The sequence below is a fragment of the Hydrogenophaga laconesensis genome (assembly GCF_031457235.1).
GTDB classification, from domain to species: domain Bacteria; phylum Pseudomonadota; class Gammaproteobacteria; order Burkholderiales; family Burkholderiaceae_C; genus Hydrogenophaga; species Hydrogenophaga laconesensis.
The window spans coordinates 787,321-843,664 of record NZ_JAVDWE010000001.1; the positions used below are offsets into that span (position 1 = coordinate 787,321).

At 68.3% G+C, this 56,344-nt stretch carries 52 protein-coding genes (1 of these 52 cut by a window edge); 26 read left to right on the forward strand and 26 right to left on the reverse strand.

Annotation, left to right across the window (positions count from 1 at the left end):
- From J2X09_RS03810 to J2X09_RS03875, 14 genes are all read left to right on the forward strand, one after another.
- Positions 1-426 carry the 3' portion of a DsbC family protein gene (locus J2X09_RS03810; protein WP_059400269.1) on the forward strand. Its footprint begins 423 nt before the window's first position, so 426 of the gene's 849 nt are visible here — the last part of the coding sequence; its start codon lies off the left edge, out of view; it ends in the stop codon at positions 424-426.
- A gap of 62 nt (positions 427-488) precedes the next feature.
- Complete coding sequence (locus J2X09_RS03815) at positions 489-1,094, forward strand: TraV family lipoprotein (protein ID WP_246867535.1); 606 nt, start codon at positions 489-491, stop codon at positions 1,092-1,094.
- A gap of 7 nt (positions 1,095-1,101) precedes the next feature.
- Positions 1,102-3,684, forward strand: a complete 2,583-nt coding sequence (gene traC / locus J2X09_RS03820) for a type IV secretion system protein TraC (RefSeq protein ID WP_059400267.1) — start codon at positions 1,102-1,104, stop codon at positions 3,682-3,684.
- Positions 3,681-4,034: a hypothetical protein gene (locus J2X09_RS03825; RefSeq protein ID WP_059400266.1), complete on the forward strand. Its 354-nt coding sequence runs from the start codon at positions 3,681-3,683 to the stop codon at positions 4,032-4,034. The genes traC and J2X09_RS03825 overlap by 4 nt, the downstream gene beginning before the upstream one ends.
- On the forward strand, positions 4,031-4,618 hold the full coding sequence (traF, locus tag J2X09_RS03830; protein ID WP_162015737.1) for a conjugative transfer signal peptidase TraF: 588 nt from the start codon (positions 4,031-4,033) through the stop codon (positions 4,616-4,618). Before J2X09_RS03825 ends, traF (J2X09_RS03830) begins: the two co-directional genes overlap by 4 nt.
- Before the next feature lie 11 nt (positions 4,619-4,629).
- Complete coding sequence (locus J2X09_RS03835; protein WP_059400264.1) at positions 4,630-5,031, forward strand: hypothetical protein; 402 nt, start codon at positions 4,630-4,632, stop codon at positions 5,029-5,031.
- 14 nt (positions 5,032-5,045) lie between these two features.
- Positions 5,046-5,666, forward strand: coding sequence for a type-F conjugative transfer system protein TraW (traW, locus tag J2X09_RS03840; RefSeq protein ID WP_242455309.1), 621 nt, complete (start codon positions 5,046-5,048; stop codon positions 5,664-5,666).
- Entirely contained in the window at positions 5,663-6,682 is a 1,020-nt protein-coding gene (locus tag J2X09_RS03845) for a TraU family protein (RefSeq protein ID WP_059400262.1), read from the forward strand. Before traW ends, J2X09_RS03845 begins: the two co-directional genes overlap by 4 nt.
- Before the next feature lie 34 nt (positions 6,683-6,716).
- Complete coding sequence (trbC, locus tag J2X09_RS03850) at positions 6,717-7,442, forward strand: type-F conjugative transfer system pilin assembly protein TrbC (protein WP_242455308.1); 726 nt, start codon at positions 6,717-6,719, stop codon at positions 7,440-7,442.
- Positions 7,443-7,449: 7 nt separating this feature from the next.
- On the forward strand, positions 7,450-9,867 hold the full coding sequence (gene traN / locus J2X09_RS03855; RefSeq protein WP_059400260.1) for a type-F conjugative transfer system mating-pair stabilization protein TraN: 2,418 nt from the start codon (positions 7,450-7,452) through the stop codon (positions 9,865-9,867).
- Positions 9,864-10,256 (forward strand): hypothetical protein, encoded by a 393-nt coding sequence (locus J2X09_RS03860; RefSeq protein WP_059400259.1) that lies wholly within the window; start codon positions 9,864-9,866, stop codon positions 10,254-10,256. The genes traN and J2X09_RS03860 overlap by 4 nt, the downstream gene beginning before the upstream one ends.
- A gap of 7 nt (positions 10,257-10,263) precedes the next feature.
- A complete protein-coding gene (gene traF / locus J2X09_RS03865; protein ID WP_059400258.1) occupies positions 10,264-11,139 on the forward strand; it encodes a conjugal transfer protein TraF in 876 nt (291 codons plus the stop codon).
- A 9-nt stretch (positions 11,140-11,148) separates the two neighbouring features.
- Positions 11,149-12,597 carry a conjugal transfer protein TraH gene (locus J2X09_RS03870; protein WP_059400257.1) on the forward strand — a complete coding sequence of 483 codons (1,449 nt, stop codon included), beginning with the start codon at positions 11,149-11,151 and terminating at the stop codon, positions 12,595-12,597.
- A 21-nt stretch (positions 12,598-12,618) separates the two neighbouring features.
- Positions 12,619-15,366 (forward strand): conjugal transfer protein TraG N-terminal domain-containing protein, encoded by a 2,748-nt coding sequence (locus tag J2X09_RS03875; protein WP_059400256.1) that lies wholly within the window; start codon positions 12,619-12,621, stop codon positions 15,364-15,366.
- Between the two features lie 5 nt (positions 15,367-15,371).
- On the opposite strand, the gene J2X09_RS03880 is transcribed toward J2X09_RS03875, so the two are convergent.
- The 4 genes from J2X09_RS03880 to J2X09_RS03895 form a co-directional block, all read right to left on the reverse strand.
- On the reverse strand, positions 15,372-15,707 hold the full coding sequence (locus J2X09_RS03880; RefSeq protein WP_059400255.1) for a hypothetical protein: 336 nt from the start codon (positions 15,705-15,707) through the stop codon (positions 15,372-15,374).
- Between the two features lie 160 nt (positions 15,708-15,867).
- The gene (locus J2X09_RS03885) at positions 15,868-16,653 is read right to left on the reverse strand and encodes a hypothetical protein (protein WP_059400254.1); all 786 of its coding nucleotides are present in this window, start codon (positions 16,651-16,653) and stop codon (positions 15,868-15,870) included.
- Complete coding sequence (locus J2X09_RS03890) at positions 16,647-17,639, reverse strand: hypothetical protein (protein ID WP_059400253.1); 993 nt, start codon at positions 17,637-17,639, stop codon at positions 16,647-16,649. The genes J2X09_RS03885 and J2X09_RS03890 overlap by 7 nt, the downstream gene beginning before the upstream one ends.
- Positions 17,640-17,926: 287 nt before the next feature.
- The gene (locus tag J2X09_RS03895) at positions 17,927-18,751 is read right to left on the reverse strand and encodes a LysR family transcriptional regulator (protein WP_204731834.1); all 825 of its coding nucleotides are present in this window, start codon (positions 18,749-18,751) and stop codon (positions 17,927-17,929) included.
- A 184-nt stretch (positions 18,752-18,935) separates the two neighbouring features.
- On the opposite strand from J2X09_RS03895, the gene J2X09_RS03900 reads away from it, so the two are divergent.
- From J2X09_RS03900 to J2X09_RS03910, 3 genes are all read left to right on the forward strand, one after another.
- The gene (locus J2X09_RS03900; protein ID WP_059400441.1) at positions 18,936-20,306 is read left to right on the forward strand and encodes a KamA family radical SAM protein; all 1,371 of its coding nucleotides are present in this window, start codon (positions 18,936-18,938) and stop codon (positions 20,304-20,306) included.
- 59 nt (positions 20,307-20,365) lie between these two features.
- Complete coding sequence (locus J2X09_RS03905; RefSeq protein WP_063840188.1) at positions 20,366-22,252, forward strand: FAD/NAD(P)-binding protein; 1,887 nt, start codon at positions 20,366-20,368, stop codon at positions 22,250-22,252.
- A gap of 194 nt (positions 22,253-22,446) precedes the next feature.
- Complete coding sequence (locus J2X09_RS03910) at positions 22,447-23,913, forward strand: MFS transporter (RefSeq protein ID WP_162015736.1); 1,467 nt, start codon at positions 22,447-22,449, stop codon at positions 23,911-23,913.
- Here J2X09_RS03910 and J2X09_RS03915 read toward each other — a convergent pair.
- From J2X09_RS03915 to J2X09_RS03955, 9 genes are all read right to left on the reverse strand, one after another.
- Positions 23,866-24,576 (reverse strand): alpha/beta hydrolase, encoded by a 711-nt coding sequence (locus J2X09_RS03915; RefSeq protein WP_082136753.1) that lies wholly within the window; start codon positions 24,574-24,576, stop codon positions 23,866-23,868. The two genes, J2X09_RS03910 and J2X09_RS03915, sit on opposite strands and share 48 nt — an antisense overlap.
- Positions 24,577-24,592: 16 nt before the next feature.
- Positions 24,593-25,582 (reverse strand): Bug family tripartite tricarboxylate transporter substrate binding protein, encoded by a 990-nt coding sequence (locus J2X09_RS03920; protein ID WP_059400249.1) that lies wholly within the window; start codon positions 25,580-25,582, stop codon positions 24,593-24,595.
- A 98-nt stretch (positions 25,583-25,680) separates the two neighbouring features.
- The gene (locus J2X09_RS03925; RefSeq protein WP_242455307.1) at positions 25,681-26,724 is read right to left on the reverse strand and encodes an SMP-30/gluconolactonase/LRE family protein; all 1,044 of its coding nucleotides are present in this window, start codon (positions 26,722-26,724) and stop codon (positions 25,681-25,683) included.
- Between the two features lie 2 nt (positions 26,725-26,726).
- Positions 26,727-27,707, reverse strand: a complete 981-nt coding sequence (locus J2X09_RS03930; protein WP_059400248.1) for a Bug family tripartite tricarboxylate transporter substrate binding protein — start codon at positions 27,705-27,707, stop codon at positions 26,727-26,729.
- Positions 27,708-27,791: 84 nt separating this feature from the next.
- A complete protein-coding gene (locus J2X09_RS03935; RefSeq protein ID WP_059400247.1) occupies positions 27,792-28,310 on the reverse strand; it encodes a cupin domain-containing protein in 519 nt (172 codons plus the stop codon).
- Positions 28,307-29,635, reverse strand: a complete 1,329-nt coding sequence (locus J2X09_RS03940; RefSeq protein ID WP_242455306.1) for an aspartate aminotransferase type Ic — start codon at positions 29,633-29,635, stop codon at positions 28,307-28,309. The genes J2X09_RS03935 and J2X09_RS03940 overlap by 4 nt, the downstream gene beginning before the upstream one ends.
- Complete coding sequence (locus J2X09_RS03945) at positions 29,619-30,143, reverse strand: RidA family protein (protein ID WP_059400246.1); 525 nt, start codon at positions 30,141-30,143, stop codon at positions 29,619-29,621. Before J2X09_RS03945 ends, J2X09_RS03940 begins: the two co-directional genes overlap by 17 nt.
- The gene (locus J2X09_RS03950; RefSeq protein WP_092939576.1) at positions 30,140-31,162 is read right to left on the reverse strand and encodes a threonine ammonia-lyase; all 1,023 of its coding nucleotides are present in this window, start codon (positions 31,160-31,162) and stop codon (positions 30,140-30,142) included. Before J2X09_RS03950 ends, J2X09_RS03945 begins: the two co-directional genes overlap by 4 nt.
- On the reverse strand, positions 31,159-32,169 hold the full coding sequence (locus J2X09_RS03955) for a 3-hydroxyacyl-CoA dehydrogenase family protein (RefSeq protein WP_063840187.1): 1,011 nt from the start codon (positions 32,167-32,169) through the stop codon (positions 31,159-31,161). Before J2X09_RS03955 ends, J2X09_RS03950 begins: the two co-directional genes overlap by 4 nt.
- Before the next feature lie 86 nt (positions 32,170-32,255).
- Between J2X09_RS03955 and J2X09_RS03960 the strand changes: the two genes are divergently transcribed.
- Positions 32,256-33,692, forward strand: coding sequence for an aminotransferase-like domain-containing protein (locus J2X09_RS03960; RefSeq protein ID WP_082136751.1), 1,437 nt, complete (start codon positions 32,256-32,258; stop codon positions 33,690-33,692).
- Between the two features lie 59 nt (positions 33,693-33,751).
- Here the strand turns inward: J2X09_RS03960 and J2X09_RS03965 are convergent, their stop codons facing one another.
- Positions 33,752-34,381 (reverse strand): DUF2325 domain-containing protein, encoded by a 630-nt coding sequence (locus J2X09_RS03965; protein WP_059400243.1) that lies wholly within the window; start codon positions 34,379-34,381, stop codon positions 33,752-33,754.
- Between the two features lie 1,145 nt (positions 34,382-35,526).
- On the opposite strand from J2X09_RS03965, the gene J2X09_RS03970 reads away from it, so the two are divergent.
- The 5 genes from J2X09_RS03970 (at position 35,527) to J2X09_RS03990 (ending at position 40,051) form a co-directional block, all read left to right on the forward strand.
- Entirely contained in the window at positions 35,527-35,919 is a 393-nt protein-coding gene (locus tag J2X09_RS03970) for a hypothetical protein (RefSeq protein ID WP_059400242.1), read from the forward strand.
- 264 nt (positions 35,920-36,183) lie between these two features.
- On the forward strand, positions 36,184-36,573 hold the full coding sequence (locus tag J2X09_RS03975) for an ATP-binding protein (RefSeq protein WP_204731835.1): 390 nt from the start codon (positions 36,184-36,186) through the stop codon (positions 36,571-36,573).
- 33 nt (positions 36,574-36,606) lie between these two features.
- Positions 36,607-37,911, forward strand: a complete 1,305-nt coding sequence (gene istA, locus J2X09_RS03980) for an IS21 family transposase (RefSeq protein ID WP_204731836.1) — start codon at positions 36,607-36,609, stop codon at positions 37,909-37,911.
- Complete coding sequence (gene istB / locus J2X09_RS03985; protein WP_304537738.1) at positions 37,911-38,723, forward strand: IS21-like element helper ATPase IstB; 813 nt, start codon at positions 37,911-37,913, stop codon at positions 38,721-38,723. The genes istA and istB overlap by 1 nt, the downstream gene beginning before the upstream one ends.
- 116 nt (positions 38,724-38,839) lie before the next feature.
- The gene (locus J2X09_RS03990; protein WP_204731837.1) at positions 38,840-40,051 is read left to right on the forward strand and encodes an ATP-binding protein; all 1,212 of its coding nucleotides are present in this window, start codon (positions 38,840-38,842) and stop codon (positions 40,049-40,051) included.
- 172 nt (positions 40,052-40,223) lie between these two features.
- Here the strand turns inward: J2X09_RS03990 and J2X09_RS03995 are convergent, their stop codons facing one another.
- The 3 genes from J2X09_RS03995 to J2X09_RS04005 form a co-directional block, all read right to left on the reverse strand.
- Entirely contained in the window at positions 40,224-40,586 is a 363-nt protein-coding gene (locus tag J2X09_RS03995; RefSeq protein ID WP_059400240.1) for a hypothetical protein, read from the reverse strand.
- Positions 40,587-40,691: 105 nt separating this feature from the next.
- On the reverse strand, positions 40,692-42,263 hold the full coding sequence (locus J2X09_RS04000; RefSeq protein ID WP_059400239.1) for a Fic family protein: 1,572 nt from the start codon (positions 42,261-42,263) through the stop codon (positions 40,692-40,694).
- Between the two features lie 208 nt (positions 42,264-42,471).
- Complete coding sequence (locus J2X09_RS04005; protein ID WP_139222798.1) at positions 42,472-43,251, reverse strand: hypothetical protein; 780 nt, start codon at positions 43,249-43,251, stop codon at positions 42,472-42,474.
- 141 nt (positions 43,252-43,392) lie between these two features.
- Here J2X09_RS04005 and xth point away from each other — a divergent pair, with 141 nt between their 5' ends.
- Positions 43,393-44,178: an exodeoxyribonuclease III gene (gene xth / locus J2X09_RS04010; RefSeq protein WP_204731838.1), complete on the forward strand. Its 786-nt coding sequence runs from the start codon at positions 43,393-43,395 to the stop codon at positions 44,176-44,178.
- 135 nt (positions 44,179-44,313) lie between these two features.
- Here xth and ntrC read toward each other — a convergent pair whose 3' ends face one another.
- From ntrC to J2X09_RS04040, 6 genes are all read right to left on the reverse strand, one after another.
- Positions 44,314-45,879 carry a nitrogen regulation protein NR(I) gene (gene ntrC / locus J2X09_RS04015; protein WP_204731839.1) on the reverse strand — a complete coding sequence of 522 codons (1,566 nt, stop codon included), beginning with the start codon at positions 45,877-45,879 and terminating at the stop codon, positions 44,314-44,316.
- Positions 45,880-45,925: 46 nt separating this feature from the next.
- Positions 45,926-47,083: a nitrogen regulation protein NR(II) gene (gene glnL / locus J2X09_RS04020; protein ID WP_374726479.1), complete on the reverse strand. Its 1,158-nt coding sequence runs from the start codon at positions 47,081-47,083 to the stop codon at positions 45,926-45,928.
- Positions 47,080-47,616: a hypothetical protein gene (locus J2X09_RS04025; protein WP_374726480.1), complete on the reverse strand. Its 537-nt coding sequence runs from the start codon at positions 47,614-47,616 to the stop codon at positions 47,080-47,082. The genes glnL and J2X09_RS04025 overlap by 4 nt, the downstream gene beginning before the upstream one ends.
- 196 nt (positions 47,617-47,812) lie before the next feature.
- Positions 47,813-49,228 (reverse strand): type I glutamate--ammonia ligase, encoded by a 1,416-nt coding sequence (glnA, locus tag J2X09_RS04030; RefSeq protein WP_204731840.1) that lies wholly within the window; start codon positions 49,226-49,228, stop codon positions 47,813-47,815.
- A 262-nt stretch (positions 49,229-49,490) separates the two neighbouring features.
- Positions 49,491-50,306, reverse strand: a complete 816-nt coding sequence (locus tag J2X09_RS04035; protein ID WP_204731841.1) for a competence/damage-inducible protein A — start codon at positions 50,304-50,306, stop codon at positions 49,491-49,493.
- Entirely contained in the window at positions 50,303-51,196 is an 894-nt protein-coding gene (locus J2X09_RS04040) for an EI24 domain-containing protein (RefSeq protein ID WP_204731842.1), read from the reverse strand. The genes J2X09_RS04035 and J2X09_RS04040 overlap by 4 nt, the downstream gene beginning before the upstream one ends.
- 85 nt (positions 51,197-51,281) lie before the next feature.
- Between J2X09_RS04040 and J2X09_RS04045 the strand changes: the two genes are divergently transcribed.
- Positions 51,282-52,094 (forward strand): alpha/beta fold hydrolase, encoded by an 813-nt coding sequence (locus J2X09_RS04045; RefSeq protein WP_204731843.1) that lies wholly within the window; start codon positions 51,282-51,284, stop codon positions 52,092-52,094.
- A gap of 240 nt (positions 52,095-52,334) precedes the next feature.
- Positions 52,335-53,063 carry a DUF2726 domain-containing protein gene (locus J2X09_RS04050; RefSeq protein ID WP_204731844.1) on the forward strand — a complete coding sequence of 243 codons (729 nt, stop codon included), beginning with the start codon at positions 52,335-52,337 and terminating at the stop codon, positions 53,061-53,063.
- Between the two features lie 34 nt (positions 53,064-53,097).
- Here J2X09_RS04050 and J2X09_RS04055 read toward each other — a convergent pair whose 3' ends face one another.
- From J2X09_RS04055 to J2X09_RS04065, 3 genes are all read right to left on the reverse strand, one after another.
- Positions 53,098-53,832 carry a pseudouridine synthase gene (locus J2X09_RS04055; RefSeq protein WP_204731845.1) on the reverse strand — a complete coding sequence of 245 codons (735 nt, stop codon included), beginning with the start codon at positions 53,830-53,832 and terminating at the stop codon, positions 53,098-53,100.
- Between the two features lie 157 nt (positions 53,833-53,989).
- Positions 53,990-55,156, reverse strand: coding sequence for a CaiB/BaiF CoA transferase family protein (locus J2X09_RS04060; protein WP_204731846.1), 1,167 nt, complete (start codon positions 55,154-55,156; stop codon positions 53,990-53,992).
- A 10-nt stretch (positions 55,157-55,166) separates the two neighbouring features.
- Positions 55,167-56,327, reverse strand: coding sequence for an acyl-CoA dehydrogenase family protein (locus J2X09_RS04065; protein ID WP_204731847.1), 1,161 nt, complete (start codon positions 56,325-56,327; stop codon positions 55,167-55,169).
- Positions 56,328-56,344 lie beyond the last annotated feature (17 nt).

A 56,344-nucleotide genomic window follows, 5' to 3' on the forward strand; every position in this document is an offset into this window, starting at 1 on the left:
ACGGTGCACGGGAACGGGGGGCGCAAGGTCGCGGTCTTCAGCGATCCCAACTGCATCTATTGCAAGCAGCTCGAGCCCGAGCTCGCCAGCATCGACGACGTCACGGTCTACACCTTTCTCCTGCCCTTCCAGGGCGAGGCCCGTCCGATCGCGATCTGGTGCGCCGCCGACCGCGAGCGCGCCTGGCGCCAGTGGATGCTGCAGGCGGACGCCAGCCTGCTGCGGTCCGACGCGCACTGCGACCACCCCATCGGGCGCAACCTCGAGCTGGCCCGCCGCCTGGGCGTGCAGGGTACGCCGACGCTGATCTGGGCCGACGGCATCCGCACGGACGGCTACATCGGGCGCACCGCGCTGGAGGCCAGGTTCGCGGAGGCCGCGAAGGTGGCCGGTACGAAGTCCGGCACGGCGGGCGCACGGCCATGAGGACCCGGCCGCTGCACCTCGGTGCGTTCGCCGCGCTGATCCCCCTGGCCGGGTGCGTCAACATGTCGGGGCTTAGTGGCGGATCCAAGTACGCCTGCGCGGCCCCCGATGGGGTGGCCTGCGAGTCGGTGTCGGGAACCTACGTCAACGCCCTGCACGAGAACCTGCCGAGCCAGCGGGCCTCCGCCACCGCGCCGGGCGAGCCGTCCACCTCCCGCGCCAAGGCCAGGGCTCCTGACGCTGTCCCGGCCGCCGCCGCACCGCCCCGCCAACCATTCGCGGCCGCCGCGCCCGCGATCGACGCCGCCGGCGGCGTGCCCGGCATGGCGCTGCGATCCGAGGCGCGGGTGCTGCGGCTGTGGACCAAGCCGTGGGAGGATGCGGACGGCGACCTCTGGGACCAGGGCTTCGTCTACGTCCAGGTCGATGCCGGTCGCTGGCAGATCGACCACGTGCGCCAGCGCATCCGCGACCAGTACGCGCCGCTGCGCCCCCCGCCCGCCGTGCCCGCAACCCCCTCCGGCACCACCGAGCCGGGTGCCGGGCCGATACCCGCGGAGGCCGGGCCGGCGGGCGCCGCAGAGAGCGCGCTGCAACGCCCCGCGCCGTTCAATTCCTTCCCGCTGCTGCGCCCACCGCCGGCCGGCACGGGGCCACGACCGCAGTGAGGCCGCCATGCGCCTGCCTTCCACCGAAGCACGTCACGGCGAACGCCACGCCGCCCCCCTGTTTCCCTTCGGGATGCCGGCCGACATCCCGGCCGAGCAGTTCGCGAGCTGGCTGCCCTATTCCGCCTACCTGGCCGAGGAGAAGATCTTCGTCAATCGCGAAGGGATGGGCTTCCTTCTCGAGGTGATGCCGCAGTCGGGCGCCGACGAGCGCATGTCCGAGGTGCTGGTCTCGCTGTACGCCAACTGCCCGCCCGGCACCGGCCTGCAGTTCCACCTGTTCGCCTCGCCGCACATCCGCCAGCAGCTGCGCCAGTACACCAACCTGCGTATCGAGGACGAGGACCAGGCCGAGAAGGCGCGGCCCTTTGGCCGGCCGGTGCCCAACGAGAACCTGTTCCGCAGGCTCGCGCGCCAGCGCGTGCAGCACCTGCTGCGCGGCACGAAGGCCTCGCTCACCGCAGGCTTCCACTACACCTTGCGGGACTTCCGGCTCATGCTGAGCGTGTCCTTCCCGGGCAGCGCCGCGGACCTCAACCGCCGCGACGCGCTGCTGACGCTGCGCGACTCGATGGCCGCGACCCTGCGCTCGGCCATGCTGCCCAACCGCGTGTGCGACGCGGCCGACCTGATCAACTGGTGCGCCCTGTTCACCAACCCGGACCGGATCGCCCATTCGGACGCCGAGGACCTGAACGCCGACGACGACCGCTGGCTGCATTACGACGACGGGCGCGAGATCCGCGACCAGATCGTGGACTTCGACACCGTCCAGGATCCGCATCCGTCGGGCATCACGTTCTGGAAGGGCACGAGCGAGGAAATGCTGGAAGCGCGCTTCTACTCCATCAAGTCGTTCCCCGAGCGGTTCGCGTTGTGGCAGATGGGTTCGCTCATTGGTGACCTGATGCAGCCGGCCCTGCAGTACAGCGCGCCGTTCCTGATCACGCTGGGGGTGCACATCCTCGATCCGAACGTCACTAAGTCGGTGGTCACGGCGAACCACGTGCGCGCCACGCAGAACGCCAAGAGCAGGATGGCCGACGTGATGCCGGATGTGAGGAAGAAGCTCGACGACTGGTCCGCGGCGGCCAATGCGCTGGACACCGGCGGCAATCTCGTGAGCCTGTACCACCAGCTCGCGATCTTCACCCAGCCGGACAAGGCCGCCTCGGCGCACGAGGCAGCCAATGCGATCTGGCGCGCGCGCGGATTCCAGCTCAACGCCGACGCCTACATGCACCGCCAGGCCCTGCTCGCGAGCCTGCCCATGACGCTGACGCCGCGCATGCACAAGGACCTGTCCAAGATGCGCCGCGTCACGCGCAAGACCATGGCCAACGCGATCCACATGGCGCCGTTGATCGCGGAATGGCGCGGCACCCGCACCCCGGCCCTGGTGTTCGGCGGCCGGCGCGGCCAGATCATGACGCTGGACCTCTTCGACAACGATCTCGGCAACTACAACTTCGCGATCATCGGCGCGCCGGGCAGCGGCAAGTCCGTGCTGATGAACGAGCTCGCGTGGTCCTACCGCGCGATTGGCGCCAAGGTCTGGATGCTGGACCTCGGGCGCAGCTTCGAGAAGCTCTGCCGCAAGGCCAAGGGAACGTACATCGAATTCCGGCCCGATGTGGACATCTGCCTGAACCCGTTCACCATCGTGCACGACATCAACGAGGACATCGACATGCTGGTGCCGGGCATCAGCAAGATGTGCTCGATGCAGCATTCGCTGGACGAGGTCCAGCGCAAGGCCATCTCGGCCATGATCCTCAAGCTCTGGCGCGAGCACGGCAGGGACCTCACGATCACGGGCCTGCGCGACGCCTTCAAGACCGGGACCATCGAGGAGCTGGGCGTCCGGGGAGATCCGCGCATCCGGGATCTCGCCATCATGCTCAATCCCTATGCCAAGGGTGGGCAGTACGAGCGCTTCTTCGAGGGCCGGGCCAACGTCGATTTCAGCAACGATTTCATCGTCATCGAGAATGAGGAACTCAAGCGCCGCCCGGACCTGCACGCGGTCGTCAACATCCTCCTGCTGCACCAGATCACGGGGGAGATGTACCTCACGCGCAACCGGCGCAAGGTGCTCTTCATCGATGAGCTGAAGCAGCAGTTGGGCGACATCGGCGCCGACGACCCGATCAAGGCCGCTGTGGTCGAGGAGGCAGCCCGGCGTGCGCGCAAGTATGGCGGCGCCCTCGGCACGGCCACGCAGAGCGCCGACGATTACTACGGGTCGGCCCAGATGGAGGCGGCGTTCGCCTGCTCGGACTGGGTCTTCCTGCTGCGCCAGAAGCCCGAATCGATCGAGATGCTGGACCGCAAGGCCCGCCTGTCGATGGACGAGCCCAAGAAGCGCCTGCTCAACTCGCTGCGCACCGAGGCCGGCGCGTTCTCGGAGGTCTACATCTCCTCGCCCGTCGGCGAAGGGGTGGCGCGCAACATCCTGGACCCGGCCACGCACCTTCTGTTCTCGAACAAGCTGGAGGACAACGCCCCCATCGACGCACTGCGCGCCCAGGGCCTGTCGATCGACGAGGCGATCACCGAGCTGCTGCGCCAGCGGGGGCATGCGCTATGAAGGCCGTTTTGCTGCATGCACTGGTCGCTGCGCTGCTGCTCGCCGCGGGTCTCGCCGCCTACGACCGCTGGGTGCTGCGCCCCGCCCTGGTGGTGGGCGTGGTGGATCTCTCCGAGGTCTACCGCACGAAGGAAGCCGAATTCACGCAGTTGCTCACCAGCGGCGGCACAGAGGCCGAGCGCGAAAGGGCGCTCGCGCTCGCGCGCCGCTTCTCGCAGCGGCTGCCCGCGGCGCTGGACGAGCTGCCTCGCGAATGCGGCTGCCTGGTGGTGATCAAGAGCGCGATCGCGGGAGCGCCGAACAGCCGCGACCTGACGCCGGCATTGCGCCGGAAGGTGGAACAGCCATGACCGTGGACACCGTCTCCGATGACGCAGCACTGGCGCCGGGCTGGTGGCGCCAGCGCACCCGATCCTTCATCGACTTCCTGCGCCACATGCGCCGGCGCTGGTACCTCTACCTGCCGGTGTTCGCGGTCTGGGGTTTCGCCTACGTGCGCCTGTTCTTGGACCCGACGCCGCGCGTGCCCCTGCTCGTCAACTGGACGCCGAGCCTGCCGTACCACGTGGCACTCAGGCAGTTCCACCAGCAGCCCATACGGCGCGGCGACCTGATTGTGTTCGCGTTCGCGGGCGAGGCTCAGGCGCACTACCGGGGCCTGCGCGGCCAGCCGTTCTTCAAGCGCGTGCGGGGCCTGCCCGGCGACATCGTGACGGTCTCCGACCGCACGGTCTTCGTCAACGGCGAGGCCGTGGGCCGGGCCAAGACCCACGCCTACGACGGGCACCCGCTCGCGCCCATCGCGCCGGTGGTCATTCCTCCGGGCCACTACTACGTGCAGGGCATCGGCCTCCACAGTTTCGACTCGCGCTACGCCGAGAGTGGCCTGGTGCGCGACGAGCAGGTGGTAGGCGTCGTGATGCCGATCTTCTGAGGAACCGGACCATGCCTCCCGCATTCCACACTGTCCATCGCGCCAACCTGATCGCGCTGCTGGCCGTGATGGGCTTGGCCGCAAGCGCCGCGCCCGCCCAAACCAGCCCGGCGTTCGGTCCGCTCGGCGCATCCACCGTGGCCACCGCCCAGGGCGACATGCCGATCACCGACTACCTCGGCCTGCTGCGGCAGATCGCTCCGTCGGCCGAACAGGGCGCACGCACCTACATCGCGGCCGTGCAACTGCGCTGCGGCCGCGCGCCGACCACGGCAGAACTGCGCCAGGCCATCTCCGAAGGCGAGGGACACCCGGCGCTCATGGGCCTGATGCGCGCTGCCCAGCTGCAGGACAAGGCCGCGCGCGACCGGCTGGTGGCCCAGGTCCCCTGCCCTCGTGGAGCCGGGCGATGAGACCCGGCGGCTGCTTGTCGGCCGCCCTGCTCGTCGTGCTGGCCAGTGGCGGCACGACCGCCCGCGCCACGGACCTCGGCGCGCTGGGGCCGACGTACGGGATCACCGAGCCGCACCTGCTGCGCATGATCGAGGAACGGCTGCGCGAGAAGGAGCGCTCGGGCGAGCTGGCGCGCGTCGAGCAGGAGGCGCGGGCACGCGGCACCGACACGGTGAGGAACCCGGTGCCGGTCCCCGGCGTGCGGACCACGGCGTTTCCGCGCTCCTTCTACTTCGACCCCACCTACACGCTCGACCGCAACATCCTGGGCGCGCACGGCGAGCTTCTCTTCGCCGCCGGCACGCAGGCCAATCCCCTGGACATCGTCTCCCTGTCGCGCCACCTGCTGTTCTTCGACGCGCGCGACGCCCGTCAAGTGCGTCGCGCGCACCAGCTGGTCGCCCACTACCAGGGCAAGGTCAAGCCCATCCTGACCGCAGGCTCCTACCTCGATCTCATGAAGGCCTGGCGCGTCCCGGTCTACTACGACCAGCAGGGGATGCTCACGCGGCGCCTGGGGATCACGCAGGTGCCCGCCTTGGTGTCCCAGGAGGGCAAGCGGCTGCGCATCGACGAGATGGAGGTGGAGCGATGAAACCGCGCCTGCTCACCCACACGCTCCGTTGGCTGGCCGGGCTCCTCCTGGCGGGAGGCTGCGCGGCCGCGGGCGCGACCACCTGCACCGGCAGGTTTCCCAACCCGATCACCGACATCTGCTGGAGCTGCATCCTGCCCCTGAGCATCGGGGGCGCGCGCATCGGCGACTTCGGTTCGCAGGAGGACATCGACAACCCAGGCAGCCCGCTGTGCACCTGCGGCGTCAACCCGGTGATCGGCCTGTCGATCGGCTTCTGGGAACCGGCCCGCCACGTCGAGGCGGTGCGCAAGCCCTTCTGCCTGGCCTCGCTGGGCGGCATCGACCTCGACCCGGGCATCCCCGCGCCGGAGGCCGCGCGCTTCACGCGTCCCGAGGGCGACGGCGACGGCGGATCGTTCTACCAGGCCCACTTCTACGTGAACCCCATCCTCTACTACCTCGAGGTGGTGACCGACTTCCCCTGCCTGGAGAAGGGCAGCTTCGACCTTGCATACCTCACCGAGGTCGACCCGCTCTGGGCCGACGACGAGCTCACGCTGATCATCAATCCCGACGCGGTGCTGTTCGCCAACCCCGTGGCGGTCGCGGCCTGCGCCGCCGACTGCGTCGCCGCCTCGATGGGCTTTGGCATCCGCGAGATGTTCTGGTGCGCGGGCTGCCAGGGCGGCCTCTACCCGATGAACGGCCACGTGCCGTACCACATGGGCGGGGTACGCACGGCGGCGCTGATGGCCCAGCGGCTGACGGCCAAGATGCACCGGGAACTCATCGCCTGGGGCTGGCACGGCCAGGCCGGCCTGTGCGGGCCGTACTTCCTGCCGGTCATGGACAAGGCCGCCTACAAGACCCAGCTCACCTACCCGATCCCGGCCACGTCGAAGGAGGCCGGCAAGTGCTGCCAGCCGTTCGGGCGCCAGACCGTCACCTGGGGCGCCGGCAAGGAGTACCCCGTTCAGGGCGAGGACTTCGCCTTCATCCTGTTTCGCAAGAGGAACTGCTGTGTGGGCTACTGACCTTCTCCGCGGGCGGAAGCTCGTCCTGGCGTTCGTGCTCGCCGTCCACGCGGCGGCATCCCCTGCCGCCGGGCCAGTCGTGGGTCCGGCCGCGCCCGCCATCACCGATGCAGACCTCGAGCGGGTGCGCCGCGAGCAGCCCACCGTCACCGAGCAGGACATCGATCAGGCCCGGCGCAAGCACCGCATGCCCGCAGAAGCGGAGCTGAAGGCGGCGCCCCCGGCGCCGGCCCCCGCCATCGATGCGCTGCCCCGGCCCGCGACGAACATGCCGATCGACCTCGAGGCCCTGGCGCGGGGCTATGCCGCGCAGGCGGGCGCCATGCAGGCCGCGGAAGGGCTGGCGCAGGGGCCTGGGCTGATGGTCTTCGTGAGCCTGTCCATGCCGCGCCCTGCGCTGCAGCGGCTGATCGACCAGGCCGCGCGCGCGCGCGCCTCCGTGATCCTGCGCGGACTCGCACAGGGGTCGCTGCGCGAGACCGTGGCGCAGGTGCAGCCGCTCATCGGCACGCGCCAGGTGGCGGTGCAGATCGACCCGCAGGCCTACGACCGGTTCTCGATCGAGCGCGTGCCCAGCTTCGTGCTGGTGCGCGACGGCACGCGCCCGGTCTCGTGCGCCAGCGGCACCTGCGCGCCGCCCGAGGCCTTCCTGCGCGCGGCCGGCGACGTGAGCCTGGACTATGCGCTGGAGCACATGGTGCGCGCTGCGCCGGCGTTCCAGGGCGACGCGGCGGGCTTTCTGCGGCGGCTGAAGGAGTAGCGCCACCATGCTTCTCACGCTCTCCCTCCTCCTGCGCCGGGCCGTGGTCTGGGCCACGCTCGCCTGCTTCGTAACCACCCAGACCGCGGCGCAGACCGGCGCGCACGCCGAGGGCACGGCTGCGGGCCAGGCCGCGAATCCCGTCATCCGCGGCGCGATCAATGCCCCGGACGCCTCCGCCGTGGTGCCGGGCTACACGAACGCGCCGCCCGAGCGGCTCTACTACGGGCAGCCCAACCTCTCGGGGCAGACCAGCGCCCGGCTAGCGGGCTGCGCGATGACTCCGAACGACCCCGTGTGCCAGGCGCTGCTGGGTGCCCGGGCCTCGGCCCACACGCCGCGCGAGCCGGTGTCTCCGTACGACCCCGCCGTGCTGGATGCCCGCCGCATCGCGTCCAACCCGTCCACCCAGCTAGAGGACATTGCCAGCTTCTACGCCGGCTGCCAGGTCGACACGGTGGCCACGCCGGCCACGGAGACCCGCGTGTGCCGGCAGTATTCCGGCGCTTCCGCGCTGTCCTGCGCGCGCACGCTGTCCGTGGCGGTCTCGCGCACCAGCAGTTGCCCGCCCGGGGAGTGGTTTGCCCAGGGAACCGCGGGAGCGATCGGCCTCGGCGTGCAGTGCAAGCCGGACCAGCCAGCCTCGCAGCAGCGCATGCGCGTGACCGCGGGCGGCGCGCCGGTGGCCTTCTTCGACGTCGACATGACCAGCGCGTACGTGTTCCCGCAGATCGTGGCGCCGCTGCCCGGCGGGGATCCGATGGGCGGCGGCAGAAACGGCCTCTGGGTCGCCAACAACCGCTGCAATGGCGACGACTGCCGGGTCACCGGCTATGTGGCCCAGGAATACCGGCAGGTCTGCACGGGTGGCGGCGGCGATTCGGGGGACATGCAATGCACGACCGAACGGCCCTTCCTGGAGATCTATGGCGCCTGCCCCGCCGGCACGCAAAGCGGCGACCGGATCGGCCACACGACCGGCGCCGCAGGCGATGCCGGGGATGTTCAGACCACCTACCTCGAGGAGGGACGCTGCTACGCCCCCAGCGAGGACCCCGAGGACGCGCCGGGCGAGGACATCACGCGCACCCTCCAGGGGTCCTACTGGCGGCCGGCCGGCAGCCGCCCCGTGGTGGGCTTCCGGCTCAACCCGCTGTACGGGTACATCCCGCAGATGACGCTGGGCTACGAGCGGCCGCACACGACCGTCATCGAGACCGACCAGTGGGACGACCAGTGCCCGGCGCTGGACGCAGAAGGACGCTGCGCCGTCACCGGCGCGGCGCGCTGCGTCGATGGGCCAGCCACCAAGGAGATCGACGGCGCGCCGGTCACCCGCTCCTGCTGGCGCTACGAGACCTCGCTCTCCTGCCAGTACGGCGCGCCCACGGACGAATGCGCGCCCCTGGCCACCGCGGGCTGCACGCCCACTGGCACCACCTGCCGCCAGCCGAACCCGGCCACGGGGCTGTGCGAGATCACCGAGAACACCTACAGCTGCCCGGTCGCCCCGGGCTCCGCGGTCACGGCACGCAACTGCCCGAAGGACGTCTTCTGCATTGCCGGCAGCTGCTTCAACACCACCTACACCAACGACGCGGATTTCGCCCGCGCCATGTCCTTCCTGGAAGCCGGGCGCGAGGCCGGGGTCTACCTCGACACCGACAACCTGCAGGTGTTCCGGGGCGAGGCCAACCGCTGCAGGGACCGGCTGCTGAAGAACTGCTGCATGTCGGACGGCGCGGGCAAGGGCATGAGCAACCAGAGCATGTTCGGCGTGGGCTCGCGCCTGGTCTTCGACGCCCTGATGAACGCCGGCAACCGCCAGTTCCTGTACCAGGGCATGCAGGCCTTGCTCCTGGGCGGCGGCTTCTCCGGCAGTTTCACCACCTACGGCGTCACGGTCGCCGTGAACGGAACCGCGCTGCCCGCCGGTTCCTCGGTGCTCTACGCGGGCGAGAGCGTGGTCGTGGCCTTCGACCCATGGAGCCTCGTCATCGCGATCGTGATCTACGTCGTGATGGCCGCCATGTCCTGCGACGAAGAGGAAGGCAAGCTCGCCATGAAGGAAGGCGCCCGCCTGTGCCACACGGTCGGCACGTACTGCTCCTCTTGCATCCGGATCCTGGGCAAGTGCGTCTCCTGCATCACGCACACGACGAGCAAGTGCTGCTTCAACTCCGTGCTGGCCCGGATCATCAACGAGCAGGGTCGCCTGCAGGTCATGAAGTGGTGGGGAACGGCCGAGGCGCCTGACTGCTCGGGCTTCACGATCGCGCAGTTGCAGGCCCTGGACTTCGCGCGCATGGACCTCACTGAGTTCTATGCCTCGATCGTCCCGAACATGCCCAACGTCGGCGCGATGCAGAGCGGCGCCGCCGGTCGCGCCAGCAACTGCTACTACGGCGAAGGGAGGTGCCAATGAACTGCGCCGCGCGCCGGGCCGCCGCCTTCGCGGGCGCCGCCCTCTTCCCGCTTCTGATGGCGCAGCCACGCGCCGAGACGTTCCGCACCCCCGTGGCGGACGCCCGCCCCGTCCTGCTGGCGGCGCTGCAGTCCGCGGACGGCATGGCGCATGGCGTCCTCGTCGGCGAGATCGCCGACGCGATCACCCAGCGCTTCGAGGCCACCTCGCCCATCTACATCGATGTGTCGACCGAGAAGCGCTATCGCGAACCGGGCTGCAGCCGGCTGAAGGTGCTGTTCTGGCAGGAAGGCGTGAAGCTGCCCGACGTGGCCGCGCCGCGCAGGCAGACCATCGAGTTCGGCATCAACTACTGCCTCGACGGCTTGCCGCCGAAGTCGCTGCGGTGAGGGCACCATGAGGACCGGCCACGCTCCTTGCCCGCGTCAGCGGCTGCTGCTCCTGGCACTGATGCTGCTCGGCGGCACGGCGGCGGCAGCGAACGGCGCCGCCGCATCCCTCCAGGATGAGCCGCGCCCGTACTGGTCGGACGCCTGGCGCGGCTGGCACTTCTACGAAGACCCTCCCGCCGAAGAGCGCGAGCCCTCCGCCCGCCCCGCCCCGCCCATGCCCGCACGGCCGCTGGCGCCGCCCCGGCCGCCCGAGCTCGTGGAGTTCGAACGGCTGCAGAAGGCGCTGGAAGACCTGCGCAACATCGCGATCATGCGTCCGACCGAGACCAACGTGCGGCGCTACATGGAGCTGGAGATGCAGGTGGTGGACCGCGCCTCCTACTTCGCCGACATGGCCCAGCGCATCGCCTGGGCCACCCCGGCGCTCGACCCGACCTTGCAGGGCCGCCCGGTCAACGCGCAGGCGCTGGAGGTCTTTGACCAGCAGCAGCGGGCCGAGCGCTCCGGCTCCGTGGCCGCCCTGGGCGCCGACCACGTCCTCATCTTCTTTTATCGCAGCGACTGCCCCTACTGCCACGCCTTCGCCCCGACCCTCCAGGCCTTCGAGGCACGCCACGGCATCCGGGTCGAGGCGGTGAGCGTCGACGGCGGTCCCATGCCGGCATTCCCGCGCGCGCGTCCCGACAACGGCATCGCCACCGCGCTGCGCGTCGCCCAGGTGCCGGCCGTGTTCCTGGCCCACCCCGCCTCCGGAAAGATCACCCAGATCGGCTCCGGCGTTCTCTCCGAGTCGCAGTTGCTGGAGCGCATCTCCATCGTCACGTCGCCCGCGGGCGAAGCCATGTTGCCGGGCGCAACGCAGCACCTGGCCCTGCCCTAGGAGGTTCCCGTGCCATCCCCCTCGCGCTCCATCCACCGCAGCAGGGCCATCGCGTTGGCCGTGTCCCTGGCGATGCTGTCCACGGGCCAGTCCGCGCGGGCCGACCTCAACAGCGAGGTGAACGACATGTTCGCCAACCTCGGCGCCATCGGCAACTACACCGCACCGGGCGCTTTCCGGGGCCAGACCTACAACACCTACACGGGCGGCAACCTCATGATGCGCTCCCCCAACAAGGTCTACCAGCTCGCCGCCATCCAGTTCCCGTCGGCCAAGGCGGGCTGCGGCGGGATCGACGTCTTCGGGGGCAGCTTCAGCCACATCTCCGCGCAGGAATTCAAAGCCATGTTGAGAAACATTACGGCCGCCTTGCCCGGCATCGCCTTCCAGCTCGCGCTGGAGGCCGTGTCTCCCTTGCTCGGCGGTTTGACCAAGTGGGCCAAGGGCCTGGAGACATGGATCAACAACGCGCGGATCAACTCCTGCGAGACCGCCAAGGCGATTGTCAGCACCGCGGCCGAGGCCGTGGGCTACAGCTCGCAGGAGACCTGCGCGGACCTCGCGATGGAAATGGGCCTGGAAAGCGACCGGGACGCGGCGCGCAAGCGCTGCGGCACGGACCGGCCCAGCATCCTGTCCTCCGCGCGTTCCTCGGGCGATGCCAACGTGCGCAACAAGGCGCCGTTCGTGGGCAACCTCACCTGGAAGGCCCTGCAGTACACCGGCGCCGCGCTCGACGACGCGGGGCGGGAACTGATCATGAGCATGGTCGGCACCGTCATCTACTATCCCGAAGAGTCCGGCCGCGACCCGGAGCCGGTCGCGCCGACGCTCACCTCGATCAGCCAGCTGCTCTACGGCCAGGCCGCCGGCACGGGCGACAACGTCATCCAGCACCTGCTGCGCTGCAACGACTACACGGCGTGCGACGTCGTCTCGCTCAACACCGCCTACAACCATGTGCCCTTCACCGCCAAGGTCGAGGCCATGATGCGCTCGATCGCCGACAAGATCGCGACGCGCACGCCCATCCCCAACAACTCGGCCGAGGTCGGCTTCGTCAACCAGACCACGGAGCCGGTCTACAAGATGCTCTCGGTCGGCACCAGCATTCCCGGCTCGGGCCTGGCCGACAGCCTGATCGGCCAGTACCGCGACGTGATCGCGGCCGATTACGCCTATGTCTTCCTGGAGCGCAACCTGCGCGTGGGCATGGCAGCGCTGGCCAAGGACTACACGCTCCAGCAAACCCAGCGCGAGCAGGCCAACCAGATCCGCCAGCGCGCACAGGCGATCCTGCTGCTGCTCAGCCAGGAAAAGAGCCTGCTGTACCAGAAGGTCGGCTCATACCGTGCCGTGGCCAGCCACCTCGAACAGCTGGAGCGCCAGTTGCGCTCCAGCATGCCCCAGCACGTGATGGACATGCTCGGCCAGCAGGCCGCCTACGTGACCCGGTAGTGGCGATGGGGCGGCAGCACCATGTGGGAGATCTACGCCTACCAGAACGCGGACAGCCTGTTCGGGATCTTCAACGCCACCGCGGCCGTCCACTCGTCCGGCGACTACGCATCGGCCGTGGCGCTGGTGGCCTTCTGCGGCTTCGTCACCGCGCTCATCGCCTACGCCTTCGCCCCGGAAAAGCTCGAGGGGTGGAAGTGGCTGGCCTCCGTGATGCTGGTCTTCAGCATCCTGATCGTGCCGAAGGTGACCGTGGGGATCGTGGACAAGACCGGTGGCTCCGCGGTCCGTGTCGTGGACAACGTGCCGTTCGGCGTGGCGCTGCTGGGCAGCATGACCAGCACCGTCGGGCACACGATCACGGGACTCTTCGAGACGGCGTTCCAGCAGATCCCCGGCCCCGGGGCGCTGCCGGAGGAACTGGCGTACCAGCGCAACGGCCTGATGTTCGGCAATCGCCTCGTGCGGGAGACCGGCAACGTGGTGTTCCAGAGCCCTGACTTCCGCACCGACCTGATCAACTTCATCCACAACTGCACGACCTACGACCTCATCGACGGCACGCTCGACCCTGCCGCGTTCTCTGCGTCGGGTGACGTCTGGGCGCTCATGGGTTCACCCAACCCAGCGCGCTTCAGCACGCTCACCGGCGCGAACGGCAATGTGGGGGTGGACACCTGCCCGAACGTCTACCAGAGCCTCAACGGACGGCTGCCCGCACAGCTCCAACGGATCCAGGGACGCCTGGCATTCCAGCTCAATCCCACGCTCCCCGCGACCGCGGCGGCGGCGGCCATCGCGGGGCAAGTCCAACAGGCTTACCTCAAGAACAGCATCGCCGATGCCTCGGCGACCGCCGCCGACATCATCCGGCAAAACGCCATGCTCAACGCACTGGAGGACACGGGTAAGATCATCGGGCAGAAGGTCAACGATCCTGCCGCGATGGTGCTGGCCGTGGGCCGCGCCCAGGCCGTGGCGCAGATGAACGCCTCGTGGCTCAACTACGGCAAGGTGGCCGAGCAGGCGCTGCCGGTGTTTCGCAACGTCATCGAAGCGCTGACCTACGTCCTGTTCCCGCTCATGGTGCTGCTGCTGATGCTGACCAGCGGGCGCGAGACCATGCTGGCCATCAAAGGCTACGCAACGATCCTCATATGGATCCAGTTGTGGCCGCCTCTCTACGCCGTGCTGAACTACATGGCCTCCATTTATGCGGCCTACGACCTGGCCGCCGCGGCGGACCTCGGCACGGGCGCACGGGCACTGACCCTCCAGACCTCCTCCGTCATCTACTCGCGCGCGCTCTCCGGCGAGGCGATCGTCGGCTACCTGGCGATGAGCATCCCGTTCGTCGCCTGGGCCGCGCTCAAGCGCATGGAGAACTTCGGCACCGCGCTCGTGGGCGGCCTGTCGGGCCTTCAGGCCAGCCTCTCGGGCGCGACCGCTGCTTCGACCGTCGGGAACACCTCGCTGGGCAACATCTCCATGGACCAGATGCAGCTCGCGCCGCAACGCACCTCGGCCTTCATGGGCAGCTGGCAGCACGACCTCAGCGGCAATACCTTCTCGTCGAACGCGCTCACCGGAAGGACCGCGGTCAGCCTGCTGCGCAACCAGGGCTTCGCGTCGAGGGTAGTCTCCATGCGGGTGTCGGAGCAGGACGTTCAGGAGGCGAGCCATCAGGTGGATGCTGCGCGCGGCGAGGCCATCGCGGCCAGCTCCGAGCGCTCGGCCGTCCTCGCGGAAGCCTTCACCAAGGGCATGGCCAAGCTGAACTCTTCGCGCAGCAGCAGCGGCTCCACGTCGAGCAGCTTCGAACAGTTCGGCGAGACGCTCCACCGGCTCGACCAGGTCAGCAAGAGCGTGGCGGACACAACAGGCCTAACACAGGCCCAGGCGGCGCGCATTGCCTTTGGGGCCTCTGCTCGTCTCGGCGTTGGGGGCGCCGTGGATAAGAACTACAGTTCGAGCCTCTCCTCGGCCGAGCAAAAGGCCCTTGGCTCAATGACCGCGGAGCAGTTGGCCGACTTCAAGCAGTTTGGCGATCGAGTCTCCAGAGACAGGAGCTTCATGACGGTGGTTGCCAGCGATGCGCGTGAGGGACAGGATCTCGCGGCCCGCCTTGCGACGAGCACAGCCAGGTCGGAGCGCGCCGACGCCAGCCTATCGGAGCGAAGTGCCTTCGCCGAGCGCGTCTCGACGGCCTATGAAAGGGGGGAGACCATCTCCATCGACATCGCTCAGGATCCTCACAACCTTGCAATGTTCACCCGCTACGCTGAACAGTACGGCGGTAACAGCGCCTCTGCGCGCATCCTGATGGAGGCGGAACTGGCGCGGCAGTCCCTGCGGCCGAATCGCGTTTTCTCGGATGGCACAGGGGTGCCCACGGCCTTCAGCGATGTTCGAGCACAGCATATGCAGAACTCCAGCGATCCTGCACTAGCCCCTGACCTTGCCGGACGTCACCTATCAAATCAAGGGGAGGTGATAGGTTTCGGAGGGTCGGCGACGTCGACAGCGTCTGTAGCGAACACGCCATCGTCGCTGCGGAGCACGGTTCGCGAGGAAGGAGAGCGCATCAGGGCGCTCACGTCAGCCGACCAAGGCGAATTCGACCGAAAGGCACAGATCACGAGCACGGCCGACGGCACCCTTGCATCCGAACGCTCCCTGGTGTTGCAGGCGGGCAAGCAGGTCAAAGAGGACGCTGCACCGCTCGTCGATAACGCGACGCGAGCGATAAAGGACGTCTTGAAGAAATAGCTAGGTTAGATGTTCTTATCGGCATCCAACATATGGGACCCATGCTCAGGGCGCGGGGGCTTCGTGAAGGGTAAATGACCTTCATCTCGCCAATAGTTGAAGGCAGCTTCGCGGCCCATCATGTCGGAGCCGGCGATTGAATCAGCCTCCTCGGTGTTCCGAAGCTGGCGAGGCCGCTGCCGTCGCTTCCCGAACTGCGACAGCGCGCCACCGATCGCTCCACCGAACAGAGCGCCGACAGCCATCATCACGATCCGCAGCCCCCAGTCATCGTTGCGAGCTGGCAGAAATCCCGCCCCAATGCCAAGCAGCAAGAAGACGACGAAGACGATTTTCCGCATACGAGCCTCTCTGAATGGTCTCAACCTTAGCGATTCGAATCGATTGGTGCAATGCATCTGCTGCCAGGCAAGACTCTGGACCTCTCGCCACCTTCTACCCTCTCACGATGCGTGCGCTAGTCGGACGCCGAGCGAAACCTCATGGCCTGACGGAGTTCGATCATCCAGACACCCCGTCTCGTTGATCCAGCTCATACGCTCGCGCTATGCGCGCCGCGAGCTCGTGAACCGTCACGTCGCCCAGCTGCAGGGCCTTGGGATCGATCGAATCGTCGGTCACGACGCGATCGAGAAACCGGCGGAGGTCGTCCCCGATCCTGGGCGCCAAAGGGATGCGCGTCGCTGGTGCCAGCAGTTGGGACAGGCGCAGCACGTCATTGAGGTGCTTGCGGATGTCCCTGCCATCGACATTGGCGCCCTGCTCCTTGCGCAGGCTCAACTCCAGCCACGCGATGGCCTTCAGCGGGATCAACCGGTCTTCACCGACCCATGGCAGGCCGTCCACTTCGCGGCGGCCGGACAGGATGAACTCGTAGTAGTCCTCGTCCAGCAGAATGGCCGACAGGCTCGACACGGCCTCTTCCATCGGAATCGGCGTCAGGCGGCTGCCCGCGGCCGGCTCCAGTCCCTCCGGTGCGCGCGCGAAGAGTTCGACCATGGCCGGAAAGCGCTCGTCGGCCGGCTTCTGGAAGCGATAGAACACCGGCTTGCCGGTCTCGCTGGCCTGCCGGATCCCGTATCCCCCGGCCTCCACGAAGCTCCAGAACGCCGCGCCAAAGGCAGGCGTCAGCGCCTCGACGTGGAGAACGACATCCAGGTCCTTGGTGGCGCGGAATGGGAGGCCGGCGTCCTCCATGGTCAGCGTGGCGGCCGTGCCGCCAATCAGGACATATTGGTCTGCATGCTCCTCGAACCAGTGCCGGAAGAGATCCAGGCCCCTCACCATGGCAGTTGCTCCTTCAGTTCATCCAGCGCCATTCGGACCCGGTCGTCCGTGCTGTCCTGCAAGCTCAGGATCAGCGACAGCGGATCCACGGTCGCCCGTTCCGGCCCCAGAGCGGGGCTGTAGGCCCACAGCTGCCACTCGTGCGCGGCTGGCGTCGGCTCGGGCAGCACCTGCATGCCGACCTTGCTGGCGGCCTTCCACTCTGCCGGCCCAGCCGCGTACACGACAGTGGTTGGCTCAGCCACGAGGGTATGGCGCGACAGGGCGCTGAGGCCGGCGAGCCGAAGCTGCCCGACGGCGTTTGCGCTCCCGGGCACCCACACGGTTCTCTTCACGGGTGTGCGCATAAGCGGCGCTGCCCGCTCCCAGATCTGCCGCGGGTGCGAATCCATCCGCAGCCAGCGCGACCGCCCGACGGCGTACGGCTTCGCCAGCCCGGTTTTGGCGAGTTCCCTGACCACCCGCGACATCGTCATGGCCGTGTAGCCCAGTGCGCTCCCGATGGCCGAGGCTTGCCATTCGGCCTGCCAGGGCTGTCTCAACAATACGCTGATCAGCACGGCCTGAGCGGAAGGGCTCAGTGCCTCTTCAGCCGCCGGAGCACGCTGCCGGAAGTACTCGCGCAGATCCAGCCCGAGGTCGGGAAGGTAGAGTTGGTTGCCGGGCACGACGAACGGCACCCGGTGTTCGATCAGGCGCTTGCGTTCGTACGATGCCAACGCGTCCGTACCGTAGATCACCGGCTTGCCCGATACCGCCCGGACCTTGTCCATCCACCTGCGGATCTCGCTGAGCGGCGGCCGTTGCGCGGATGGCGCGAAGGCCAGCACGACGCCCTGTCCCAGCAGGACCATTTCGCTGAAACGGAAGGCGTCGCGCAGGAAATACGGCAGCTCGTCGGCACCCGCCCACGGCGTTGCGTCCTGGATGCGAAGGCCCAGGACCTGCTGCAGGTACGCCCGCACTTCTGCCTCGAAATTCTCCATTGCCCTTGCATCATAACTCTCTTTTCGCACAATAACATCTAAGAAGTTATCGTGCAAACTTCTGTTATCCAAAAACGCCACATCCCAGGGAACGCGCCGTACGGGCCGCAGGCGCGTGAGCCGTCGGCTTCCCGGCCGAGGCCGGCAGGCCCGCACCTGCGCACAGCTCCCCACGCCGGCCAGGAGGCGTTTGCACCGTTCGGCGTCGCCGGCGTGGTGCTCGGTCTGGCATGCAGCCATGCCCAGGCCCCCACCGATGGCACTGCCGGTGGCCATCGCGGGCGGGGTCACCGGCACCCCACCGACGCACGGAACGCGGAACGCAAGGTGCGTACCGTGCCCTTCGTGGAGCCGTCGACGCTGCGCGACAGCATGGCGACCTTGGCCGGCGGGAGAGCCGGCAGTCCGAGGGCTTCGCCAACCTCCACGAGCCCCGCCGTCGCGAGGCGGCGGGGAAGTGGGAGCACACCGATTCCCGCAGCCGCCGCGGAGATGGCGGTCGCCACCCCTCCCCCGCGGAACGCATCGACCCACGGCACGTTGGAGCGAACAAGCAGACGGATGGCGAGGGCGCGCACGCCACAGGTCTCCACCACGGTGATCAACGGCAGAGGCTTGCCCGCGAGTCGCGCCGTGCGGCTGGCGTACCAGCCGTAGCAGTCCTCGAAGAGCAGATCGCCATCGCGCCGCGCGCCTTGCCGGATCACCGCCACGTCCAGATCGCCCTGCTCGAAGGCCTTGCGCACCTCGCTCGAGAAGTCGACGCGCACCTTCAGGAGCAAGCCAGGATCGTGTGCGTTCACGCGCGCGATGATCTCGGGCAGCTCCGGCCCCGCGACGTGATCGCTGATCGCGATGTTGAGCTCGCGGCCCGGCACCTTCACCCCTTCCAACGCGCTCTGCTGCGCGGCCAGCAGATCCTGCGCCAGTGGTAGGAAGGCCTCGCCCTCGGTGGACAGGCGCACGTGCCTGGGCGTCCTATCGATGAGGCGCCTGCCCATCGCGGCCTCGAGCCGGCGCACCTGGGCGCTGACACCGGCCTGCGTCATGCCCAGGGCCTCGGAGGCCAGCGTGAAGCTGTGCAGCTCGGCCACCAGAACAAAGGTCTCCACGGCGGCGAGATCGAGGTGCTGGCGCATGCTGGACAACGAGCCGCTATCTCTGAAACAGCTGCTGCTGGCTTTATCTCGGCGCCCCGCGCCGATAGATTGTTCCCAATGCACCGCGACGCATGGACCCTTCCGGATTTCCATGCACGGCCCACGCCGTCCGCAGACCTTCAACCAGGGAGCAGCCATGCAACAAGTCCCCGCCGCAGCCAGGTACAAGCCCTACACACGTCTCACGATCCGGCAAGCGCCGCAATGGGAAGCCCTGTCCGGCGAACAGCGGCTGGCGATCGACATCGTGGCGCGGGTGCTCCCTTTCCGCGTCAACGCCTATGTCCTCGACCAGCTGATCGACTGGGACAACATTCCGGACGATCCGATCTACCGGCTGACCTTCCCGCACAGGGACATGTTGTTCGAGAGTGAGTTCTCGCTCTTGCATCGCATGGTCTCCAACGGCGAGCCCGACGCCGCGATCGATCCGGTGGTCCGGTCGATCCGCATGCGGATGAATCCGCACCCGGCCGGGCAGATGACGCACAACATCCCCATGCTGGACGGTGTCGCGCTGCGCGGCCTGCAGCACAAGTACCGCGAGACCGTCCTGTTCTTCCCGAGCGCGGGGCAGACATGCCACGCCTACTGCACGTTCTGCTTCCGATGGCCGCAGTTCGTCGGCATGGAGGAACTCAAGTTTGATGCCAAGGAGTCGCAGGAACTGGTCGCCTACCTGCGCCGCCACCCCGAAGTCACCGACGTGCTGATCACCGGCGGCGATCCTCTCGTGATGAACGCGCGCTCGCTGTCGGAGTACCTTGAGCCGTTGCTGGCGCCCGAGCTGGCGCACGTGCAAAACATCCGCATCGGGACCAAGGCCGTGGCCTACTGGCCGCAGCGCTTCGTCAGCGACAAGGACGCCGACGAGCTGATGCGTCTGTTCGAGCGCATCGTGTCCGCCGGACGCAATCTCGCCGTGATGGGGCACTACAACCATCCGCGCGAGCTGCAGCACCCGGTCGCGCAGCAGGCGGTCCGGCGCATCATCGGCACGGGAGCGACCTTGCGGATGCAGGCGCCGCTCATCCGCCACGTCAACGAGGACCCGGCCTGCTGGAGCGAGCTCTGGACCACCGGCGTGAGGCTGGGCGCGACGCCGTACTACATGTTCGTCGAGCGCGACACCGGCCCCAGCGACTACTTCAAGCTTCCCCTCGCGCGCGCCTACGACATCTTCCAGCGCGCCTACCGCTCGGTCTCCGGCCTCGCGCGCACGGTGCGCGGCCCATCGATGAGCGCATTCCCTGGCAAGGTGATGATCGACGGCGTGGTCGAGCTCGCCGGTGAGAAGGTGTTCGCGCTGCAGTTCCTGCAGGCGCGCAATCCGCTCTGGGTGCGAAGGCCCTTCTATGCCGGCTTCGACGACCAGGCGGGCTGGCTCGACCAGCTGCGCCCGGCCTTCGGCGCGCGCCGCTTCTTCTTCGAGGAAGAGGACGCAACGGACGGTCCCATCCGCCACGAGGGCGCGCGCTCCATTCCGATCGCTTCCGCGGTGCATTGAGCCCGCGGGCATACCCGCCGGACCCACGGACCACGGCGCCACACGAGGAGACATCGACCATGCAAGCGATACGGATGGCCATCATCGGCATGGGCCCGCGCGGGCTCACCGTGCTCGAGCGGGTTCTGGAGCATGCACACAGGCTCCCCGCTGCGACCCCTGTCCGGATCGACGTCTACGACGACGGCGTGGCCGGGGAAGGCTGCCACCGCTCCGCCCAGCCCGATCACCTGCTCATCAACACCGTGGCCTCGCAGGTCACCGTCTTCGCACCCGCGAGCAAGGCGGGAGGCCAGGGCGGCATCTCGCTGGTCGAGTGGGCGCACGGCGCGGGCTACCGGCGGCATGGCAACCGCTTCCATCGCGAGGCGCCCGGATCGGGCGTGCCGATCACCCAGGCCGACCACCTGCCGCGCAGCCTGCTCGGCGAATACCTCGCCTGGGCCTACCGGCGCATCGCCGGTATGCTGCCGGCACACGTCACCGTGGCCCACCACCGCCAGCGCGTGAGGGACGTGATTCCTCAGGCCGAGGGCCACCGGGTGGTGTGCGCCGACGGCGGGGAGCACCCGGCCCGCTATCTCTTCCTGACCACGGGCCACGGCCGCCGCCAGCCGACCGAAGAGGACCGCTCGTTCGCGGACTTCGCCGCGCGCCACGCTCCGCGCAACGGCCGCCTTGCGTACTTCGCCTCGCCCTACCCCATCGAGACGCTGGACAGCATCCCGGCGGCCGCCACCGTGGCCGTCCAGGGGCTGGGCCTGACCGCGCACGACGTCGTGTCGGCCCTGACGCTGGGACGCGGCGGTCGCTACCTTCAGGCCCCAGGTGCGCTGCGCTACCTGCCCTCCGGCCGGGAGCCCCGCCTGCTGCTGTTCTCCCGCAACAGCCTGCCCTTCGCGGCGCGGGGCGTCAACCAGAAGGGACTGACCGGCCGCCACCAGGCCCGCTTCTTCACTGCGGAGACCGTGGCCCGCACGAGGCAGGCCGTGCTCGCCGCCACGGGCGACCCGCGCCTTGACTTCCAGGCAGACGTGCTGCCGCTCGTCCTTCGGGAAATGGCGTACGCGTACCGCTGTGCCGGGCAAGACGCCGAAGGGGACGCACCAGGCCCCGGCGAGGGCTTCGAGCCGACGCCGGACGAGCTGCTGGCCCTGGAGTCCATTCTCTGGCCGCTGAAGCGGAACTCCTTTGCCTCGTTCGATGCGTTCCAGGCCTTCGTGCACGGCCTCGTCGAGCAGGACCTCCTCGAGGCCGCCAAGGGCAACCGGGGCAGCGCCGTGAAGGCCGCCACCGATGTCCTGCGCGACACGCGCGAAGCCTTGCGCGCGGCCGTGGAGCACGGCGGGCTCACGCCCGCATCGCATCGCTTCTTCGTGCAGGACTTCAACGCGGCCACCAACCGCGTGGCCTTCGGTCCGCCGCGCCAGCGCAACGCCGAGTACCTGGCGTTGCGGCAGGCGGGGCTGATCGACATCGTGGGCGGGCCGGGCGCGCGGGTGGTCGCCGACGACGGTCTGGCGCGGTTCCGGATCGAGGCGCCCTACCCCGCCGGCACGCACAGCAGCGAGGCCGACGTCCTTGTGATCGCCCGGCTGGATGCCTACTCGCCGCTGACCGACGCCTCCACGCTGACGTCCCACCTCCTCGCGCGCGGGCTGATTCGCCCTTTCCGCAACGGCGACTACCACCCGAGCGGTATCGACATTGACGCAGCGATGCATCCCATCGGCGCCGACGGCACGGCACGGCCCGACATCTGGGTGCTCGGCTACCCTGCCGAGGGTCCGCATTTCTACACCCATGCGCTGCCGCGCCCGCACATCCCGTCGCGGCAAACCGAGGATGCGCAGCGCTGCATCCTCGAGATGCTCTCGGACATCGCGCGGCAGACCACAGGCGCCAGTGCCCGCACCCTGCAAGCCGCAGACCGGCCCGCACCATGACGCCCGCCTGCCGCCGGGCCGCGACGGGGATCCGCAGGCGGTTCCTGTCGGAACTCCGACGTACCGCGGCGAGCCTCCGGCGCGCCGTGGGCGCGTGAGCCGTGGCACCGAAGCGGCCTCGAAGCCCTCCCCATCCCGCCAGGACGGCACGCACAGGATCGCCCGGGGGCGTCGCGGCGCGCCAGGTCCACGCGGTGTTCTGGGCGCTCGTGCCGGTCATGCTGCTGGGGGCGGCGGACCAGGCGCTCGTCGCGCCCGCGCTGGGCGCCATGGCCCGGACCTTCGATGCCCGCGACGAGGTCGTCTGGGTCGTGACGGCCTATCTGCTGAGCGCCACGGCAAGTGCTCCGCTCGCCGGGCGGCTGAGCGACCTCTACGGACGGCGCAGCGTGCTGCTCGGCGCGCTCGGGCTGTTCCTGGCTGGCGCCCTGGTGTGCGGATGGGCCGCTTCGCTCGGGACGCTGGTCGCGGGGCGCAGCGTCCAGGGGCTGGGCGGCGGCGCGCTGGTCGCCTTGCCCAACGCCATCGTCGCGGACATCCTGACGGCGCGCGAGCGTGGCCGCTACCAGGCCTACATCTCCTGTACCCACGCACTGGCCGGCCTCGCGGGGCCACTCGCCGGCGCGCTGCTGTCGGCCCATGCGTCTTGGCGCTGGATCTACTGGCTGCAGGTGCCGCTGATCGCGACCGCAGCGGCGCTGTGCTGGCGCACCCTCGACGGCCGGCCCGCGGCCGGACGGCGGGGCGGCCTCGATCCGCTCGGCGTCGCACTGATGTCCGGTGCCACCGCCTGCCTGCTGCTCGCGCTGTCCTGGTCGGGTCGTCGCATCGGCTGGATGCAGCCCCCCACCCTGGCGCTGCTCGGGGCGGCCGCCGCGCTCGCCGGTGCCTTCCTGGGCTGGCAGACCCTGGCCCGCTACCCGCTGGTGCCCGCCTCCGTGCGGCGCCACCGCGTCGTCGCGGTGGCATCTGCCGTCGGCCTGCTTGTCGCGATGGTCCACGGGGCGCTGTACATGCAGGCACCGGTCTACCTTCAGGGCATCCACGCCATGAGCGGCTCGAGCGCGGGAACCGCGCTCGCGGTGCCCCTGGCCGGCGTGGTGCTGGGCGCCTTCCTGTCGGGGCAGTACATGCGCCGCAGCGGCCGCTACAAGCCGGCTGCGCTCGCGGGACTGCTGCTGGCGACGATCGCGGCGGGCGCCCAGGCCTGGGCGCCCGGCCGCTCGGCCGCCTGGACGGCGGTGGCCTGGATGCTGCTGCTGGGGCTGGGCATCGGCGCCAGCCAGCCGCCCATGACGCTGGCCTCCCAGAACGCCGTCCCGCCGAGCGAGATCGGCATCGCCACCGCCCTGCAGATGTTCGCGCGGGCGGTCGGCGCGGCCATCGGCGTCGCCGCCTCCAGCGCCCTGGTGCCTCAGATGCCGGGACCATGCGCGGCCTGCGCGGACGGTCTCGCGGTGCAGGCCAATGGTCCCGTCGTCGGCCCGCAGACGCTCGGCATCCTCTTCGCCGCCTTCGCGGCAATCCTGGGCCTGGCGTCGCTGGCCGCGACACGGCTGCCGGTCCTGCCGTTTCGCGAGCCACCCGCGCACGCCGCCGGGCCGGGCTGCGCGTCAGGCGAGCAGGGGAAGCAGCCGGGACACCAGGTCCCGCCGGGCTGATGCCCGGCCGGCCAGCCAGTCGTGCAGCCGGTGGCTCGCACCCTCCAGGCGCACGAGCTCGGCGCTGCGCGCATGGGCGGCGGCTTGCGCATAGCCGTCCCGCACGGCCTCAGGGATGACCTCGTCCGCCGTGCCATAGACGACGAGCACGCGCCCTGCGTACCTTCCCAGGGCATCGAGGGCCGGCGAATCGGCGAACGTGCGGGTGGCGCGGATGACTTCGCGGAACGCCGTGCCGAAGCGCGCGTCCTCGGCGCGCGCCTCGTACGCCGCGGGACAGAAGAGCACGAGGGCCTTGGGCCGAACTGCGTCGAGCACGCGGCAGGCCGTGTGCCCGGCCATGCTGGTGGCGATGAGCGCGCGGGCCCGCGACGGCCTCAGCGCCTCGACGACGCACGCCACTTCCTCCTGCCGCTGGCGCAGCGTCGCGTCCGCGAGCCGCCCTCCGCTGCGCCCATGGCCCGAGAAATCAAAGGCCGCGCAGGCCACGCCCTCGCGCGCCAGCGCCTCGCGCAGATAGCGGGTGCCGTCGGCGCTGGTGGCGGCTCCGCCGCCGTGCAGGAACAGCGCGTAGTCCTGCGGGGAACAGCGCGCCGCATCCCAGCTTGCCGTGGCATGCAGCATCCCGCCCCGGAAGGCGACACCGAACGTGAATTCGCCCATTCCCCGCTCGGCAGGTTCATTCCGGCCGGATCCCGCGCGTGCGGATGAGCTGGCCCCACCGCGAGCGCTCCCCTTCCAGGAAACGCGCGAAATCGCGCGCCGTCCCGGGGTACAGTTCCGCGCCCATCTCCGCGAACCGGGCGATCACCTTCGGCTCCCGGAAGATCCGGTTGACCTCCGCGTTCAGCCGCTCGGCGATGGGCGCCGGCGTGCCCGCCGGCACGTACAGCCCGAAGAAGTTGTAGATCTGCATCGACGGCATGCCCATCTCCACGAACGTCGGCACATCCGGCAGCTGGGGCAGCCGCTGGCTGCCCGTGTAGGCGATTGCGCGGATCTTTCCCGCCTGGACCTGGGGCAGCGCCGTCACGCTGTTGTCGAGCATCAGCGGCACCTGGCCGCCGATGAGGTCGGGCAGGGCTGGCGCAGTGCCGCGGTAGGGAACGTGCAGCAGGTCCGCGCCGCTGGCGGTCTTGAGCGCCTCCAGCGCCATGTGGCTGATGCTGCCCGAGCCGAAGCTCGCCACCGCGACGCTCCCCGGGCGTTCCTTCGCCCGGGCCAGCACGTCCGGCAGGCCGGCCGTGCGCCAGCGCTCGTCGGCATTCGTCGCGACCAGCAGCAGGCCGTTGCGCTCGATCATCGAGACCGGTGTCAGGTCCTTGCGCGGATCGAAGCGCAGCTTCGGGTACAGGGCATCCGCCAGCGCCACGATGCCGCCGCCGACGAGCAGCGTGTTGCCGTCCGGCTTGGCGAGCGCCACGTGCTCGGTGCCAACGAGGCCGAACGCGCCGGACTTGTTTTCGACGATCACGGGGACCTTCAGCGAGACAGCCAGCTCCTGGGCCAGTGTGCGCCCGATCACATCGGTGAGCCCGCCCGGCGCGAACGGCACGACGACGCGGATGGTGTCCCGGGGCCAGGGCTGTTCGGCGCGGCTGGCTGCCGCCGGAAGCAGCGTGGCCAGGGCCGCCAGCATGGCGGCGAGGGAGTGCAGAAGACGTGGCATGGTGTGTCTCTCCAATGGGGTGATGGTGAACATGAAGGCAAGGCCCGGCTCGGGCCGCTGCGGGACAGGGATTTCCTTGCCGCGCGTCGCCCAGGGCGCTAGGCGCCCGGTCCGACACCCGCGGCGTAGCGGCGCTGCCAGTGCAGCGGCGCCATGCCGGGCACCGGGCTGTCGAAGCTCAGCACGCGCTCGCCCAGCAGGGACCCGAGGTACACGGTCCGGCGCTCCGGTCCTGCGAAGCACAGGCTCGAGACGTTCCCAAGCCCGCTGCTGCCGCAGGTCCAGATGCTGTCGCGCTGCAGGCACCGCGCCTCCAGGTCGCTGACGTAGCGCCGCACGTGAGCGTTGTCGGTGTCGGCCAGCACGAGCTGGCGCTCGCCGTCCGGCCGCACCACGTAGACCTTGTTGCTCACGATGCAGGTCAGCCAGGCGCCGCCGAAGGCATCGAAGCACACGCCGTCGGGCTGGTCGCCGGGCTCGAACTCGCACACCGTCTCGCGATCGGTAAGCCGCGGCCCGGGCCGCAGCCGGAACCGCGACAGGCGCCGGGCATGGGTCTCGTTGACGTAGACGAATCGCCCGTCCGGCGAGAACGCCAGTTCGTTCGCGTAGCCGAGCCCGTCGGCCACGATGCGCGTTCCCCGTTCGTCGTGCACCGCGATGTAGCCGTCCGCCACGTCCGGGTACCAGGCCGCCATGCGCGGGATGCGCCGCGTGCTGACCGTGAACCACACCCTGCCCTCGGCGTCCTCCAGCACGAAGTTGGTCGGCGGCAGCGGCCGTCCCTCCAACGCCGTGACGACAGGGACGGCCGGTCCGTCCGCGCCCAGCTCGTAGACGCCGCCGTCGGTGTCGCCCAGGTGCGCGACCAGCACGCAGCCGTTGCCGCGCAGCGCGATGCCGTTGGCGTGCAGCGGTCCACCCGCCAGCGTGGCGCCCCGGACGAGCCGGGCGCGGCCGTCCGGCGCGATGGCGGTGAATCCCCCGCGCCGGTCCGACATCAGGAACGCGCCTTCGTGGTTCGCGAGGATGCACTCCGGGCTCCTGAGCCCCGCGAAGGCCGGCCGCAGCTCGGACATGCCCACCCGGAAGTCGCGCGGCAGCGGATAGGCCCGCACGGGGCCAGCGTGGACCATGGGCATGCTCACGGCTCGAGTTTGAGCTGGCGTTCCGCGACGATCTTGCGGCGCACGGCCAGTTCGCGCTCGATCAGCGCCGCGAACGCGGCCGAGGTGCCGCCGACGGGCCGGATGCCGGCCTTCTCGAAGCGCTGGCGCACGACCGGATCCTCCAGCGCGCGCGCCGCCGCGGCCTGGAGCTTGTCGTGGAGCGCCTGCGGCAGCTTGGGCGGGGCGACCAGCCCCATCCACGCCGTGTTGTCGAGCGCGGGCATGCCGGCCTCGGTGAACGTGGGCACCTGCGGCAGGCTGGGACTGCGCTGCGCGCTCATGACGGCAATGCCGCGCAGCGCACCCGACTGGATGTGCGGGAGCATCGACGGCAGGTTGTCGAACATCATGTCCACCTGCCCCGCCAGCAGGTCCGAGATGGCGGGGCCCGCGCCCTTGTAGGGCACGTGGACCAGGTCGGTGCCGGACACCGCCTTGAACAGCTCGCCGTCCAGGTGGCCGACGCCGCCCGTGCCCGCCGACGCGAAGGTACAGGGCACCGGGCAGCGCTTGAGCCGTGCGACCAGCTCCTCGAGGCTGTTCACCGGCAGCCTGGCGGCGTTGACGGCGAGCACCACGGGCACGGTGGCGAGCGTGATGACCGGCGTGAAGCCCGTGACCGGGTCGTACGGGTTCTTCGGGTTGATGGCCGGATTGGTCGCCATCGTGGAGACGGTGGCCAGGCCCAGCACGGTGCCGTCGGGCGGCGCCTTGGAGACGAAGTTCGCGCCGACGGAGCCGCCCGCGCCCGGGCGGTTCTCGACGATGACGGGCTGGCCGAGCTCGCGCCCCAGCGCGTCCGAAACCGCGCGCGCCACGATGTCCGTGGCGCCCCCGGGGGCGAAGGGAACGATGAGACGCACCGGCCGGTCGCCGAGCGACTGGGCATGCGTGGCGAGCGCGGCGAACAGGCCGAGGGCGGCCGTGGCCGCGCGCAGGAATCGGGCGAGATGCATGGGAACTCCTGAAACGGGTTGAGGGATGGGAAAGGGACGGCGTGAGGAAGGGCGGAAGCGAGGCATGCGCGGGCGCCGCGCCGCTCAGTCCCTGGCGGCCTCCGCGGGAAGATCCGAGGCGATGTGCGCGTAGCCGCCGCCTGGCTCCCTGCGCATGAGGGCGCCGCTGAAGGCCTGCTCGGGCAGGTTCTGCGCGGAATAGACGATGGCGTCCTCGGTGTCGCTGAGGTTCTGCAGGTCGTGCGCGACCCAGGCCGGCACGTAGAAGCTGTCGCCGTCCGACCAGGTGATGCGCTCGCCGGCGATCTCCGAGGCGCCCTGCCCCTTGAGCACGAAGTACAGGTGCCAGAACGAATGGCTGTGCATGCGTCCGCGCTCGCCGGGCCCCAGAGCCTGGACGATCAGGGAGATGCTGCCGTTCAGGGCGAAGGCCCCGGGCTCGTCGCTGCGCGTGAGCGCCATGGCCCGCGTGAGCCGCTGCGGGCTGCTCGGCTGGGCCGCCAGGGCCGCGCCCACATCGGGCTTGCGCCAGATGGCGGGCCGGCCCACGGGCTGGGCGGTGCGCGCCAAGTAGTCAGCGAAGGCGATCAGGTGGCCCTTCATGGCAGCACCTCCTCGGTCGTGGCGAGCAGGACGCTCAGGCAGATGCCTTCCATCGCCTGCTCCAGCTCCTGCAGGCCCGGAAAGCTCGGCGCCAGGCGCAGATGGCTGTCGCGCGGGTCGTGCCCGAGGGGAAAGGCCTTGCCCGCCGGCACCAGCGCGATGCCCAGTTCCTGGGCAAGCGCCACGACGCGCCGGGCGCTGCCGTCGCGTACCTGCAGGCTCACGAAGTAGCCGCCACGCGGCGTGGTCCAGTTGGCGAGCCCGCGGCCCGCCAGCTCGCGCCGCAGGCAGGCTTCGACCAAGGCGAACTTGGGCCCGAGGATGGCGCGATGGCGGGCCATGTGCGCGCGCAGCCCGGCGTGGTCGCGCAGCAGCCGCACGTGGCGCAGCTGGTTGAGCTTGTCGGGCCCGATCGAGCGGACGCCCGCATGCCGGGCGTACCAGGCGAGGTTGGCCGGCGAGGCCGCCAGCAGGCCCAGGCCGCCGCCCGCGAAGGTGATCTTGGACGTCGACCCGAAGACCAGCGGCCGATCCGCGTGGCCGGCCTGCGCGCACAGCGCGAGGATGCCCGGCACCGATTCCTCCACGTCGGTGAGATGGTGCACGGCATAGGCGTTGTCCCAGAAGATCCGGAAGTCCGGCGCGCCGGTCGCCATGCGCGCCAGCCGCTCGACGACCTCGGGCGCGTAGGTCTCGCCCGTGGGGTTGCTGTAGACCGGCACGCACCACATGCCCTTGACCCGCGGGTCGCGGACCAGCGCCTCGACGGCATCCATGTCGGGCCCGTGCCCCGTGAGGGGCACCGGCACCATCTCGATGCCGTAGGCCTCGCAGATCGCGAAGTGCCGGTCGTAGCCCGGAACCGGGCAGAGGAACCTCGCCCCCTGGCCATGCCAGGGCGCCGCGCCGCCCGGCACCCCGTGCAGCAGGGCGTACACGAGCGTGTCGTGCATCAGCGCGAGGCTGGAATTGTTGGCCACCGCGACCTGCTCGGGCGGCGCATCGAGCATGGGCGCGAAGAGCGTGCGCGCTTCCAGCAGGCCCAGCGGGCTGCCGTAGTAGTTGCGCGCATCGCCCCCCTCCTGCGTCCGGTGGCCACCGACGCCGGGCCAGTCGAGCATCGCGTCCGACAGCGCCACCTGCTCGGTGCAGGGCTTGCCGCGCGTCATGTCGATGCGCAGGCCGCGTGCCTTGAAGGCGTCGAAGCGGGCCTGCCATCGCAGGCGCTCGTCAGGCGTCCAGGCACCGGACGGCGGGGTCAGGGACTCCGGGGCGGCCCCGGCTGTCGGTCCGGGGGCCATGAAGGCTTCAGCGGTGGATGGCATGGTGAGAAGGCTCCTTGGAAGACGGGACCGCCGCCGTGGAGGCGACGATCAGATCGAGCTCGACGCTGGCGCCCTGAGGAAGCTGGGCGGCGCCGATGGCGGTGCGCGCGGCGCGGCCGGCGGACCCGAAGAGTTCGACCAACAGGTCGGAGGCCGCGTCGGCCACATCGCTGTGCCGCGTGAAGGCGGGGTCGCTGTGCACGAAGACCTGCAGCTTGAGGACGCGCTCGACGCGGTCCAGCGAGCCGAGCGCCTGCCGCAGCACGGCCATGGCGCGCAGCGTGCACAGGCGCGCACCCTCGCGCGCCTGCTCCAGGCTGACGCCGCCGCCGACGCAGCCGGTCACCGCGACGCGGCCGTCCACGCGCGGCAGCTGTCCGCTTAGGTACAGCAGGCCGCCGTGCACGGTCACCAATTCGTAGTGGGCGGCCGGCGCGACGTCCTCCGGGATCGCCAGGCCAAGCTCGCGCACGCGCTGCTCGGGCGAGCGGGTCGCTGCGGTCGTCATGCCCGTCCTCCCCGCTCCGTGCCCAGGGACAGGCAGCGCGCGAACACCGCCGGATCGACGTTGCCGCCCGAGCAGACCACCAGGGTGTTGCGGCCCTCGAGCGCGACCTTGCGCGCCAGCACGGCCGCGAGCGGTGCGGCCCCGCCCGGCTCGAGCACGAGCTTGAGCGCGGCGAAGGCGAAGAACATGGCCTCCAGCGCCTCGGCGTCCGAGACGGTGACGCCCTGCGCCGCGTGGGTCCGCAGCACCGGCAGGGTCAGTTGGCCCGGCGCAGGAGCGAGCAGCGCGTCCTGGATGGAGCCGGACCTGCGCGCATTGGTCTGCGCACTGTCCGACCGGAGCGAGCGCCCCGTGTCGTCGAATCCCTCGGGCTCGACCACCACGATGCGGGCATCGGGCCATGCCGCGCGCAGCGCCAGGGTCCACCCCGCCGCGAGGCCGCCGCCGCTGCAGCACACCAGCGCCGTGTCCACGCGCTGCCCCTGCATCTGCGCGACGGCCTCCAGCGCGCCGGTGCCTGCGCCCGCCATGACCAGCGCATCGTCGAAGGGCGGCACCAGCGTCAGGCCTTGCTCCACCACGAGCCGCCGGCCGATGGCTTCGCGGTCCTCGTGTTCGCGGTCGTACAACAGCACCGTCGCGCCGCTCGCGCGGCAGCCCTCGATCTTGATGGCCGGCGCGTCGGCCGGCATGATGACCGTGGCGGCCACGTCCAGCATCCGGCCCGCCTGCGAGACCGCGAGGGCATGGTTGCCCGAGGAGTAGGCCACCACGCCGCGCGCGCGCGCGCCAGGCGTCAAGGCCAGGATGCGGTTGCAGGCGCCGCGGAACTTGAACGAACCGCTGCGCTGGAGGTTCTCGGCCTTGAGGTAGACGCGCCCGCCGGCATGCGCGTCCAGTTCATCGCAGCGCAACAGCGGCGTGGTGACGGCCCATCCTTGCAGCCGCTGGGCGGCCCGGTGGATGGCCTGCACGTCGACCGGGGAGCGCTCCGTCTCCGGGATCACGGGGGTCGTCATGGCGTGCCGCTCCCCACCACTTCTTGTGCCGCCGCCGGCGCCCATGCGGCCGGGGCCGCCCCGCCCTCGCCCGGCTCCGCCGTGCCCGGCAGCGCCGAGGGCGCGAGCAGCCGCTGTGCCTGCAGCAGCACCTGTTCGTAGCGCGACCGCTCGCGCGCGATCTGCTCGTCCGTCCAGCGCCAGAAGCCGTGCCCGCTCTTGGTGCCGAAGCGGCCATCGGCCACCTTCTCGCGCAGCGTGCGGCTGGGCACGCTGTCGTTGCACAGGGTCGGGTAGATCGACGAGGCCGCCGCAAACTGCGTGTCCAGTCCCGCGAACTCCTTCTGCAGGATCGGCCCCGCCGCCACGTACCGGAAGCCGAAGCCGAAGCGCACCGCTGCGTCAACGTCCTCGGGCGTCGCGAGGCCCTCGTCGATGACCGAGAACGCCTCTCGCATCAGCGCGTGCTGGATGCGGTTGGCTAGGAAGCCCGGCACGTCCCGGTTGACGCGCACGGGGATCCGCCCGACGTCCGAGAAGATCCGCATCAGGCGGTCCATCGTCTCGCCCCGTGTGAATTCGCCCCGCGCGATTTCCACGAGCGGCACGAGGTGGGCGGGCAGGAAGAAGTGCGCGTTGGCCATGCGCTCCCGGCTGCTGCAGGCGCGGGCGATGTCCGTGATGCGCATGCCGCTGCTGTTGGAACCGATGGGCACGTGCCGGGGCACCATCGCGTCGAGCTGCGCGAACACCCCCTGCTTGACCTCGAGCCGTTCGGTCACGGACTCGATGACGATTTCCACGCCGGACCAGTCCACCGCATCCAGCGCCGGCCGCAGGTGCAACAGGTCGCCATACAGTTGCCCGCCCATCTGGGACACCGACTGGGCCACGTGGCGCCGCACCGCGTCCCACTCCCCGGACGCGGGCGCCACGACCTGCGTCTGCCAACCCGCATTCAGGAAGATCGCGGCGATGTCCCGCCCCATGATTCCGCTGCCGACCACCACCGCACCCGCTTCACTCATACTTGGCTCCTTTGTCCGCTGACACCCATGAGATCAAACTGTATGGAGATTTCCCGTACAGTTCACTTATATCGCACAAGAAGTGTATGTCATCTGTACGTAGACCGCAAGCAGGCGGAGAGGAGAAGTCCGCGCGCTGGCAGGCCGCCATCGAAGCGATGGGCGGCCCGCTGTATCTGCGCATCGTTGAACTGCTGGCCCAAGAGGTCCGGGAGGGAAGGCTTTCGCCCGGAGCGCCGCTGCCTTCCCAGCGCGACATGGCCCGGCAGCTGGGCGTTAACTTCACGACCGTCACGCGCGCCTACGATGAGGCCAAGCGCATCGGCCTCGTGCAGTCGCGCCATGGGCAGGGCACCTTCGTGGCGGCGGAAAAGGGCTTCGCGCGCACCGTCGCCGAGCCGGCGCCCGAGGAGGGGGTGCGCGAGCCTATCGACCTCACTTCCACGTGGCCGCCGAACCTGGAGATCGCATCGACGCTGGCGGCCGCGGTGGCGCGGCTGACCGGCGACCGCAGCTTTGACTTCCTGGCACGTCGCGCCGGCACGGTGCCGGCGCTGGACCTCGCGGCCGGCCGCGACTGGCTGCAGCCGCGCTTCGACCTGGAGGTGGGCGGCCGCCTGGCCATGGCCTCGGGCGCGCGCAACGCACTGATCGGCTTGCTGTCCAGCCTCGTGGGAACCGGCGGCCGGCTGCTGGTGGAAGCGATGTGCTGGCCGACCATGCGCACCCTGGCCACGGTGCTGGGCATCGAACTCGTGCCGGTCGCGCTGGACGCCGAAGGCATCCTGCCGGACGCCCTGGACGCCGCGGCGCAGGCGTCGCAGGCCACGGTGCTGTACTGCGTGCCGACGCTGCAGAACCCGAGCGGCGCGGTGATGGGCCTGCGCAGGCGCCGCGCGCTCGTCGAGGTCGCGCGCCGGCGCGGCCTCACCCTCGTGGAGGACGATGCCTACGGCGGCCTGCACCGCGACCCGCCCCCGCTGCTGGGCACGCTGGCCCCGGAACTCACCTATTCGGTCTTCGGGCTGGCAAAGCTCATCTCGCCCAGCCTGCGCGTCGCCTACGTCGTGGCGCCGGATGCCGAGAAGGCCGAGCGCCTCGCGGAGATCCTGCGCGCCACCATGCAGACAGTCCCGCCGCTGGAGGCGGCGCTGGCCACGCACCTGATCCGCCATGGCCAGATGGCCAAACTGATCAAGCAGGTCCGCACGGAGGCGCAGGAGCGCCAGGGGCTGGCCCGGCAGCTGCTGGGGGAACACGCCGCGCACGTACCGGACGAGGCGCTGTTCTTCTGGCTGCCGCTGCCCGTCCCCTGGGACGCGTCGGACTTCGCGATGCGGCTGCGGCGAGCGGGCGTGGTGGTGGCGCCGGCCAAGGTCTTCTCGCTCGACCCGGCCTCGGCGCCCAACGCCGTGCGCATCGCCACCGGCGCGGTCCCGTCGCGGGAAGACGTCACCATCGCCCTGCAGCGTGTGCGGGGGCTGCTGGCGCAGAATCCCTCTCTGCTCAGCGTGATCGACTGATCTGCCGGCGGCGACTGCGCCGCGCAATCAGCACATGGCCGAAGGCGATGGCCGGGCAACTACAGAACCCGTACGGCTCCTGAACGGCTCTCGCCATCCCCATCCTTGCCGATGCGCACGATGCGCAGTTCCTGAGGACGCTCCACCATCACACAAGCCTTGCCAGTCCGCTTGCAGTGGTCCTGGACCCGCCAGTAGGCGCCGTGGCTGAGGCAGCCCGTCTGGCATATCACGAGGTCCGCCGCCCTGAGACTGGCCTCGAGCACGGCCGCGCCGCCTTCGGCCGCCAGTCCCGCATCGCCAAACGTGTCCTGTGACACCATGCCAGCGGCGGCGAGCGCTCCCTCGCCCTTGCCATCCTGAGGCCGCTGCCAGCGCGCCCGCTCGCGCATCAGTTCCTGAACGCGCGCCAGCAACGCTTCCACATGCCTGGCGAGCGTCACCCTGCGAGGCAGGCCCGGAGCCGCCTGGACGAGCGCCGCCCGGTCCTCGCGCTCCCACATCAAGGCGGTCTCACGAATGATGACCGCAGCGCGCAGCTTCACGGCCTCGCGGCTTAGGCGCTCGATCTCCCGTGCCTGCGCGCTCAGCAGTTCGCTGCAGCGCCGCTGGTCGCATCCAGGCTCGCGCAGCCGATGGCCGTACTCCCAACCTGAGGGCGGCACCGCAGATTCCTTCCTTTCGATCATCGATTCACTCCCCGCTGCCCCGAACCTTCGTTCGTGCAGCACATGAACAGGTACGCCGCGATGGCGGCCCCGACCCTCCGGGCCCGGACCGCCCGAGGGATCGCAAGGTGGAGGGCGCGGCCGCCAGGCCCCGGCCACCGCAGGCGGTTCCCGCCGAGCGGTTGGAGCCCTCGGCAACGATGGCCCAACGGGAGCCGGCCGCATCGCGGCAAGGCCTCCACCTCAGCATGCAGGGCAAACCTGCAAACTATAGATAGGACGTATTTCCCCTTTGCGGTGCGACGGTACCCCCGACATGGGAGCGCCGCGCGCTGGCGCTGTCAGGCGTCTCCACGCCCATCCTTGCGCGATCGATGATCCCACGCCGCAGCTGTCACGTTGAACCAGCGCCGCCGCCTCTCCTGCCGAATGCGCGGCGAGTTCCGTCGTTTCGGTGTGGCCGCAAAGGCAACTGCCATGACCCGCAGCCTCTGCGGGACCATACTGTGCCTGCGTTCAGCGGACATCGTGGTCCGCCCAGCCTCCATCCCCCGCGACGGGCGTATGGAGTCCAGCCTGCTCGGCTGGCGTCGCGGTCGAAACCCGCCCTCGCGTCCCGCTGCACTCTCGGTTGCCGCAGATGCAGCGCAGACAACAAGCATGAGCGCTTCGATCGCGCATCCGCGCAGGCCGCGCGCGTTTGCCTGCAGCTTGCTGGCGAACCGCAGCGACCTCTCTGCGGCGTCGCCGCCCGAGGCACCACTGCCCCGGAACGTCTCTTACGGAGCACCTGAGAGGCGGGCTTCATCGCGCTGCGCCTCGCATGCTTGACGACGCCGCGCTTCCACCGCGTGCCGCGTTGAACGTGCACAGGCCCACGCCGGTGCAACGGTGGTGGCGCGAATCGCGCCGCCACGAAAACCGAGGCCCTTGCGGCCTGCAGACCAACCCGACGGGGGATCCCTTCCCCGCGGGGCGAGGGCATCTCTCGTCTCACTCATTTTGGAGATGAGCATGTTCACCACATTCACGGGCCAACGGCCCGCGCACAAGACCCGTTCCCATCTTTTCCGGAGCCATCTGAAGCGCTCCGAGGGGACGACTGCGGCAAAGCGCCGCGGGGATGCCGCTTCCAGCCAGTTGCATTCCTGCGGCCGGAGCGCATCATGAGCGAGAAGTCCCACGTTTCTCTCGAGCAGCACGCCTGCCTGGTGTGCGGCACGACGTTCGACACCGGCGCCATCCTGCTGGACAAGCGCTTGCGCGCGAGCATGGAGCCTCACACGACCACGGGCTGGGGCCTGTGCCCCGAGCACCAGAAGCTGTTCGATGACGGCTACGTCGCGCTGGTCGAGTGCGATCCAGAGCGCAGCGGCCCGCCGGCGGACGGACGCCTGAAGCCCGAGCAGGCGTACCGAACGGGCCGGCTGGCCCACCTGCGGCGGCCGGTGTTTTCGCAGATCTTCGATGTGCCGATCCCTGACAAGCAGGCCTGCGTCTTCGTCGAGCCTGGGGTCATCGACCGGCTGCAGTCGATGGTGGCGCCGGCGCCGCATTGATCGCGCCGCGAGGGCCATGGTGCGTCGTCTCCCTCGGGGACGACGCACTTCCTTTCTTCTGAACGTGACGCGAGCGAGTCCGGGGCGCCTTGGCGCTCCCAGCCAGCCGGCCGCGGCGCCGGCTCGCGCGGCGTCGTTCGTCTCCCAGGCCGCACATTCGCGGTCCTTCGAATCGCACCCGCAGAGTTTCCGCTCCTCGCGGGCCCTTCCTCGCGCCACGGCTGCCCTCGTCGCCCGTGGCCTTTCTTTCCGATGGAGAAACCCATGGAGATCCAAGTTCGCATCAACAGCGAAGGCGCACTGCGCAACCAGCGCTATGCCTTCACAGACCGCTTCACCCTCGTCTCGGAACTGTTGCAGAACGCCCGCCGCGCGGGCGCGACACTGATCGAGGTGAGCCATGACGAGCCGAGCCGCACGCTGCGCGTGCGCGACAACGGCCGAGGCCTCGGCGACTTCCAGAAGCTGCTGACCTTCCACGAGTCCGGCTGGGACCAAGACCTGCAGCGGCAGGAGCAGCCGTTCGGGGTCGGCTTCTCGAAGTGCCTCTATGCCTCCACGCGCTGCATCGTCACGAGCGGGGGCCTCGAAGCGGACATCGACACGGTGTCAGGCGACACGACAAACTGCCCCCCTGACGACACGAGGAATTGACCCCCTTCGTGGAAGGAGGTCGAAGTGCAAGAGATGGTCAAGCAAGCTCCCCGGTCCAAGTGGATCGAAGGGAGGCAGGCGATGCAAGCGCCTGAGGACGTTCAAACGATGCTCAAGCTGGCATCGCTAGGCTGGGGCGCCAAGCGCATCAGCCGCGAGTTGGGTTGCAGCCGCAACACGGTGCGCAGCTACCTGCGCCAGGGAGGCTGGCAGCCATACCGGTCACCGCAGCGCCCTGGCCGGCTGACGCCCTACAGCGAGTGGCTGACCGAGCGGTTCCGCCAGCACCGCGGCAACTGCGATGTCGTGCGCCAGGAGTTGGAGCGCGAACACGGCGTGACGGTGAGCCTGCGCACCGTCGAGCGCGCCGTGGCGCACCTGCGGCGCGAAGTGCTTGCCCAGACGGCGGCGACAGTGCGCTTCGAGACGCCGCCAGGCCATCAGTTGCAGATCGACTTTGGCACCGTGCGTGTGCCCATCGACGACGAGCAGATCAAGGTTCACCTCTTCGTGGCAACGCTGGGCTACTCGCGCCGCACCTACGTGGCCATGTTCCTGCACGAGCGCCAGTCGGCTTGGCTACAGGGTCTGGAAGGCGCGTTCCGACACTTCGGCGGCACCACCCGCGAGGTGTTGATCGACAACGCCCGAGCGCTCGTCAGCGAGCACGACGTCCAGACCCGCGAGGTCGCCTTCAACGACCGCTTCCACGCCTTCTGTCGCTACTGGGGCGTGACGCCGAGGGCGTGCGCGCCGTACCGTGCCAGGACCAAGGGCAAGGACGAGCGTGGTGTGGGCTACGTCAAGCGCAACGCCATCGCCGGTCATCGCTTCGCGTCCCTGGAGGAACTGCAGGCGCATCTGGCGCGCTGGATGCGCGAGGTCGCCGATGTACGGGTCCATGGCACCACCGCCGAGCAACCCATCGATCGCTTCGAGCGCGACGAACGACGAGCCCTTGCGCCGCTGGCGGCCAAGGCGCCGTTCCTGCAGGTGCGTGAACTCAGCCGCCGGGTTCACACCGATGCGTGCATCGAGCTGGACACCAACCGTTACAGCGTGCCGTTCAAGCTCATCGGCGAGAGCGTCACCGTCATCGTGGCCGAGCGACTGGTGCGGGTGCTGTACGCCGGCCAGGAAGTGGCCTGCCACGCGCAGAACGCGGGCCGGCGCACCAGCATCATCGAACGCAGCCATCTCGTGGGCATCGTTGGCGCGCATCTGGTCGGCGTGAGCTGGCTGGCACGGCCGACTACCGCGGCGCCAACACCGGCCGCGCCGGCCGAACTGCTTCGGCCACTGGCCGAGTACGAGACGGCGCTCGGAGGGGGCTGGTGATGGCCGCCACCAAGAAGACGCAGCCGGTCGAGCTGCTGAACGACCTGGAGCCGATGCTGACCAGGCTGAAGCTCACCGCCATCCGGGACCAACTCGACACGCTGCTGGACCAAGCCGGGCGAGCCGAGCTGAACCTGCGAGAAGCGCTTGCGATGCTGTGCGCGGCCGAAGTGGCGCGCAAGGACGAGCGGCGCATCCAGATGGGGATGTCGATCGCCAAGTTCCCGTGCGTGCGCACGCTGGAGGGCTTCGAGTACGACGCGCAGCCCTCGGTGGACGCCAAGCAGATTCGCGAACTGGCGACATCGCGCTGGGTGGCCAACGGCGACAGCGTGTTGTTGCTCGGACCGCCCGGGGTGGGCAAGACGCACCTGGCGGTGGCACTTGGCCGCGAGGCCATCGTGCGGGGCTACAGCACCCTGTTCGTGCCGGCGACCAGTTTGGTGACCCAGCTGGCTCGGGCCCATGCCGAAGGTCGACTGGAAGAAAAGCTGATCCACTTCACCAAGCCCAAGCTGTTGGTGGTGGACGAGCTCGGCTACCTGCCGTTCGAGGCGAACGCAGCGCACCTGTTCTTCCAGCTCGTGAGCCGGCGCTACGAGCGCGGCTCGATGCTGGTGACAAGCAACCGGTCGGTGGCCGAGTGGGGCGGCGTGTTCGGCGACGCCGTTGTGGCCACGGCCATCCTGGATCGGCTGCTGCACCACAGCCACGTCATCACGATCCGCGGCGACAGCTACCGCCTGCGAACGAAGCGCCGCGCTGGCATGGTTACCCAGGCCAGCGCGAACACCGCAACTCAAACCGATTGATCAGCAACCGGGGGTCACTTCTGGATGTCGCCAGGGGGTCAGTTCCTGATGTCGCTTGACACACGGCGGCAGCGCTGGCGCACGCGTCCGTTCCAGTGAGGCCGAGCGCTGTCGGCGTGCATCCCGGGACCATCGTCGAACTGTACGGCGTGGACCTGGAAGGGCTGCACCGGCGCATCGGCCCGATGTGCCGAGGCTTCCCGGTGCCCGTCGAGTTCAATGGGCGGCTGATCCCGAGACCGGACGCGACCGACGCCAGCAACGGCGATGGGTTCCACGACACGCCTGTCGGTGCCGTGCGCCTGTCGGGGTCCGTCGACGGCAGATGCTCGGTGCGCACGCGCGTCTACTTGCAGGGCTTCTGCGTGAACCGCCGGCCCAGCCACTTGGACGAGCACGACGATTCGAACGTGGTCCATTTGGACCCGGCTCGACACCTCGCTCGCCTGCCTGACCGCGACAGGCTGATCGATGAGGACACACAGCTCAAGGCGGTCGACGAGGCGGTCACGCACCTGTGGCGGCGGATTCTCCTGCACAGGAAAGGCAGTCTTCCCGCTGCCGAGTTCGTCGAGACGTTCTACGGGGCGATGCACATGTGGAAGCACCTCGATCTTCTGGACGACGTGCCGGTGCTGCCGCGGGTACTCTGCGACACGATCACGTACCCTGTCCAGGAGGCGTTCCCTTCCCGCGACTTCATGGAGCCGCTGGCCTCGGCCCCGACGCGCGAGGAGGTCGAATCGGGCCGGCTCCGCCTGGTGAGCCTCGACGCGCCATCCGATGAATCGATGGCCGATTGGATGCTTGCATGGTCGTTGAAGATGGTCGTCTTCGACGCGCATGTCCTGGGTCCGGGCCACTGGGTCCATGCCCACGTGCGCGAATTGTCGGCCCGCGACGTCAGCGTGCGGGCCGTGGGCGAGACACTCCGCACGCGGCTGGAGGGACGCTGGCTATGGGCCGACGTGGTTCTGTGCGAACGCGTGCGCCTCGAGGCCGGCGGCGAGACCGTGGAGCTCGAAGAGGATGGCCTCGCCCATGAAGGGACGCTTTTCATTCCCGCCGGCGAATGCTCTGGCTGCGCGGTTCAGCAGGCATCGGACTTTGTGGATTCGGATGGCCACTGGCACGAGGACGACATGGAGGCCGATACGGCCATGCTGGCCGAACTCATCCATCGCATGCGCGCCAGCGACCCCGTGTCCACGCTGCGCGCGATGCTGGAACGGCTCAACCTGGAACGGTTTCCAGTGATGGTGGGTCGCACCTTCCGCCTGTCGGTAGGGCCGAGCCCGGAAGAGCATGTGCTGGAGTTACTCGGCTGATCTTCGCCTTTACGCGGGCTTGCGCAGACGAGGCGCAAGCCCGCGCGCGGTCACAGTGTCGAGTCGGTGCCGCCCAGCGCGAATGGCGAGGACACGCCATGGCTGCAGAATTGCATTTCTGTCCAACCCCCTCTGGCGTCGCTTCCCCAAGCCGACACCGCCCATGCCGCAACTAAGCCCCTGTGCCGTGCCCTTCATCGGGAAGCCGGATCGTGCGGCGCCGCTTGATCACCACCGTAGGCGTGCCGGACATCGGTCGTTCCGACGCGGAATCGGGCCGCCGTGCCGCCCGCGCGGCACCGGGAACGGCGATCCCTGCGCACTGCAGCGCGGCCTCGACCTCCACCGGATCCAAGGGCTGAACAATGTCGCCGTTGACCTGCGCGTAGCGCCCGTCTGGCAACCAGGCGAGAGCGCCCGTTTCCAAGCCTCGTCGAACGACTCCGAGCAACCGCACGTTTCTGCTCACGCGCGGCACGAAATGACGCTCGCCCAACGGGAGCACGCGCATCTGGACGTCGGGCACGTTGACCACGCCTGATTTTCTATCCGGTAGTGGCATCACGCCAACCCTCCTCTGACCTCGGCCTTCATCGTAACGCCGGTGCGGACGCGATGGGCAGGAGCACGCGAGGCACGACTAGGCCTTCTCTGCCTCCGGCGATTCGCCCTCGAAGACGGAGCGCACCGCTGCGATGATCTGCGCATGCCTCGCATAGAAGGCACCGTCCTCCGCGAAGATCTGGGGCAGCGTCTTGCGCAGCTTGTTGCTCACCTGCCAGTCCCCTTCCTTGAGCGACCGGATGATGCGGTCCGCGTCCTGGTCCGGCATCTCCAAAAAGTCCTTGATCGCCGTGCGCGCCTCGTCGTACTGGCGCAGGACCAGTGCCTCCTGCGCCATCTCCTGCTCGACCGTCTGGCGCAGCACGCTGCTCAGGTAGCGCGCCTGCTCGGTCAGGTCGAGGTAGCGCCACGCATGCTGCGCGTCCTCGGTCCGAAGGAACTCGAAATTGGTCTCGACGCCATCGGGGCACAGCCGCTTCGATCCGAAGCGGTAGGCATCGACATAGACCTGCATGAAGGGCCGGGAGAAGCCCTCCAGGGCCTGGTCATAGCCGGCGCGCCCCTTGGCCGAGCCGGCGATCGTCGCCGAGACCGGCACGATGATGTTGGCGGGCACCACCTTGTCCGCCGCGAGTAGGTGATTGACAAGAAAGCGGTGGATGCGCCCATTGCCATCGGCGAGCGGATGCAGGTAGACGAATGCGAATGACACTGCCGCCGCGCGCGCTACCGGGTTTGCGCCCCGCGTGCGGTTCTCGAAGCAGCGCAGCGCATCGAGCATACCAACCACAAGTTCCTCGGACGGGGCAATGTAGTGGACGATCTCGCTCACGAAGCCGCGCTCGCCGACGAACACCGGCGACTGGCGAATGCCGACGCGCAACGCGGCCTCACCGAGCACGGCCTGCTGCAGCGTGAGCAATTGCTCGGGCGCCATCGGATCGTCCATGTGGCCGCTGTACGTACCGATGGCCGCCGCGAAGCGCTTCACCCGATCCTGCTTGTCCGCCTCGTGTTCGATGGCGAAACTCGCCCGCGATTCCTTAAACGTCAGCCAGGCCGCGCTGCGCAGCAGTAACTCCGGCCCGTAGGTGTCGTCGAGCAACTGGACGCCCGCCGCCACGTCGTAGAGCCATTCGCGCTGCTCCTGCGGTCCCAAGTACACCACGGGGCAGAAGTCGCGCGAGCCCGGCAGGTTGTCGTTGATACGCCAGCGCCGGACGCGATCCGGCCGCTGGGCGACCAGATACTGTGCGGCATCGATCGCGTCCACGTATCCCACGTTGGGCGCCGTGTCCGGCACAGCAAGCTGCCGGCCGGTGAACCACTCGTAGAAGAACGCGGCGCGCCGTGCATAGCTCCCCGTGGGCTCATCCTTCACCCACGCCACCACGTCCTGAGGATCGACCCGCTGGAACAGCCGCGAGAAGAACTCAAAGCTCAGCCGCTCGTACTTCAAACCGAACTCGAAGTGCCCGCGGAAGTTGTCCGCGGGCTGATACGCGGCGGTCCAGGTTCGCGTCTCCCGTCCATCCGCCGCTTCGCGCTGGCGCACCGGCCCCAGGCGGCTGCGGGAGAAAAGCGGCTGTACCAGTTGGATGCCGTAGAGCTCGGCAAGCCGGTGGAAGCCCAATAGGGTGTCAGGCATGGGATGCAATTTCGCTATAGGTTCGGCAATTCTCCTAGAAAAACAGCCCATCTCTACCAAAACGATATACTCACGGCGCGCTGACCCTGGGAGTGACACCTCTGTTTGTCGCGAAGGAGCTCTCGACGCCGAAGAGCTAGGCACCGGCCGCACCGCTCGAGCACGGCACCCGCCACCGCATTTCGGTCTCGAGATGCCGAAGGACCCCTCAAGAATGCTCAACTTTTCGGCCGGAGCTCCCTCGAGCCGAAGGGCTTGGTTCCCGCGCACGTACCGCGCGGCGCGCAGCACCCATGGGCTCAGCCGCGTCTCGTAGCCGAAGCGATCGCTTACGCCCCACATAGCGTCGCAGTACGCGTTCAAGCTGCTGCCGATAGGCGAGAACCGAAAGCCGAGGACTGCCCTGAATGCGCCCCCACCAGATGCATGAGTAATCATGAACAACAAGCCCATTGAAGCTGGCCGCGGGCCCCGCCTCATCCAGGGCGACGCACAGCAGCGGGATTGCTTCGTGATAGGCAAGGCGCCGCACGATGGAAACGGCTCTGGGATTCCACACGTACCACTGCTCACCCGATCCGGCACGGATCGCGTCGAGGGAATTCTGATCCTCTGGGCGGCGCCAAACTGCAGGCTCGCTGCCTTGAAGACCACCGGGCTGCTCGACATCTGGGCGGTAGCGCCACCGTGTGCGCTTGTGGAGCCACACCTCGAGCACGCATCCATAGCGCTCGTAGGCGCCGTCTTCGTAGACGTCGGCGATGTTCGAAGACAGGAGCACCGCGCCACATTCACGGCGACGTGGCGGCTGGCCGTCGAAGCTTGCCAGAAGAAACGGCGGGATGGTTTCGTCCTCGGCGCCGAAGTACAGCGGGCCGATCAGGTCAGCGGGCGTCTGCAGCCAGGGTGTGTTCTTTCCGGGCTTGAACTCCTCCTCTCGCGACAGAGGCCCGCGATGTCCGGCTTTGGCCTTGGGATGAAGTTGCATACTATGACTCTTCATGACACACAAGAGGGAACGGTTGGTTCCTACCACCCCTTTTGCTGGTAGCTAGGCTGGTAGCTAGCCCAATTTTCCAGGTCTTGATAATCAATTTTTACCTTATAAATCAATAAGTTAGACAAACTCATGAAGATTGCCACCTGGAACGTCAACTCGCTCTCCGTGCGCCTGCCACAGGTGCTGGACTGGCTGGCCGCGAATCCTGTCGATGCGATCGGGCTGCAGGAGCTCAAGCTGGTCGACGAGAAGTTTCCGCATGACGCCCTGAAGGAGGCCGGCTACCACGCCGCCGTCTTCGGCCAGAAAACCTACAACGGCGTGGCCATCCTGAGCCGCTCGCCTGTGACCGACGTGGTGCGCAACATTCCCCAGCACACCGACGACCAGTCGCGCGTGATCGCCGGAACGCTGGACACGGCCGAAGGCCCCTTGCGGCTGGTGAACTGCTACTTCGTGAACGGCCAGGCGCCGGGCACCGACAAGTTCGCCTACAAGATGCTCTGGCTGGAGGCGCTGCACCGCTGGCTGCAGGAAGAGCTCAAGGTACATCAGCGCCTCGTGCTGCTGGGCGACTTCAACGTGGCACCGGAAGACCGCGACTCGTTCGACCCGGTGGGCCTGAAGGACACCATCCACCACACGGTGGAAGAGCGCGCGCATTTCCAGGCCTTGCTGGACCTGGGCCTGACGGACGCCTACCGCATGTTCGAGCAGCCAGAAAAAAGCTACTCCTGGTGGGACTACCGCATGCTGGGTTTCCAGAAGAACCGCGGACTGCGCATCGACCACATCCTCGTTAGCGAAGCGGTGCGTGGCCAGGTGACGGCCTGCCACATCGACCGCCTGCCACGCAAGAACCCGCAGCCCAGCGACCACGCGCCCGTGGTGGTCACGCTGGGGGGCATCAAGTGAACACCCCGCTGCGCCGCTGCGCGGCTTCCCCCCTCCGTGACGCGCCTTCGGCGCTTCGAAGGGAGACGGCCCCTCGGGCCGGCACAGCCGGACCCTTGGGGCCTCTGGTTCTAGCTGCCGGAAGGCAACGCCGCTTCACTCCAGGTTGAGTTCCTGGATCTTGCGGGTGATGGTGTTGCGCCCGATGCCGAGCTTGTGCGCGGCCTCGATGCGGCGCCCGCGCGTGTTGGCCAGCGCGGTCTGGATCAGCCTGGTCTCGAAACGGCGGCTCAGCACGTCCCATACGTCGGTGCGGCCGTCTTCCAGCAGCGCCAGCGCCTCGGCCTGCAACCCGCTTTCCCATGCAGCGCTGCCCGCTGACACGCTGTCGGCTTCGGAGGACGCAATGGTCGTCGAGACCGCCGGTTCGGCGCCCGCCGCCATGGCGGTGGTGCCGCTGCCGTAAAAGGCCTCGGGCGCGGCGGACTGGGCCGGCGCAGAAGCAGCCACAGGGGGCGGGTCGGACGCAGCCGACAGGGCCGCTGCAGAAGCGCCCGGCAAGGACAGCACCTCAGGTGGCAGGTCCTTGACTTCGATCACCTGCGCCGGCGCCATCACCGTAAGCCAGTGGCAGACGTTCTCCAGCTGCCGCACGTTGCCCGGAAAGTCGAAGGAGCCCAGCAACTTCAGAGCCGCCTCGGAAATGCGCTTGGGCTCAACCCCCAGCTGCTTGGCGCTTTGCTGCAGGAAGAAGCGCGTGAGCATGGGCACATCCTCACGGCGCTCGCGCAGCGCGGGCAGGCGCAGACGGATCACATTGAGACGGTGGAAAAGGTCTTCGCGGAACACGCCTTCCTTGACGCGCTGTTCCAGATTCTGGTGTGTGGCCGCGATCACGCGCACGTTGGCACGCACGGCGCTGTGTCCGCCGACGCGGTAGAAGTGTCCGTCGGACAGCACGCGCAGCAGGCGCGTCTGCAGATCGAACGGCATGTCGCCGATCTCGTCGAGGAACAGCGTGCCACCATCGGCCTGCTCGAAGCGCCCCCGGCGCATGGTCTGCGCACCGGTGAATGCGCCGCGCTCGTGGCCGAACAGTTCGCTCTCGAGCAGGTCCTTCGGGATCGCGGCGGTGTTGATCGCCACGAAAGGACCGCTCGCGCGGGGCGAATGCTTGTGCAGTGCGCGTGCCACCAGTTCCTTGCCCGAACCCGACTCACCGGTGATGAGCACCGTGACCTGACTCTGACTGAGGCGGCCGATCGCGCGGAACACGTCCTGCATCGCCGGGGCCTGACCGAGCATCTCGGGGGCCGCGGTCATGCGCTCTTCGGCCACTTCCTCGCGCTGGCTCTCCTCCACCGCGCGGTGGATCAGTTCCACCGCCTTGGGCAGATCGAACGGCTTGGGCAGGTATTCGAAGGCACCGCCCTGAAAGGCCGACACGGCGCTGTCGAGATCGGAGAAGGCCGTCATGATGATGACGGGCAAGCCCGGCAGCTTCTCCTTCACTTTCTCCAGAAGCTCCAGACCCGAGCCACCGGGCATGCGGATGTCGCTCACCAGGATCTGGGGGCCTTCCTGCTCAGGCGTGTCGATCAGGGCCTTGAGCACGTCCTGCGGATTGGTGAAGCTGCGCGTGGGCAGGTTCTCGCGCAGCAGCGCCTTTTCGAGCACGAAGCGGATCGATTGGTCGTCGTCCACTATCCAGATCGGCTTCATTGAGTTGTCATCCCTTCTTGTGGCGCGTTCGACTTCCGGTGGCAGGCTATGGCAACGGAATCAACAGTTTGAAATCCGTCTCGCCTGGAACGCTCTCACACTCGATCAACCCATGGTGCTGCTGGACGAAGGTCTGCGCCAGCGTGAGCCCCAGGCCAGAACCGCCATCGCGCCCCGACACCAGCGGGAAAAAGATCCGGTCCTTGATCGAGTCTGGAACGCCAGGCCCGTTGTCGATCACATGCAATTCCAGTGCCAGCCGATAGCGCTGCTTACCAAACGTCACCTGTCGGCCCACGCGCGTGCGGAAAACGATCCGCGCATCGCCCGCCGCGATGCGATCACCCAGCGCCTGCGCAGCGTTGTGCGCGATGTTGAGCACCGCCTGGATGAGCTGCTCACGGTCTCCACGGAACTCGGGAATGGAGGTGTCGTAGTCCCGCACGACCTTCAGGCCTTTGGGAAACTCGGCCAGGATCAGCGAGCGCACGCGCTCGCAGACCTCGTGGATGTTCACGTCACCCACCACATGCGGTCTGCGGTGCGGAGCAAGAAGGCGATCCACCAGCGACTGGAGCCGGTCGGCCTCATGAATGATGACCTGCGTGTACTCGATGAGCTCGCGGGTTTCCAGCTCCATCTGCAGCAGTTGCGCAGCGCCACGGATGCCGCCCAGCGGGTTCTTGATCTCGTGCGCCAGGTTGCGGATGAGTTCCTTGTTGGCCTGCGCCTGGTCGATCAGCCGCTCCTCACGCTCCTGGCGCGCCTGCTGCTCCAGAGGCAACAGCTCCACGATCACTTCGCCGGGATTGTCGGTCTGCGCCACCACGACGTGCACCGGCAGGGCATCGTGGTTGAGCCGCTTGAGCCAGGCGTCGTAACGCAGCGCCGCGAACTGGTTGCCGCTCGCGCCTTGCAGGGCGTTTTCCAGCAAGGCCGGCTCGGTGAAACACTCCTGAAGCAGCGCGCCCGTGATGCTGCGACGGGACATGCCCAGCGCATCCTCGAGGGCGGCATTGGCATAGAGCACGCCACCGTGGGAATCCACCACCGCCACGAGTGTCGCCAGAAGGTCCAGGGACTGGAAACGCGACGACACCGACGGTGACTTGCGCCCTGCGGCAGCCCCGGCGGGGTCGGCAGCGACGCGGCGCTGGGACGAAGGAAGGAAGGAGGGAAAGTTGGGCTTTTTCAAGCCCATCATTTTGCGGCAGAACCGCCGGCGTTGGCGGAACCGGGCAACCGGCTCAATTCGCGCTGAAGCCCGGCCACGTCGCTTTCGGCGCGGGTCACGGCGGCCTTCAGTTCGGCGACGCGGTCCAGATAACGCTGGTAGTTGCGCGACTCGATGCCCTGCTTTTCCGGCTCACCGTTGGCGTATTCCTTGCGCGCCAGCGCCAGACGTTCCTCAGCCTTGCGCAACTCGCCTTCAAGAATGGCGCGCGCATCGCTGTCACGGGCGCGCTGGGCGGCCGCGTCGACACGTTCGGTGCTGCTGCCGCTGCGGGCGGCGGCCACGGGTGCGCTGCGCGCCGGCGGGTTGGGTCTGGTGCCTTCGACGACGGTGATGTTGCCACCCTCCATCACGGCACACCCTTTGGACTTGGCCACCTGGGCGTCGTTGGTGTATTCGTTGCCGCAGCGGTAGATACGCCCCTGCGCATGGGCGTGCAACACACTCAACGCGAGCGAAGCAAGGGCAAGCGACCGGATGGCGGGGAAAATCAGGGGGTTCAAGGTGGCATCCACTCCACAAAGCGGTGAATCTGCGCTCGGCAAAGGTCTCCCGCCGGCATTTTTCAGTATGACCGAAAACACTTTCAAAAGTGCCGTCGCCAAGGCGAACGGTGTCGATTGACCGCCCGAGGAACAAAAAAGGGCCACTTTCGTGGCCCTTGGCAAGGAAGGAAGACCCGGCCAGCCGGGCCGGCCATCACAGGCTGTAGTACATGTCGAATTCGACAGGGTGAGGAGCCATGCGGAAACGCGTGACTTCGCCCATCTTCAGATCGATGTAGGCATCCAGCATGGAGTCGGTGAACACACCACCCTTGGTCAGGAAGCCGCGGTCCTTGTCGAGGTACTCCAGCGCCTGGTCGAGGCTGTGGCACACCGTCGGCACCAGCTTGTCCTCTTCGGGCGGCAGGTGGTACAGGTCCTTGGTGGCGGCTTCGCCCGGGTGGATCTTGTTTTCCACGCCGTCCAGGCCCGCCATCATCAGGGCCGAGAAGGCCAGGTAGGGGTTGGCCGAAGGATCGGGGAAGCGCGCTTCGATGCGGCGGCCCTTGGGGTTCGCCACGTACGGGATGCGGATCGAGGCCGAGCGGTTGCGGGCCGAGTAGGCCAGCTTCACCGGCGCTTCGAAACCGGGCACCAGACGCTTGTACGAGTTCGTGCCAGGGTTGGTGATGGCGTTGAGCGCGCGAGCGTGCTTGATGATGCCGCCGATGTAGAACAGGGCGAAATCGCTCAGGCCGGCGTAGCCGTCGCCAGCGAACAGGTTCTTGCCGTCCTTCCAGATCGACTGGTGGACGTGCATGCCGGAACCGTTGTCACCGGCATAGGGCTTGGGCATGAAGGTCGCCGTCTTGCCATAGGCATTGGCCACGTTCCACACCACGTACTTCAGGACCTGGGTCCAGTCGGCACGCTCGACCAGCGTGCTGAACTTGGTGCCGATTTCGTTCTGGCCAGCGCCCGCCACTTCGTGGTGGAACACTTCGACCGGGATGCCCAGGGATTCGAGGATCAGGGCCATCTCAGCGCGCATGTCCTGCGTGCTGTCGACAGGAGGCACCGGGAAATAACCACCCTTGACGGTCGGGCGGTGGCCGCGGTTGCCGCCTTCGAGCTTGGCACCACTGTTCCAGGGCGCTTCGTATTCCTCGATCTCGCTGAACACGCGGCCAGGCTCGTTGCTCCAGCGCACGCCGTCGAAGATGAAGAATTCGGGTTCCGGTCCGAAGTAGGCGGTATCGCCCAGGCCGGAAGCCTTCAGATAGGCTTCTGCGCGCTTGGCGATGGAACGCGGATCGCGGTCGTAGGCCTTGCCGTCGCCCGGCTCGATCACATCACACTGCAGGTACAGCGTGGTTTCCTCGAAGAACGGGTCGATGTTGGCGGTATTGGGGTCGGGCATGAGCTGCATGTCCGACGCCTCGATACCTTTCCAGCCGGCCACCGAAGAACCGTCGAACGCGTGGCCCGAGCTGAACTTGTCTTCGTCGAAGTGAGACACCGGCACGGTGACGTGCTGCTCTTTGCCCCGGGTGTCGGTGAAACGGAAGTCAACGAACTTGACTTCGTTGTCTTTCACCATCTGCATCACGTCTGCGACGGTCTTGGCCATCAAATACTCCTGTAGCTGGGTGAGTGGAAATTGAAAACGACGCTGCTGATAAGCAGAATTTGTGCCACAAAGTGGTTCACGCTCGGGCATGGGCTCGCCCGGCTTTTCAGACAACGCGGATTATGGCGCAGGCCATGCGCCACAACGGGTCAGGAAGACGGCACCCAAGGGATTGGACGGTCGCACCTTGCACGTTGGCGGGCGCTCAAACCCCGGGATGCACACAATGCGTGCAGACCCGAATGCACATTATTGGTGCACATCAGGGTCGCACCATTTCGGGGCCCAGCTGGGCGCCGTGGCGGTGCAGGCCGGCCAACATTTCCGCATACGCGGGCGCAACCGCCGAGGTGGGCCCCTTCACGCCCAGCTCGATGTGCCGCCCATACTCAGGGTGATCGACGCTTGGCAGGCTGAACACTTTGACGGTATGGGTGCGTTCGATCTGCTCCATGAGCGGCGTGAGGGCGGCCTCCATTGCACCGAACACGATCACCGAACGCTCCTGTGAAGCCCCTTGCTGGTGGAGATGCGCGTAATCGGTGTCGAGCACACCTTCGATCATCGGCCAGGCCATCACCGGAAAACCCGGCACGAAGTGAACATGGGCGCCCCCCGCCCCAAGGCAGCTGAATCCCGGAATCTTGTTGTACGGATTGGGGATGATGCGAGCGCCCACCGGGAACACGCCCATGTTGTAGCGGTGCACATTGTCCGGCCGTTGCGGATCGAAGGGCTCGCCGCGCTCGGCGGCCAGATCGCGCATGCGGGCTTCGATGAGGTCGCGGGCCTGCGGATGGAGTTCAAGATCCACACCCAGGGCGGCCGCAGCGCACTGGCGCGTGTGATCGTCCGGCGTGGCACCGATCCCGCCGCAGCAGAAGACCGCATCGCTTCCTTCAAAGGCTTCGCGCAGCGCTGCGGTGATGCGGACACGGTCGTCCCCCACAAGCCGTGCCCAGGACAGCGACAGGCCCCGCTGGGCCAGCAGTTCAATGATGCGCGGGAGATGCTTGTCGCTGCGCTTGCCAGACAGGATTTCGTCGCCGACGATGATCAGGCCGAAGCTGGGGGTCATGTTTGCGTGGGGGGCTGGTTGAATGGGGACGGTAGTTCCTGCGCAGGCGAGTGCGGCGTTGAGGGCACGATGGCCGGCTCATCGGGCACCACGGCCACCTGAGCCCGCTGGCGTTGCAGCACGGCCAGACAGAAATGGGCAAACCACAGAGAAGCGAATGCGAACACCAGGGTATAGATCCAGATGGCAACGGGCACCAGCAGAGGCGCCAAGGCGATGAACATGGCGCCAGACGCCCAGAGCAGACTGGGAGCAGCCCCCAGGTAGCCGGTCAGCACTCCCATCACGAGCAGGCCGCCCCGGTGCCGGCGCAGGATGGCCTTGCGCTCGTCGCTGCTGGCGTGCGCCGCCAGCGCATCGAAAGCGAACACGCGGTAAGTCAGCCAGCCCCAGATCAGGGGCGGCAGGATCAGCACCAGGGGCGGCACAAGCCACAGTGGCATGGAGATCAGCAGGGCCACCACCGCCAGCAGTGTGGAACCGAGCGACCAGGCGACGCTGATCATGAGCGACCCGCCGTGCTTGCGCTCCAGGCCGGGAAAGCGGCGCTGGGCCACAAGCTCCACCATGGCGGGTGTCATGAACATTGCCACGAGCAACAGGCACAGCAGGACGATCAGGGGCGTGGCGAGCACCAGAACCAGCAGCGGCGCGAACACCGTGCGCAGGGATCCCAGGCCAATCCGCTCAAGCCAGCCCAGAAATGCCTGCAGAAGGTCGAAGGCCTCCAGCCACGCGGCCACCGAGCTCACCGCACCTTCCCAGAAGAAGTACCCCAGGCCGAAGGACACCACCACCATCAGGATGAGGGGCAGGAACGACAAGGCGATCACCCGCGGATGCGCGCAATAGGCCACGGCACGCCAGAAGGCATCGAACAGCAAGGACATGGCGGCAAGAATACAGCGAATCCATGTCAGAAGGCCTTGCCCTTGCGTGCCACGGACGGGGCGCCGCGGCGCTAGGATCGGCTCCATGAAACGCGTGGAAATCGAAGGCGTCGGGCTCGAGGTGGCCCACATCCCCGGTACAGCGGAGCGCGCTCCGCTCGTCTTCCTGCACGAAGGCCTGGGCAGCGTGGCCATGTGGAACCAGCGCGGCCAGCACTGGCCGGCCGACCTGTGTGCCGCCACCGGAAGGGCCGGCTGGCTCTACTCCCGACGGGGCTACGGCCAGTCCGACCCCGTGACCGACGTGCGCGGCCCGCCCGATCGGCAGGGCAGATGGCACACCGGTCGGCACGAGCCTGACTACATGCACCGGGAGGCCTGGGACGTGCTGCCCGAACTCCTGAACAAGCTGGGCATCGCCCGGCCGGTGCTCATCGGGCATTCCGATGGCGCCACCATCGCCCTGCTGCATGCCAGCCGCCACGCGGTGACGGGGTGCGTGGCGATGGCGCCCCATGTCTTCATCGAGGACATCGCGCTGCGCGCCATCGCCCAGGCCAGGACCATGTACGAAAGCGAGACAGCGGGGTTGCGGCAGCGCCTGGCCCGCTACCACGCCGATGTGGACAACGCCTTCTGGCAATGGAACGACGTGTGGCTCAGCGAAGCCTTTCGCCACTTCGACATCCGTTCGGAATGTCGGACCATCACCGCCCCGCTGCTGCTCGTGCAAGGTCTTTCCGATGAATACGGCACCATGGCGCAGCTCGATGAAATCGCGAGGGCCGCCCCCCAGGCGCGACGCCTCGAACTCCCCGATTGCGGGCACAGCCCCCACCGGGACCAACCCGCGGCGCTCACCCGTGCCACGGTGGACTTTCTGTCCGGATTGCCCTGACGCTCCCCACCTGGGGGATGTACGTCCAAAGGCCACACGGGCACAATCGTTTCCCTAGCACCTGAAAGCTTCTTGCGTGGGCCAGGGAGCGCAATTGGCCCATTCGAGACACCAATTGCCTAAAACGGAGCCCAAACACCAAGGAAATCACGCGCACCCCATGCGCGAAAGCCCAAGATCGCGTCGAGCCGGCCCCAAACCTCTACACTTTGATACAACTCGACGTCCAACGCCCCGATCATGAATACCTGGAACAACCCTTGGCTGCTCGCCGTGCTCGCGCCCGCTTTGCTGGTTGCGGGTGCGTTCCTGCATCGCGTCTGGGCAGACAGGCAGGCCCGTGAACGCCGGCGCATTCCCAAACACTGGCCCCTGAGCACCCGGGCGCTGGCCAACAGCGAGGAAGCGCGTGTGTGGCACTGGCTGGCACGCGCTTTCTATGACCACCACGTGATGATCAAACTCCCGGTCACGCGTTTCACACTGCCGCGCGACCGGGAGCAAAGCATGGACTGGTACAAGCTGCTGGGCGGCGTGTACTGCACCTTCACGGTGTGCCGTTCGGACGGACGCGTGCTCGGCTGCCTGGATGTGCCCGGCACGGCAGGGCTGCCGCGCAGCACCCGCACCCTCAAGCACTCGCTGCTGACGCAATGCGGTCTCCCCTACTGGGTTGTGCGCTCCAACAGCCTGCCCACCGTGGCCGAGATCCGGGCCGAGTTCCTGGGCGAATCCTCGCTCAACCACGCCATGCGCGAACGCGAAATGGAGGAACGCGCGATCATTGCCGCGCAAGCCAACCTGCGCACCGCGCTCACCCGTCAGCGCAACAACCGCAACAGCGACTTCTCTCCGCTGTCCAACTGGCCGAACAGCACCACCGGCGATCCACGCAGCGACTTCAATTCGCAGTGGCAGGAAAATTCCTTTCTCATGCCGCTGGACAGCCGCAAGGGCGATCTGCTCTGATCCTCCACGCCGCCAGCCCGCTCGCTGGCGCGCCTCACGCCACTTTCTGCGTCAGTGCCAATACCTCGGCGCTGGTCAGCCAGCGCCACTGGCCTGGTGCGAGTTCGGGTGGCAACGACAGACCCCCGATCGCAGAGCGGTGCAGCGCCTCCACGCGGTTGCCCACTGCCGCCACCATGCGCTTGACCTGGTGGTATTTGCCTTCCGTCAGCGTCATTCTCAGATGACGTTCGCCGACCGCCTCGCAAGCCTGGGCCCTGACCGGCTGCGGATCGTCATCGAGCACCACGCCTTCCAGCAAACGGGCCGTCTGCTTCGCATCCAGCGGGTGTTTGACCTGCGCCTCGTACACCTTCGGCACATGGTGACGAGGTGAGGTCATCCGGTGGATGAACTTTCCATCGTCCGACAGAAGCAGCAAACCCGTGGTGTCCTGATCGAGTCGCCCGACGGCCTGCACACCCGCTGCTGCCCCACCGCCGCGCTGGCGCAGCGGCCCGGGCAGCAGCGTGTAGATGCTGGGGTAGGTGCTGGGCTTCTGCGAGCACTCATAGCCAGCGGGCTTGTGAAGCAGCAGATAGGCTCGCTCGTGGTACTGCCAGGTTTCGCCCTGCACGCGGAAGACCAGCCCTGCTTCGTCAAAAACAGCTGAAGGATCGGTGCAGACCACCGCCTCGTCGCCCACGGAAACCAGCCCCTGCTGCACCAGGCCGCTGCAGATGCGGCGGGTGCCAAAGCCTTGTGAAAAGAGAATGTCCTGCAGTTGCATGATGGAGGCCGGGTGGTCCCTCGGCCCAAAAGACAAGGCCCAGGCAACGGGCCTGGGCCTTCGGGCTGGAACAGCCGATCCGGAGTATAGGCCGATCGGTTCGGCGACCAGGTCTCACTGAATGCGGATCGCCGGAAGCGGCGGTGTGCCGGCCATTTCAGTCCGACGCCTCATGGACCACGCCAGCCGCCACCAGCGCCTCGATTTCGGCATCGCTGCGGCCAAGCAGGCGCAGCCATTTCCGACTGTCGCGCCCGATCGCGGGCGCCACCGGCGGCAACTCACTCGGGGTGCGTTCAAAGCGTGGCGCCGGGGCGGGCTGCACCGCACCGCCCTGCGTGACAAAAGTGCCGCGCGCGCGGTTGTGCGGATGCCATGGCGCCTCGGCCATGCTGAGAACCGGCGCCACGCAGGCATCGGTGCCTTCGAGCAGCGCGCTCCATTCGTCGCGGGTCTTGCTCAGGAACATCGCCGCCAGCTTCTCACGCAGCGCCGGCCACTCGGCGCGCTCCCACTGCTGGGCGAAGTGGGCATCGACCAGGCCGCAGATCTCCAACAGCAGGCGATAGAACTGCGGCTCGATGGCGCCCACCGAAAGATAGCCGCCGTCGGCGCACGCATAGGTTCCGTAGAAATGCGCCGAACCATCCAGGAAGTTGCTGGCGCGCTCGTTGTGCCAGAAGCCCTTGGCCTGCAAACCGTACTGGGCAGCCATGAGCACCGCCGCGCCGTCGCTGATGGCGGCATCGACCACCTGCCCCTGGCCCGACTGCCGGGCCTCGTACAGCGCGGCCACGACCCCCAGGGCGAGCAGCATGCCACCACCGCCATAGTCGCCCACCAGATTCAGTGGCACCGTGGGTGGCCGATCGGCGGGGCCCATGGCGTGGACCGCACCCGACAGGGCGATGTAGTTCAGATCGTGCCCGGCCGCCTGCGACAGTGGCCCGCTCTGCCCCCAGCCGGTCATGCGGCCATAGATCAGCTTCGGGTTGCGCGCCATGCAGGCCTGCGGTCCGACGCCGAGCTTTTCGGTCACGCCCGGCCGGAAGCCTTCGATCAGGATGTCGGCCTTCTCCACGAGCCGCAGCACGGTGTCCACCGCGCGCGGATCCTTCATGTTGAGCGCGATGGATTCCCGTCCCCGGTCGACCACGCTGTCGTTGCGCATCAGCGCCTCGAGCGCGCTGCCGCCACCGGGCGTGGGAATGCGATCGACGCGAATCACCCTCGCGCCCATGTCGGCCAGCATCATGCCGGCGAACGGCCCGGGGCCGATGCCGGCCAGCTCGATGACGGTGACGCCGTGCAAAGGTCCGCTCATGGATGCCCCCTCACATGCGCTTGGCGACTTCTTCCAGCATCACCTCGGTGGCGCCGCCGCCGATGGTGAGAATGCGGGCGTCGCGCGCCATGCGCTCGACCGGCGTGCCGATCATGTAGCCCGTCCCGCCATGCAGTTGCAGGCAGGTGTGCACCACTTCCTGCAAGGTCTCGGCCGCGAAGCACTTGAGCATCGACACCTCGCGCACGATGTCCCTGCCCTCGTCGATCATCTGCGCGCACTGGTAGGTAAGTGAACGCACCGCCGCCGTCTTCGAAGCCATCCAGGCCAGCTTGTTGCGCACCACCTGCTGGTCCCACAGGGATTTGCCGAACGCCTGGCGCTGCTTCACATACTCCACCGTCAACTCGATGGCGCGAGAAGCCGTGCCCGAGCTGAGGGCGCCGATCACCAGGCGTTCGTTCTGGAACGTGCTCATGATGTAGTAGAAGCCCTTGCCTTCTTCACCCAGCAGGGCGTCGTGTGGCACATGCAGGTCTTCCAGATAGAGTTCCGCGGTATCGGACGAGCGCCAGCCATGCTTGTCGAGCTTGCGCGCGATCTTCAGGCCCGGGTTGCCCCTCTCGACGATGAACAGCGACAGGCCCTTGCTGCCCTTGGCGTGCGGGTCGGTGCGCGCCGCAACGATGTAGATGTCGCCAAACACCGCGTTGGTGATGAACATCTTGGAGCCGTTGATCACCCAGCCGCTATCGGTGCGTTCGGCGCGTGTTTTCAGGCCAGCCACGTCGGAGCCGGCATGTGCCTCGGTCACGCAGATCACGCCCACCTTCTCGCCCGCACAAGCGGCAGGCAGGTAACGCTGCTTCTGTTCGTGCGTGCCCCGGTGCGCGATGTGCGAAAGCGACATGTCGCTGTGCACCGTGAGCGCAGATGCCACGCCGCCATACGTGGAACGTGAGAGTTCTTCACCCAGCACCACGGACGACAGGGCCCCCATGCCGCCACCACCGTACGCCTCCGGGTGGCGCATGCCCAGGAAGCCCATCGCACCCAGATCCCTGAAGACATGGCGCGGAATTTCACCGCTGGCCTCCCATGCGTCCCCGTTGGGCACGATCACCTCGTCCACATAGCGGCGCAGCTGTTCGCGCACCATGCGCAGGTCTTCGTCGACGATGTCGGGTTCGCAGAAGTAAGGCAAGGACATGGGAAGGTCTCCAGATG

What these genes read in the sequence shown, in the direction of transcription:
- J2X09_RS03845 (WP_059400262.1), top strand. Translation starts at nt 5,663, where the DNA reads ATGAAACCGCGCCTGCTCACCCACACGCTCCGTTGGCTGGCCGGGCTC.
- J2X09_RS04065 (WP_204731847.1), bottom strand. Translation starts at nt 56,327, where the DNA reads ATGTCCTTGCCTTACTTCTGCGAACCCGACATCGTCGACGAAGACCTG.
- J2X09_RS03905 (WP_063840188.1), top strand. Translation starts at nt 20,366, where the DNA reads ATGCAAGCGATACGGATGGCCATCATCGGCATGGGCCCGCGCGGGCTC.
- J2X09_RS03950 (WP_092939576.1), bottom strand. Translation starts at nt 31,162, where the DNA reads ATGACGACCCCCGTGATCCCGGAGACGGAGCGCTCCCCGGTCGACGTG.
- J2X09_RS03815 (WP_246867535.1), top strand. Translation starts at nt 489, where the DNA reads ATGTCGGGGCTTAGTGGCGGATCCAAGTACGCCTGCGCGGCCCCCGAT.
- istB (WP_304537738.1), top strand. Translation starts at nt 37,911, where the DNA reads ATGGCCGCCACCAAGAAGACGCAGCCGGTCGAGCTGCTGAACGACCTG.
- J2X09_RS03860 (WP_059400259.1), top strand. Translation starts at nt 9,864, where the DNA reads ATGAACTGCGCCGCGCGCCGGGCCGCCGCCTTCGCGGGCGCCGCCCTC.
- J2X09_RS04060 (WP_204731846.1), bottom strand. Translation starts at nt 55,156, where the DNA reads ATGAGCGGACCTTTGCACGGCGTCACCGTCATCGAGCTGGCCGGCATC.
- J2X09_RS03940 (WP_242455306.1), bottom strand. Translation starts at nt 29,635, where the DNA reads ATGCCATCCACCGCTGAAGCCTTCATGGCCCCCGGACCGACAGCCGGG.
- xth (WP_204731838.1), top strand. Translation starts at nt 43,393, where the DNA reads ATGAAGATTGCCACCTGGAACGTCAACTCGCTCTCCGTGCGCCTGCCA.
- J2X09_RS03890 (WP_059400253.1), bottom strand. Translation starts at nt 17,639, where the DNA reads ATGGAGAATTTCGAGGCAGAAGTGCGGGCGTACCTGCAGCAGGTCCTG.
- J2X09_RS03915 (WP_082136753.1), bottom strand. Translation starts at nt 24,576, where the DNA reads ATGGGCGAATTCACGTTCGGTGTCGCCTTCCGGGGCGGGATGCTGCAT.
- J2X09_RS04005 (WP_139222798.1), bottom strand. Translation starts at nt 43,251, where the DNA reads ATGCAACTTCATCCCAAGGCCAAAGCCGGACATCGCGGGCCTCTGTCG.
- glnL (WP_374726479.1), bottom strand. Translation starts at nt 47,083, where the DNA reads ATGATGGGCTTGAAAAAGCCCAACTTTCCCTCCTTCCTTCCTTCGTCC.
- J2X09_RS04050 (WP_204731844.1), top strand. Translation starts at nt 52,335, where the DNA reads ATGAATACCTGGAACAACCCTTGGCTGCTCGCCGTGCTCGCGCCCGCT.
- J2X09_RS03975 (WP_204731835.1), top strand. Translation starts at nt 36,184, where the DNA reads ATGGAGATCCAAGTTCGCATCAACAGCGAAGGCGCACTGCGCAACCAG.
- J2X09_RS04055 (WP_204731845.1), bottom strand. Translation starts at nt 53,832, where the DNA reads ATGCAACTGCAGGACATTCTCTTTTCACAAGGCTTTGGCACCCGCCGC.
- J2X09_RS03945 (WP_059400246.1), bottom strand. Translation starts at nt 30,143, where the DNA reads ATGACGACCGCAGCGACCCGCTCGCCCGAGCAGCGCGTGCGCGAGCTT.
- J2X09_RS03970 (WP_059400242.1), top strand. Translation starts at nt 35,527, where the DNA reads ATGAGCGAGAAGTCCCACGTTTCTCTCGAGCAGCACGCCTGCCTGGTG.
- J2X09_RS03955 (WP_063840187.1), bottom strand. Translation starts at nt 32,169, where the DNA reads ATGAGTGAAGCGGGTGCGGTGGTGGTCGGCAGCGGAATCATGGGGCGG.
- J2X09_RS03935 (WP_059400247.1), bottom strand. Translation starts at nt 28,310, where the DNA reads ATGAAGGGCCACCTGATCGCCTTCGCTGACTACTTGGCGCGCACCGCC.
- J2X09_RS03960 (WP_082136751.1), top strand. Translation starts at nt 32,256, where the DNA reads ATGTCATCTGTACGTAGACCGCAAGCAGGCGGAGAGGAGAAGTCCGCG.
- J2X09_RS03835 (WP_059400264.1), top strand. Translation starts at nt 4,630, where the DNA reads ATGCCTCCCGCATTCCACACTGTCCATCGCGCCAACCTGATCGCGCTG.
- traF (WP_059400258.1), top strand. Translation starts at nt 10,264, where the DNA reads ATGAGGACCGGCCACGCTCCTTGCCCGCGTCAGCGGCTGCTGCTCCTG.
- J2X09_RS03880 (WP_059400255.1), bottom strand. Translation starts at nt 15,707, where the DNA reads ATGCGGAAAATCGTCTTCGTCGTCTTCTTGCTGCTTGGCATTGGGGCG.
- J2X09_RS04000 (WP_059400239.1), bottom strand. Translation starts at nt 42,263, where the DNA reads ATGCCTGACACCCTATTGGGCTTCCACCGGCTTGCCGAGCTCTACGGC.
- traC (WP_059400267.1), top strand. Translation starts at nt 1,102, where the DNA reads ATGCGCCTGCCTTCCACCGAAGCACGTCACGGCGAACGCCACGCCGCC.
- ntrC (WP_204731839.1), bottom strand. Translation starts at nt 45,879, where the DNA reads ATGAAGCCGATCTGGATAGTGGACGACGACCAATCGATCCGCTTCGTG.
- J2X09_RS04040 (WP_204731842.1), bottom strand. Translation starts at nt 51,196, where the DNA reads ATGTCCTTGCTGTTCGATGCCTTCTGGCGTGCCGTGGCCTATTGCGCG.
- J2X09_RS03925 (WP_242455307.1), bottom strand. Translation starts at nt 26,724, where the DNA reads ATGCCCATGGTCCACGCTGGCCCCGTGCGGGCCTATCCGCTGCCGCGC.
- J2X09_RS03825 (WP_059400266.1), top strand. Translation starts at nt 3,681, where the DNA reads ATGAAGGCCGTTTTGCTGCATGCACTGGTCGCTGCGCTGCTGCTCGCC.
- J2X09_RS04045 (WP_204731843.1), top strand. Translation starts at nt 51,282, where the DNA reads ATGAAACGCGTGGAAATCGAAGGCGTCGGGCTCGAGGTGGCCCACATC.
- istA (WP_204731836.1), top strand. Translation starts at nt 36,607, where the DNA reads ATGGTCAAGCAAGCTCCCCGGTCCAAGTGGATCGAAGGGAGGCAGGCG.
- J2X09_RS03920 (WP_059400249.1), bottom strand. Translation starts at nt 25,582, where the DNA reads ATGCCACGTCTTCTGCACTCCCTCGCCGCCATGCTGGCGGCCCTGGCC.
- J2X09_RS03965 (WP_059400243.1), bottom strand. Translation starts at nt 34,381, where the DNA reads ATGATCGAAAGGAAGGAATCTGCGGTGCCGCCCTCAGGTTGGGAGTAC.
- glnA (WP_204731840.1), bottom strand. Translation starts at nt 49,228, where the DNA reads ATGGCCAAGACCGTCGCAGACGTGATGCAGATGGTGAAAGACAACGAA.
- J2X09_RS03930 (WP_059400248.1), bottom strand. Translation starts at nt 27,707, where the DNA reads ATGCATCTCGCCCGATTCCTGCGCGCGGCCACGGCCGCCCTCGGCCTG.
- traF (WP_162015737.1), top strand. Translation starts at nt 4,031, where the DNA reads ATGACCGTGGACACCGTCTCCGATGACGCAGCACTGGCGCCGGGCTGG.
- J2X09_RS04035 (WP_204731841.1), bottom strand. Translation starts at nt 50,306, where the DNA reads ATGACCCCCAGCTTCGGCCTGATCATCGTCGGCGACGAAATCCTGTCT.
- J2X09_RS03875 (WP_059400256.1), top strand. Translation starts at nt 12,619, where the DNA reads ATGTGGGAGATCTACGCCTACCAGAACGCGGACAGCCTGTTCGGGATC.
- J2X09_RS03900 (WP_059400441.1), top strand. Translation starts at nt 18,936, where the DNA reads ATGCAACAAGTCCCCGCCGCAGCCAGGTACAAGCCCTACACACGTCTC.
- J2X09_RS03885 (WP_059400254.1), bottom strand. Translation starts at nt 16,653, where the DNA reads ATGGTGAGGGGCCTGGATCTCTTCCGGCACTGGTTCGAGGAGCATGCA.
- traN (WP_059400260.1), top strand. Translation starts at nt 7,450, where the DNA reads ATGCTTCTCACGCTCTCCCTCCTCCTGCGCCGGGCCGTGGTCTGGGCC.